Here is a 40435-nt window from a genome sequence, read left to right on the forward strand (position 1 = left end):
GTGGCTCGGTGAGGAGCGAAGCGACGAGTAGAGCGCGGGCCGAAGGCATCGCCCGTATGCCATCAGCACGTTATTATCGCACTCCTCTTGCCTCGTGAGCGAGGGTCCTTCCGTAGCAAACCCGAAAGTCTTAGCGACCGTGTTGCAGCGTTTCGAATGCAAACCGAATGTCCGTCATGGGGCGCCCGCGAACCTGGAAGCTGACGACTCACACGGTTAGTTCTCTCCATTCGTCCAGATCGGCAGCGCGCGGGCAATGATTGCAGAGGCCGGGAAAGGCCCGAAGTAGCGGCTGTCCAGCGAATCCGAAAAGTGCCAATTCATGAGGAAGACGTCATCTCGCGCGACCACACGGCAGCCCTGCCAGATCGGGAGCGGACGGCCACGACTGTCGCGATCGCGCGCCTCGCCGAATTCAATTCCATCGACCGTAATGGTGCGGCCGCTTCTGCAAACCGTTTGTTTGGGGAGTGCCAGGACGCGCTTCAGCATCGGCAGGCCGCGCGGCAGATAGCCGCGTTCAGCAAGGAACGCAGCAAGCGGCTCCGGCGGCAAGACCGCGACAAGTTCGGAGACAAACAAAGTGCCGGGGGGGTGCAGGCGATAGAGCCCAAGCGGGGCACTCTCTGAGACGTTCCAGACGTACAGCGGAGCGGACCTCGAATCGATCACGGATACCAGCAGGGCGACCGATCCGAGCATAGTAAGAAGCGTCGTCATCCGGTGCTTCATGGCGCAATCTTCCGCCGTTGAAGCCAGACCTGATGCCGCGACCGCGTGTAGAGCCTCGGTGCTTCTCCGACGGACAGGCGGTTGTGCACATGCTGCCAGTAGTCAGTTGCTGCGTCGGCAGCATTGATTCCGAGCGCCTCCACGGCGTCGATCAATTGCAGGACCCGCTCGACTTTCGGCCAGCCGGAGAGCCGCAGCAAGATGTCGCCGCCGGGGCGTACATAGGGCACGGTCGCACAACGCTGGCCTGGCGCAGCGGCTCGCAAGATATCAATCTTCGAAACAACGGTTCCGTAGTCACTGGATGTCCAGCGCACGAAAGCGAAGATGCTCCCAGGTGCAAATGAGACGACACGGCGACGTCGATCCAGGATCTGTTCGGCTGCTACTCGGCCGAACCGAATCCAGTTCTCGATCCGCTTCTCAAGCCACAGCAGTTCGACATGTGTGAGGTCGCTCATGCAGCTCCTCCGCCGTTATGGAGGACTTCGATCGCGGACAAGTCGCCATGTCCGACGGCCACACATGTTCCGCGTCCAAAGCACGCGATCTTCCAATGGTCGCGCAGGCCGGACGCGATCGATGATGATCTTGCTCTGCCGAATCGAAGCATAGACAGGGTGCGCCTCGCGCCCTGTTCTGCCGACTGCAGCAATCCCTTTGGAGTGCTAAACCACTGCGAAGCACGATCGGCGCCTAACTCACCAGCCGTCCAATTCGGGGGTCGCGAACCGTCATTGCTGATGCGATGGCCGGTTCGCGCCCTTTGGCGTGAGTTCACGAACACCCGCTTTCCAACAGGCTGAAAAACGCGCGCTCCCGTTAGAAAGAATCCGAAGGATTCCAGGTTAGTAAAGTTACGGCGGCCGCAACTCGTTGAGAGCCAAAACGTTTCACCCGATTTTGGTCCCCGATAACACGAGGATCGGGTCCCTGTTGGCACGTCGGTTGTAGTGCCCAATAGCACGAACTGATTCACAGGTTTTCCCCCGAGCGAACATTCAGAGCGCGCTTGCGCAGACGCGCCGCGATGGGATCGGCAGCAATCGGCGCAAAGGCCAGACGCTCGTCGCCGCGCAAGCCGCGCTCAATGACGAGTTGGTAGCCCGGCAACGTTTGACGACGGACAATCTCGCGCAGGTCGTAAGCAAAATGTTTGAGCGGCGAGAGGCTGCCGGATTTTGCATGGAGATGAATAAAGTCGAAGCTCCAGCCATCCTTCTGTCTGCCGCCGTGCTTGCGAACAATGCGATAAAGCCAGCGTTCCAGCCCGCCCGTCAGGTCGAAATACGCCCGGTCGATGGTGAGAACGAGCGCGTCATCAAGCACGCCGGCATAGAACCAGTCCGGCAGGATCAGCTCCAATCCACGGGGCCGGCCGTGCACGTCGGCTGTCTCTTTCCATTCATTGATCCAGGAGAATCGATGCCGTCGCCGATCTGTCGGTTGACGGATAGACGTCATCACAGTGGTCGATTGCAGCCGGTCGAGTGCGGCCTTGAGACGGTCGTAGTCTCGAACGCTGGTGCCGCGACCGACGAAGGTCAGAATCTCATACGGCGTTGCAGCCATCAGTCGAGAGGTCTTCAATCCACCGTCCCGGGCCTGGACAATCTGCGACGCTGCCCAGATCAAGACGTCAGCGTCCCAGATGGTAGCCATGCCATGCTCGGGCACGGCTTCGACGCGAATGGCAACTTTGCCGGCCCGGAAATCAATGGGGACGACTCGCCTCGATTTGGCGAGCGAGAAGAACGGATAGGCCATCAAATCCTGCGCATCGCGCGGCGCGAGATCGCCAGGAAGCGCGCGAAAAAGACCCAGCTGCTCCCGGTCAGAGATGTGTCTGCGGTACATCGAGATAATACCTAGCGAATTCAGCGACGCGGCCGGCCGGCATACGGTATGGGCGCATGCCGCTTAGCCGGCAGCACGGTGCCTGCGCCGGGATCGGAGGTCGAAGTCTTGGCGCCGCGGTCAGCCCAGGCTTTCAGGTCCTCCAGCGCATAGACGACGCGTCCGCCGAGCTTCCGATAGGCGGGACCCGTGCCGTAGGTTCGGTGCTTTTCCAGGGTCCGGCCGGACAGACTGAGAAATCGAGCAGCTTCTGGCGTCCGCAGATATCGCTGCGGCAAGCCGGCGTTCGGATCGGGCATTGGCGTGGCTCCGTGATCGTTTCGAGCGCAACCGCGTTTGGTCGTGCGTCGACGGTCACGATGGCGGAGTAGAACGGCCTAGGGGGATGCCGAAGATGCGGGGACGATTTTCGGCACCCCTGCCCTATTCCTTGCGGGATGGTGGACGAAGCAAGGCGCGATAGCCGCCACGCACCAAGGCTAAGCCAGCCTGCACCAAGCGGATGGTGCGGCTGCGCAATTCGTGCGTCTTCCAGGCGCGTTCGGGGATGCGTTTTCGGCCGAACAGCACCTCGGCGATCACGCGATAGGAGGCGCCATCTATGTGACCATCGAGCGCTCGTAGCGCCAAGCCCAGTCGTTCGCGCCGCTGCGCCGAAAGCTGATGGAAGGGAGGTCCTGCCGGACGACCATTGATGGCGCGCCACAGCCGATGTGAGGCATGCGCCCGGATCTCAAAATCAGGATCGAGCGCCAGTTCGGCTGCATAAGAGACACCCGGCTGCGGCGCCTCTTTCAGCCACAGATGATGTTGCGCCCCACGAATGCGCAACACGGCATACCAGCCGTCCGATGCCTGTTTGATGCTGCCCGATGCGAGCTCGGCAATGGGTAGCATCGCGCCAACACTTGGCGAGGCAGACACGTTCCGGACGATCGGCAGTACCGTGGGCAAGGCCTCGGGTGCCCAGAAGATCGTTTGTTCGTAGAAGGACCCCTGCGGGTCATGAGCGAAAGCAGACGCCCCATCTCCTTCGGAATTCGGAGGTCACCTGCCCCCCTTTCGGTCGAGCATTCCGGTAAGCCATTCGATAATTCGTACTCCGTCGGAGTGACTCCCAAGCGAAATCTGCCATCTCCCCAGATTTGATGGCATTCTGATATGTCTCCGGTGAGCGCCAGTCGATGTCAGACACTGCTCTGCCCCTGCCGTAAAACGATTACGGCCTATCTCTATGAATCCTGGAGTTGTTGGGGAAGTCAGCAATTGTGCATTGCGCGATGCACGCGGGCGATCACGCGTTAGCGGGAGAAATCTGTTCTCGATTGCAGATTACTGGTGGCAGATTCTTGCTATTTGATCGCTCCGCCGCGAAGCAAATCGCGATAGCCGTGGTCTGCCATCCACTTTGCACGCGCCAAGTGACTATCAAATGCATTGCGAGCGCGCGACGGTTCGCGATCCGGGTCGATATGCAACACGATCCGAGCAACTTCCTTCCACCCGGCGCCGTCGGCCTCGGCATCGAGAAGACGCCAATACGTCACCAGATGCTGTTCATCGTAGCTCGTCAGCACCGGATCATTCGGAGCTGCGTCGGCGACATCAGGATCGAGGGGCGGTTTCTGCATCGTACCCACATTAGAACGCCAAGAGTGGCTATGCCACGGTTCTGTCGCAATCCAGAGCCCCGTCCGTAATCCTGGATTTTCTTTCAAGGCTCGTTCGCTATATCGGCGACCAATCGACTAAACCTCATTGCGTTGCCGCAGATGATAGCATCCCCGGAGACGAATAGGAACGATCGTTCCTAGAACGATCATTCCGGTTCGGGTTCCCATACCGCCATGGATCTCAAAGAGATCATGGCTGTGAACCTGCGTCGAAAGCGCCACGATCTAGAAATGACGCAAGAGGAGTTGGCCGAGCGCGCAGGCCTAAGCGCCCGTTATGTCGGCGCCATCGAGCGCGGCGATGTATCAGCAAGCGTCACCGTGCTCGGACAAATTGCTGAAGCATTGGGGATCGAACCGGGAGACCTGCTCAAGAGGGCGGCGCGGCTTAGCAGATCCTAAGCCGCCCCAAGCTAGCCGCGAAGCGCCCCGCTGGATGAGCGGGGCGCGGGTACTCGGCTCGACTCACTCCCCGTTCTTCCGCGGCCGCGACCAGAGGAGCGTGTACCCTTCACCGCCTTCGTCGTCGAACAGGTTCGCGTAGATCGGTGCGTTGAATGAAGGATCGTCGAGCTTGAGCGAGAGGTAATCGCGGCCCTCTTGGGAGCGCTTCGACCAGGCGGCGCCAATCTCGGCCCGGCCGACGTAGATGCGGTGGCTGGGAGCGTTGTCGTTGGAGCGGTTGGTCTCTGCGACGATACGAACGCCCTTGGCCTGCAAGCTCAGGGTGACGATCTCGCCCTGGAAATCGTTGCCAACCTTCTTGAAGGAACCGATGTTAGCCATGTCACTTCTCCTGTTTGTGTTTCGAGCCCGCGACCACCGCGGCCTCGATGGCGATGGACGGGCCGAGGACGATCGGCGACGCACCCGCTCGCGGGCCGAAGCGCAGCGGAGGACGCTGTCGTAGAGACTTTCTTGCCTCGCGAGGAATGGGCGCAAGCCCAGGGGAAGAAAGTCGCGTCAACGGCGTTGCGGCTCAGACGATCGAGGCGAAGCCGGTCTTTGGCCAGATCAAGCCATCAAAGAGGCCACGTGCGTCCGCGTGCTGAACCGCAATCTCGGGAGAAGACTTGGCAAATCTCGGTTGAGTTGCACAAGAGGTGCAAACGGTTTGGCGCAGTAAGAGAAACAATTTGCCGCAAAGGGCGGTATCGTCCCTGAAAAGTCCGACCAAGAGGGGCTCGTCGTACCCCGCAGCTAAGTGGGCCGGACTGAAATGGACGCCGCTTGGTCGAAGCACGCCGACGAAGGCCGCGATTACCTCTCGCTCAAGCTCGGCGCCTCCTCAACGCGCCGCTTCGGGCGAACCTGTTTGACGAGGAAGGCGGCGAAGGATCATCCCTCGCGCGTGGCCGTCATGAGAACTGATCGAGGCATATTGTCCGCCGATTCCAACGGACGGGTCTCCGCGAAAACGGTCAAGCGCGTCCAGGCCGTACCGCCGATGCAAACCGCGCCCAGGCAAGCGAAGGCCTCACGCCAAGCCAGCGATGGCACCCCGACCTGCGACAGGACGAACGCCACATGATAGCCAGCAGTTGCCGCGGGAACAGCGAATGCCGTCGCGATCGCGATGCGCAAGGTCCAGCATCGACTAACAGCGACGGAAACCTGACCGATCGCGAGCGTCAGCGCGCCAGAGGCCATCCCGACGAGCAGCCCGCCAACGATACCGGTGCCACTCTGAAACGCTATCATCCCGATACTCACTGCGACGAAGAACGGCAGGGCATAGACCGCCAGCGCAAAGATCAGCCAGCAGAACAAGCCGATACCGACGGTGTTGAGGAGAAGCCCAAGGGCAAGCATGGTGGTGGCTCCAAGTGCATAGATGTAACGGTCGCGCCTTCCACCACCACCGCGGCGCGACTTTGGAGATACTATCAAAACGAGGCGGAGTTGCGACGTGCAACTCCATCTTGACGGTCTTAGTTGAGCAAGACGGCGCTCACGCGCCGCCGAATTTCCAAACGGGGATCCCGAGGCGCTTCGCCTTGTCGGCGAGGTTGTCCTGGATTCCAGTGCCAGGGAAGTGCATGACGCCGATTGGCAGGAGTTCGAGCATGGCATCGTTACGCTTGAACGGTGCCGCCTTGGCGTGCTTGGTCCAATCCGGCTTGAAGGCGATCTGTGGCACCTTGCGGCTGGCCGCCCATTTGGAGGCGATCAGTTCGGCGCCTTTAGGCGAGCCGCCATGGAGCAGGACCATATCGGAATGCTTGGCATGGACCTTATCGAGTCGATCCCAAATGAGATGGTGGTCATTGAAGTCGAGCCCACCGGTGAGTGCGACCTTCGGTCCTGGCGGCAACATGATCTCGGTCTCGGAGCGACGTTTGGCGGCGATGAAGTCGCGGGAGTCGATCATCGCTGCGGTCAGCGTACGATGATTCACCAGTGATCCCGATCGGGGGCGCCAGAACGAGCCGGTGTGTGTCTCAAAGCGTTCGATGGCCTGGTCGCGGAAGAGTTCCAAGCAGTTGCGGCGCTCGATGAGTGTGATGCCCTCGGCCGTCAGGCGCTCGAGTTCGACCGATCGCACCTCAGAGCCGTTCTGCTCGCGCTGGCTCTTCTGCTGCGCCTGTTCATTGTCGTCGAGCTGGCGTTCGATGCGGTCGACGGCACGGTGAAACAGATTGACGGTCGACCAAAGGAGCTCGTTGAGATCCGGCACAAGCCGCGTGTCGCTCAAGGTCGCAACCAAGGCGTCGAAGATATCGGCAACCGCGCCGGCGATTATCTTGCCCTCGGGAAGCGGTCTTGGGTCTGGCTCGTCGTCGAAGGGACGGTAGCCGAAGAGCTTCAATTCGGTGAGGACGTGGTCGGTTGGAGATGAGGCGTGCGGCGGTTCGATGTCGTCATGATCGGTCATGGGAGGATGGCCTTTTTCGGGTCGGCCGCGCCCATCGCGGCCTTCGTGGCGATCACTCAGACGGCGGGCGGAGCGGGCCAGAACCCGGAGCGGAGCGGAGGGCCGAAGCGACAGCGGAGGATGGCGAAGGCCGGCTATTTTGTTTCGCGATGCAAAGCGCGCTGGTCAGATCGCTATCGTGTCTTCTCATCGCCTGCGCGCGGCGGAAAATAGCCGGCCGCAGCCATTGCCGGCCCGGCCCGCTTGCCGTCCGATCGCCCTCTAGAAGGCCGTGGTCGCGTCCTCTTCCGGAAGAGGCCTCACCTATGACCGACCTTTCACGATCGATCGAACGACAGCGGCTTATTCCGCGGCCACCGTTGACGCATGCAGGAAGCGGGCGACATCCTCCGGTACGAGCTGAATGCGTAAGGCTGCTCGGAGGACCTCGAGACCGAAAACGTGAAGATCTTCGTTGAAGTCGCCCAGCCGGGGCGACAGCGCGATCGCTTCGATGCCGGCGTCTGCTGCGCGCTGGGCCAGAACGGCGTACACCGTGTCCCCGGCGGTATCGGCATCGCGGGCGATGTAGAGACGACGCAGGCCAGATGGGAGCAGCATCGCTGAGAGGTGATTGGCTGAAAGCGCAGCCGCCGTTGGCATAGTCGGCAGCACGTAGCGTAGCGACAGCATGGTCTCGATACCCTCGCCGGCAGCGAGCACATCGTCCACCACGCCGAAGCGAACGGCGTTGCCGAGAAGATCGCCCATCGCCCGTCGTGGCGTATCGATCGGAGCCTTGCCGAGCCGAATCCGATCAAAGCCGCCGGGATCGAGCCAGGTCCGATGCACGCCGGTGATCCTGCCATCGAGATCCGTGACGCAAGCGATCATCGCTGGCCAGGTCTCGGTCGGCAGGTGCTCGTCCGGCCGATAGTAGCAGCGTGGATGAAAGCGCAGGCTGCCACCATGGTGCACGTAGGCTATCCCGCGACGCTGCAGATATCTCTCAACAAGGGTCCCCTGGATCGGGCTGGATATCGCAAAGAGCCTGCGGGCTGCCGCTTGCGAACCGGCTGGCACCGCCGGGCGATCGGGCTTCGAGACCAATTCCGGCTCGGTACGAGGCAGTCCCAGAAAGCGCGTCGCCTCCTTTGCCACCTCGCGGAAGTCGCGCAAACCAAGGCTTTCGCGAATGACGTCGAGGAGATCGCCATGCTCGCCCGTTGCAGCATCGGTCCACTTGCCGGCGGGACCCTTCCGTGATTCCTGGAGCCGCACGAACATCGAGCGGCCCGGGGTATTGTGGACGTCGCCGACCAGCCAGTATCGGCCCTCCCGCTTGCCATTGGAGAGATAGTGTCGGCACACCGCCTCGGCCTCGCGCGCGAGGCGGCGTGCCAGTTCGCAAGGCTCGCGGGGCATCAGGCGGCCTCCCGCGCACTGATGCGCGCGACCGGATAAGACTCGAGCACGTTCGACAGGACCTCGACGCCGCTCACATCCGTGGGTACGAACATGCGCAATTTCCAGGAGATGATCTCCCCAAAAAGGCCGTAAGTTCGCAGGCGATCGCGCATCGTGTCGTTGAATCCGGACAGTTCGATCCGGTATGCGCCCATCACCCGGACACGGCGAAGCTGGAGATCCTCGGCAAGATCGAGGACGGTCCGCCCCTCCATCAGCGCGGCAAAGGCAGCCTCCGGCGTCAGCGCGGGCGCGTCAGCCGCAAGGATGTTGGCGACCCAGGCAGCGGAGACCTTGCGCCCGATGATGCGTTCGCCCGCGTCAGTCTGGAGACGATAGACCCGGGTCGATTCGTTCGGCAGCCGCTTCCAGATGGGCAAGAGCAAGCCCGCTACAACATGGATCGTACTCTCCGTGAACTCGGGTACATCGGCGAGCTCCGCCAGCCAGGCGACGGTAAAGCGTTCGCGATCCGCATCGACCCAATGGCTTTCCGCCATCATGTTGAGGAAGACGCTTTGTTGCTCCATCGGCCGGATCAGGCGAACGCGCCGCTCGATCTCGCCGTCGTCGAGCATGAAACTCGGGGCTGGCTCCTGCACGGCGGAACGTCCCGAGCGCTCATTGATCAGCAGGACGGCTTGACGATCGGAAAGGCGAGCGAGAGCGTCATCCAGGCCCACAGGATGATTGCGCAGGCGCTGGGTAATCGTAAGCAGCCGGGTTTCGGCGCCTGTGCCGGGATGTGAATAAATCGTCCGCCGGTCGGTGACGACAAAGCTTTCCGCACGTAGCGTTTCCAGTCCGACGTCATAGGTGCCGGATGCGACCGCGCCCTCGATCCGAGCAGTCAATAGCTGCTCGAACGCGGTGAACAGAATGTTCTGTAGGTCGATGGTGAGCGCCAGCAGCCTGTTCAGGAAAGTCGTGATCGGCGGCAGTTCGTCCCTGAGCCCGTTGGTATCGGTCAGCTTCAGACCGGTCGAATCCTCGAACTTCTCGAGCGAGCAGCCGTCGACCTTGCCTCGCGCGAGCAGCATGTAGAGCTGACGCAATGCGTCCCGGCCATACCGGCTTTCGAGGTTGTCCTCGGGGCGGAACAGGCCCTGCCCTCCGGTCTGGCGCTGGCCACGCGTAATGGCTCCCAACGTGTCGAGCCGGCGGGCAATCGTGCTGAGAAAGCGCTTTTCAGCCTTCACATCGGTCGCGATGGGACGAAACAGCGGCGGCTGGGCCTGGTTGGTCCGGTTGGTCCGGCCGAGCCCTTGGATCGCGGCGTCGGCCTTCCAGCCGGGCTCGAGCAGGTAATGGACGCGCAAGCGGCGATTTCGCGCGGACAGTTCAGCATGGTAGCTCCTACCGGTGCCGCCGGCGTCGGAGAACACCAGGATACGCTTGGCGTCATCCATAAAGGCCGAGCTTTCCGCGAGGTTGGCCGAGCCGGCCCGGTTTTCGACCACCAGCCGGCCGCCCTTGCGAACGATGCGGCGCGAGCGGCCGGTCACTTCGGCGACCAAGTCGGTGCCGAAGCGCTGGACGACTTGATCCAGAGCCCCAGGGACCGGAGGGAGCGAGGCAAGCTTCTCGATCAGACGGTCGCGGCGGGCGACCGCCTCCCGGCTCTCGACCGGTTGGCCGTCACGATAGACAGGCCGGGAGCAGAGGTTGCCGTCCGAGTCGGTGAAGGGCTCGTAGAGCTGGACCGGGAAGGAATGGGCGAGATAGTCGAGCACGTACTCACGCGGAGTGATGTCGACGCGGACGTCGCCCCACTCCTCGGTCGGGATATCGGCCAGCCGGCGCTCCATCAGGGCCTCGCCTGTCGAGACGATCTGGATGACGGCGGCGTGGCCGGCGTCGAGATCGCGCTCGATCGAGCGGATCAGCGACGGTGTCTTCATCGAAGTCAGGAGATGGCCGAAGAAGCGCTGCTTGGCGCTTTCAAAGGCCGATCGTGCCGCCGATTTGGCCTGCCCGTTCAACGTTCCGGTCTCGCCGGTGATGTTGGCGGCCCGCATCGCCGCGTCGAGGTTGTTGTGAATGATGGCGAACGCATCGGCGTAGGCGTCGTAGATGCGAACCTGCTCCGGCGAAAGTTGATGCTCGATGAGCTCATACTCGACGCCCTCGTAAGAGAGCGATCGAGCCGCGTAGAGACCGAGGGCCTTGAGATCGCGCGCCAACACCTCCATCGCCGCGACCCCGCCCTCCTCGATCGCCTCGACGAATTCTGCCCTGGTGGCGAACGGGAAATCATCCCCGCCCCACAATCCCAGTCGCTGTACATAAGCCAGATTGTGCACCGTGGTGGCGCCGGTTGCCGACACATACACCACACGCGCGTTCGGCAAAGCGTGCTGCAGCCTCAGCCCCGCACGCCCCTGCTGAGAGGCCGCCTGGTCGCCACGTTCGCCCTTGCCCCCCACCGCATTCTGCATGGCGTGGCTCTCGTCAAAGACGATCACTCCGTCGAAGTCGGAGCCTAACCATTCGACGATCTGCCGAACCCGCGAAAGCTTTTCACCGCGCTCATCGGTGCGCAGCGTAGCGTAGGTGGTAAATAGGACGCCTTCCGAAAGCCGGATCGGCGTGCCCTGCCCGAAACGCGAAAGCGGCGTCACAAGCAGTCGCTCCATGCCGAGCGACGACCAGTCGCGCTGCGCGTCCTCGATCAGCTTGTCGGATTTGCTGATCCAGACCGCACGGCGGCGGCCATTCAACCAATTGTCGAGCAGGATGCCGGCGACCTGCCGCCCCTTGCCCGCGCCGGTGCCATCTCCCAAGAACCAGCCGCGGCGAAACCGGACGGCGTTCTCTGCGTCCTCGCGCGCGGCCGCCACGACGTCAAACGTCGCATCAACCGTCCAGGAGCCCGCAAGAAGTTCGGAATGCGCTTCGCCAGCGTAGATGACGCTCTCAAGCTGGGCGTCCGACAGGCTGCCATTCGCCACGAGACCGGCTGGCAGATGCGGCCGATAGGAAGGTCTTGGCGGCGCGACGGATGCCATTGCAGCCGACTGCACGAGCTTGGTCGGATGCGCCTGCGCGTCCGCAATGCGGACCGATTGCAATCCGTATTCCTCATAAAGCGCATCGGTAAGCCGGGCACCTTCCGGCGGCGACCATTCGACTATTTCGTATGCGAGCTCTACGCTTTCTGGCGCGGCGATGCCCGAAGTAGAGAATAGGCGTGGCGCGGAAGTGCCGAGGGATCGAGACTTCTCGGGGTGTCTGCCGACGTCGATCACGACAGGGGCGGCAACAGGCAACCTCGGAGGCGCATGCTGGGCCACCCAGCCGAGCAAGGTAGCGACATCGCCCGCCATGCCGAGCGAGGCCGGCAAGACGTTCGGGTCCGCCGCGGGCTGCTTGTCGATCACAAGCAGCCTTGTGTCGGTTTGAGTTCCGTGTTTCGCGTAAGCGGCACCGTCGACCGCGGCAGAGAAAACAACACGCCCGCGTTCCTGAAAGCGTACGAAGGCATCTCGCCATGCCGGACTGTCCGGCGCGAAGCTTGCACCGGTGATGGCGACCAGACGCCCACCGTCGCAAAGGCGCGCCAAGGCCGAAGCAATGTGCCGAAGCGCCGCGTCCGCCATTCGTCGATCGACATTCGCCAGCGCCGAGAACGGCGGGTTCATCAAGACGACGCTAGGTACGAAACCAGCTTTGAGGTGATCATCGATCTGGGTGGCGTCGAACCGGGTGACCTCAACGCCGGCGAACAGATGATGGAGCAATGCCGCACGGGGTTCGGCCAGCTCGTTCAATATCAGGCCGCCGCCGGCGAGCTCGGCGAAGATGGCGAGCAAGCCTGTCCCCGCGGACGGCTCCAGGATGCGGTCGGCGGGTGTAATGGCGGCTGCGGTACATGCGACCAGTCCCAGCGGGATCGGCGTCGAGAATTGTTGAAGCGCCTGGCTGTCCTCGGAACGCCGCGTATGGGTCGGCAGACAGCTCGCGATTTTCGCAAGCATCGGCAGCATCGCGGCCGTTGAGCCGGCCTTGGTCCGGATGGCCGGACCGAACTTGCGAAGGAATAGAACGGTGGCCGCCTCGCAGGTGTCATAGGCGGTCTTCCAATTCCAGGCACCGGCCCCGTCCGAGGCGCCGAAGGCAGCCTCCATGGCGCCACGCAGGACCACGGCATCGATGCGCCGGCCGCGTTCGAGATCGGTCAAGAGCTGTCGCGCAGCCCTGACCGCAGCGGAGGTGATAGTTGCAGCGGCACGCATCGAGAGCGGCGCCGCGGCAACGCCGCCGGCGAGAGATTCGGTCATGGGATTTCTTTCGGAGAGCAGGAACGGGTCGAACCGCCCGGCGCTCTCCTCAAGACCGCGGCGATTCAAACCCTTCCCGGCCACACTCTCGCTCTCAGCCTCGGCCATCAGAATGGGCACCGGCGCTGTGCACCGGTCCCCGAGCAAGCGTAGGACAGCCGGAGCCACCCCTTATGCTGTCACTCAGCCGCGTCGAGCTGTTGCGGATCCTCGTCGCTGGCGTTCTCCGGATCCTCCTCATCAGCGAGGAATTCTGGCAGTGGGCCCGCTTCACCCTCCTGTTCCGATGGCGACAAAACGGGGTCAACGAGACGCAGCGGCTCGGGCAACCAGCCCGATCCATCCAGGAGACGCTCGGCTTCCTTGGCCATGTCCGCCTTCTTCAGATGGTCGATCAGTTGCGCCGACGACTCGCCTTTGGCTTCCCTCACCGCCTCGAGAATGCGAGGCTTCGTGACTCGGCCGAGATAGTTATCGACGGTTGGTCTCCAGCCAGCCTGCACCATGTCGAGTCCGGCGGCGCGCGCTAGCACGTTGGCCTGGTCGAGACGCGTGCGGACGCCGTGGGCTGAGACGCGACCCTGATTGTAACGATTGGCCGGCTCATAGACGGCGTTGACCGCAAAGGACGCACAGTGGGCGAACAGCGATGCCTGTGCACCACCATCGAGAGCCGTCAGCGCACCCCAGAGATCGTTCTCGCTCTTCGGCAACCGTGCCTTCCAGGCCTCATGCCGCACCTCGACAGCCCTAGTCGAGACACTTTCCCTCAGCCCCGGAGCTTGAGCGGGAAAGGTTGGCGTGCGCAGCCCGATCTCAAGGCAGCTCCCGGACGAAGCAAACCGGTAAAAGGCCGTCAGCACGAAGTTGTGCAGCACCGCCTGGAACGCGATCGCAGGATTTTCGGCCAGCGCATCCCGCAATGCCAGCGTACGGTGCGCCGTCAGTTCGATGATGAGGCGATCCGGCAATGGCCTTGCCGGGTCTTCATCATCCTCCTCCGGTTCGGTCGGTGCGCCGGCGACCGAGATCGCTGTGCGCGTCGCGGAACCAGCAGCTTCCTGCCCTTCAGTCGGCGGCGCATCGGTGCCCCGCTCGACTTTGAATTCGCGCGCAGGCACCTCATCCTCGGGCCGGACATAGCCTCGATCGATGCACAGCCGTCCTTCGGAATCGATGCTGACGAAGACGCCGGCTCGGGCAATCTCGGCCGGATCGTAAGTTTCCGGCCGGTCTTCAAGCGCCAGCAGCGCAGCCTCGATCGCGCCAAGACGCTGGTCGACCTCTTCGGGCAGCTCATCCGCATCCTGACATTCGGCTTCGAGCTTGGCCTGCTCGGCGTTGAGAGCGTCGATGGTAGCCTGCTCCTCGGGCGTGAGATCGACAGGTTGGCCTTCCAGCTCGCGCAGGCGTGTCGTGTGGCCGTAGGAGAAGTCAACTGCGACTGAGATCCATTTCCATCCTTCCGCACCAATGGCTTCCGCCTCGGCTTTGAGCTTCTCCGTGACAAGACGGTCGAGCAGAGCAACGTCCTGAAGCCAGCCGCCATCATCGTGTTCGAACAGGTCGCGGAGAACGCCGCCACCTGCCTGCTGGTAAACATCGAGCCCAATGAACTGCACGCGGCGATCGGAAGCCCTCACGGTATTTTCGGTCAGCATCCGTCGGATCTGATAGGGTTCATCGTAGCCCGAGCGGCTGACATTCTCCCAGACCTGTTCCTGCCGCATCTGATCCGCGGTGACTGAAAACGCCATGAGCTGCTCGAGGGTCATGCCGTCTTCGGCATAGACGTCGTGCAGCTTTGGCGACACGGACGCCAGCCGGAGGCGTTGCTTCACAACGGCCGGCGTCACGAAGTGCCGAGCCGCGATATCCTCCTCGGACATGCCAGAGCCACTAAGAGTTTGGAAGGCTCGGAACTGATCGAGCGGATGAAGACCTACCCGCTCATCATTTTCGGCAAGCGAATCGTCTTCGGCAATGCCCCCCTCGCGCACCACGCACGGAACGGCTTGCGTCTTTGCCATGCGCTTCTGCTTGACGAGAAGTTCCAGCGCGCGATAGCGCCGGCCGCCCGCCGGCACCTCAAACATGCCGGTTTCATTACCTTCCGCGTCCACGACCGCCCGGACGTTGAGACTTTGCAGGAGCGTACGCTGCGCGATACTTTCGGCGAGGTGCTCGATCGAAACGCCCGCTTTCACGCGCCGCACATTCGACTGGCTGAGCACCAGCTTGTTGAACGGAATGTCGCGTGAGGGCGAAAGCGTGATCTTTTGGACGGCCTTCGTCATGTCGATTCTCCACGACGGGCGGCCGGGAGCCTCTCTCTCGGCCTCCAACCCGTCGCGAAAACCGCATCTCCCCTCTCACTCTCGTTTCCGAAGCGACTGGTGAGATCTTCACGCTGCTTCCTGCTCCGCTCTCTCGAACGTTACGTCAACAACGGACTCCGGCAGAAAGCCAAGCAGATAATCCGCAACCTTGCTGGCTTGTGAGGCAGCTCGCACGATCGCGCGATTGTCCTCGCGCAGCACCTCGAGCCAGGAGCCGATATAGTCGGCATGTCGCACCGTCGGTAGGATACCGAGCGACGCGCAACTAAACGCAGCCGATATCTCCGCGATCAACTCTTCAAAAGCATACTTCTTGGTACCGTAACCACCTGACAAGTCGCGATTGAGACGTGATGGATGACCGCTGGCATGCGCCAGCTCATGCAAGGCGGTTCGGTGCCAATTGATAGGCTCGAAATAGGCTTGTGGCGGAGGCACCTTCACATAGTCTTCTGCCGGCGCATAGAATGCGCGGTTGCCGCCGATGCGGAAGTTGATGCCGGTCGCCTTAATGAGCTTTTCGACCCGGGGCTCGATCAGACCTGGCGGCGGAGGCGGCGCCGTCGTCGTGATCTCCGAAGGCAGGTCCTCGCATTGATCCGTATTAAAGACCGTGAAACGCTTCAAGAATGGGATGGCCTGCGCTTCGTCGCCCGTTTCGCTCGCGCGCCGCTTTTCGTCGACCGATACAAAACGATCGGCATAGACCACGGTCGTTCCGCGCTCGCCCTTGCGAACGTGACCACCGAGCGACAGAGCCTGCCGGAAGGTAAGCCAACTCTGACCTGTGAATGCGTGTTCGGTGGCGGCGCCCCAGAGGATCAGAATATTGATGCCGCTGTATTGACGACCGGTCGCGGCGCTTTTCGGCATGGCCAAGCACGCCTTCGCCGCGGTGCCCCAAGGCTGCACCCATGGCACTCGGCCCGCCTCAAGTTCGCCGATGATCTTGTTTATGATATCGTCATAAAGGCTCGCTCGGTCCTCACCGGCACGCGCCCGAGGATAGTGTCTGGACATCGCGGATCTCCGCGACGGGCGCCGCGAGCCTCTCTCGCAGCCTGTAACCCGTCACGGCAAAACCCGGCCGGCACTCTTACTCTCGGGCTCTGTCCGCGCGGAAACGTCGCCGTGTGACTAACGAGGCCGTTGGCCCTCGCCGCACGCACGACGGTGAGGACGAGGAATCTGCGAGGCGAGCCGCCTTCCGTCTCATTTCTTCATGCGATATGGCCTTACCTGCTTGGGGCCGCAGGCCCTGATCAGGCGTGCGCGAACGCGCATCGCCCGACTGAAATGGCACCCGGAGAGCGTGAGCATAGCGACCCGAAGGGGCACGCGGGTCCGAGTGCAGCAACGAGACCGGTTAACAGCGGCACCCGGGAACGGGGCAGTGATAGCGATCGCCGAAGGCGAGCCCCTTTCCCGAGTGCCCCCGGCGAGGAGCTCCGCAGTCTCTGCGCGAGGGATCGAAGCCGGATGGCCGAGACGCAAAGCGGCTCGGTTCACGAGAGCCCGGTGCGGCGAAGCCGCACGCGCCCCTAACGAGAAGCGGGCAGTCGCGGTCGCATTGCACGCCAGACATTGCTCTCTCGTTATTGCGAATTCCAGCCCTGTGCTAACGGGGGAACGAATAACGGACACAAGGATTCGTCGTATCAGGAGCTATCTCAATGCTGATGACGCGTGAACCGAGACCAACGATACGGACGCTTCGCGGATGGGCGATCCAGGTGCTCCAGGAAGCGGGGGCCATCCGCGAGTGCGAAGAACACGGTTGGATGCAGGATCGCGCCGATCCGCATGCACGGGAGCGGGCCTTTGATATCGCCCGTGGAGACCCGCCAGCAAACGTCTCCCCGGATGCAGCGGCAGCCGAGGTTCGCGACGTGCTGAACTCGATCGGAGATACCTGCCCGGAATGCCCTGCAGACTAGAAGGGCTGGTGCCGAGCCTCAACCCCAGCCCGGCCCTCCTAGTTCAGCGGCCCAGCTTTTTCTCCACGCGCTTGCGCACATTGCCAACCTTTTTGACGGCCTTTTTCACCGCCGGTGCCGACTTTCTGGTCTTCTTTGCCTCGTACTGCACTTCATAGTTTTGCCCGCCGGCCACCTGCGCCCGGTCCTGTTTTCGGCCACGCGCCGTCTTCGTCTTCTTCGCTACCGCCATCGGTGCCTCCTGTTGTGACATCGAAGCAACGCGACAGGGATTCGCAGGTTCCGGAACGATTTGAACTGTGCCAATTTGAATCGGCTGTAGCGTGGAGTTCTTCAGTGGCGTTTCAGCGTAAAAAGCCCGAGGCGATCGGCCTCAAGGCGCCCCTGCCCGGCTTCGTCGAGCCCGCCCTGGCATCCTCGATCGACAAGGTGCCGTCAGGGGACCGTTGGATTCATGAAATCAAATTCGACGGCTACCGTGTTCAGGTCCATCTGGCCAACGAGGCGGCGACGATTTTCACCCGCCGCGGCCACGATTGGACGCATCGTTTCAAGAAGGTCGCCCATGACGCCTGGCGGATCAGGGCGAACTCGGCCGTGGTGGACGGCGAGATCGTGGTACCGGCCGCCGACGGCACGACCGATTTCTCGGTCCTGCAGAACGAACTCAAGGGCAAGTCGAAGAGCATCGTGCTTGTTGCGTTCGACCTGCTCTATCTGAACGGCCGCGACATCCGGAAGCTACCGCTCTTTCAGCGCAAGGCCGAACTCAAGAAGATCCTAAGCGGCACCGATATCCAGTTCAGCGAAAGTTTCGAGATAGAGGGCCGTGAGATGTTCGCGCACGCCTGCAAGCTCGGCCTCGAAGGCGTCGTCTCGAAGGTGCGGGACAGTACTTATCCCAAGGGACGCACGAACGACTGGGTCAAGAAGACCTGCGTGCGGCGGGAGACACTGACCATTGCCGGTTTCGCACTCGATGGCACGAAGTGGGACGGGCTCTATGTCGGCCGGCGCAAGGGCGACGATCTGGTCTACGCCGGCAAAGTCGATCACGGCTTCGACAAAGTCTCGGCAGCCGATCTGCAGAAGCGGCTTAAACCCCTGATCCGAAGAACCCAGCCCTATGCCAAGCGCATCGGCCACAAGGGCATCTGGGTTGAACCCAAACTTCTGGCCGAAATCGAGTATCGCGCGAAGTCAGCCGAGGGAAAGGTGAGGCACCCGTTCTTCCGAGGCCTGCGGGAGGATTTGTGATGGATGCATTCGATCGCTTTTGGCAATGGGTCGACAAAGCCACCGGAAAGTCCGCTGACGATTCCGGCAGAGTTGCATCGGGCCGTTATGGAACTCGCTCCTGAGGAGCGGTGGGACCGCGCCGCGGTGAACCAAGCGGCAGCGCGTACTAGCCTAGGAGCGGCGTGATGCGACGAACGCAATGTCCGCTTTGCCCCTCTCGCGACCAAGTTTGAGCGGCAGCGAAATATATCGCAATGGGCCATTGGCGGTCGTTGCAGTCCAACCGGAAATGACGTCCTCTCTCCCTTCAAAAGCGGGCCTTTGTGGGCCGCATCGATGATGGTCGCTCGCAGGAGGTGCGCCGAAGGAAGGTCCGCCTAGGCTCAACCTGTCTTAAAACCAGCTTGGTGGTCGCCTCGAAGCTGATACGAAGGCCCGGAAGTACCGGACCGCCAGGAACGGCCACGGCGGTAAGGGCAGTGCCATCCCCGACAACGTGGGCCTTTGGATCAGAAGAGTTTTGTCCCCACCGGCTACCACAGCCAACTACAGCCGCGAAACCAGTTCGATGCTTGAAATCGACTGCGGTGCTGTGACCGCGGGCTCGATGCGCAAATCTGCGTTGCCATGATCAGGCCTGTCACCCATCAACAGGAGCCAAGCCACCAGCATCAGAGCTGCACAGAGAATTGCAAACCCGGCGGCAACTATGTCTCGATAATCGTCCATACTATTCTTGCGACTTCAATTCGCACTCAGGATTCTCGCGTCCCGAATTCCGTCGAAGATAAACTGCGAAGCGAGTGCAGCAAGTATGACGCCCGCTAGACGGTCGATCACATTCGATCCAGTAGTTTTTAGAAGCCGATGCAGCAGGTCCGTAAAGATCATCCCCGCATAGGTCGGAACGAGGCAGATGAGCATTGACGCGAGGACGACGACCGACCTAACGAGATCGCCTGTCGCCTGCCCCATGAGCAAGACAACGGCAGTGAGGCCGGCGGGACCTGCGATCAGCGGGAAGGCGAGCGGAAAAATCGCAATGTCACCGGGTTCCAGCGCTTCCCTACGCTCTCCGGCAGTGAGAGTAGAAAGTCCGGCAGGGTGCCCAAAGATGAGCTGGATGGCTTGAAGCAGCAGCAGCACCCCGCCTGCAAAGCGAAAGGCTTCCAACGACACGTGCAGCGCGCCTAGTAATTGAACGCCGAACAGCGCAAAGCCGAACAAGACGCCGCCGGCAATAACGACAGCCCGAAGCGCCAACCGGACCCGTTCCGGGCGGTGTAGGCCACCCGTCAAGCCGCCGAACACCAGCGCGGTGTCGATGGGCCCGATGGCCACAAAGAGTGTCGTGAACGTTGTTACGGCGAAATCGGCGATCGGCATTGGCCTGAACTTGTGCGGCGCCTTCGATCCCTTAACTGTCCAGAGAAACGATTGTTCAAGACGAATTGACGCGCCGCCTGGATGTCGCAAAAATTTTGCGGGCCCCCTTGAAGGCCATTTTTTCGACTCCCAAGTCGTTTGCCGCCGGGGACCGGTTACGGACCCTGTTCGCCGAGAGGCCGAAAGTCTGAGCCCGTGACGGCGGCGCTGCCGATGGACCCTGATCAGGCCGGGCCCGTCCAAGACGACGGCCGGGCTCACTCTCGATAAGGAGAAAGGAAAGACAAACCAGGAGATCAAAGATGAGCAGACGCATGCAATCTCGATCGCACGAGAGCGGGGCGACCGTACTGCATTGGCTCATGTTCGCCCTCAGCTTTCTGACGATCGGGTGGATCAGCTTCGTACCGACAGGAGGATGAGATGACTAGGAAACACAAATTCGTCTCCGCTGATATGGAGGCCATGCGCCGACACCGGCGGATTGTTGCTGGCTCTTTCGCATTGGCCATGCTGTTGCCGACCGGGGCCTTCGCGATCGACAGCACCTCCAAAGAAACACTCGATCGAACCGGCTATGTGATGCCGTTGCCGCCTATCCGCTATCTGGATTCGATGCGCTGGATGGATTGGAAGCCGAGCGCACCGGTGTTCAAGGTGGATACCTTGCTGCTTCCGGACAGCACCCAACCGGGCGTATTCCGCCTTCCCTCGGCTTACGAGCCGGACCTGCGCCGCGTCAGCTGAAGCCGGTTGAGGCCGAAAATGCGGAAGCCCGCAACCTGGCCGCCCGCCAGCCAAGGCGAGCGGACGCTCCCGGAGACGGTGCGCGCCTTTCTCATCGAAAGCGAACGCCGCGTTCTCTTGCACTGTCAGAAACTGCTTGCGAAGGACAACCTGCCCGATGACGAGCGGCAGAGGTTACAGCGTCTAACCGCGACCGCTCAGGAAGAGATGCAACGCCTTGCGGGCGGGCGCGAGGTCAAAGCAGCTTAGAAAATCAGAGGAGGCTCTTGAAAGGATCGCAGATTTCTTATTTCGGTTTTACCGCAAAGCCGCGGCGCCGGATGCCAACTCGGGTCCGGCGGACTGGACCGGGCGCCGGACAGGTGTCCAGCGCTCCTTCGTACCCATCTTGCTCTCAGGAGGACTTGGTTATGAGGACCACCCTTGACTTCGCGCCGCTCTGGCGCTCCACGATCGGCTTCGATCATGTGGCCGATGTCATTGACAGCGCACTGCGTCAGTCCAACGACGACAATTATCCACCCTACAACATCGAACGATCCAGTGAGGATCACTACCGGATTTGCCTGGCAGTGGCCGGCTTCGGCGTCAACGATATTGCCGTGACTGCCGAGCAAAACGCGCTGACCGTTGAGGGCAGGAAGCCAGACGGCAATCCGCGCGAATACCTGTACCAGGGGATTGCCGCGCTGCCATTCCGGCGCGTGTTCAAGCTCGCCGACTATGTTCAGGTGGAGCGGGCTTCCTTCGAGGACGGCTTGCTGGTGATCGACCTCGTGCGCGAGGTGCCGGAGTCCATGAAGCCGCAGCGAATTCCAATCGTCGCGCCGGCTACGAGAAAATACGCAGGCGGCTTGAGAGCAACTGTCTACGAGCAGAGACCGCTGCGAGGCCGCACGCGGAGAGAGCTGCAACAACTCTACCTTAAAAGGAGTACAAAATGGCACTACGCGATCTCGTCCCATGGAACAACAGCTCACGCAAAGTGGGCGTACCAGCCAATGAAACAAGCAATCCGTTTCTTGCGCTCCATCGTGAAATGAACCGCATGTTCGACGAAGCATTCCGCAGCTTCGACATTGGTTCTTTCGGCTCGTCCTCCATGATGGGCTGGCCAAGCGTCGAGCTCAACGAGACGGAAAAGGAGGTCGAGGTACTCGCCGAACTTCCCGGCCTCGACCAGAACGACGTTGCGATCGAACTCTCCGACGGCGTGCTGACCATCAGCGGCGAAAAGAAGAGCGAAACGGAAGACAAGGAGCGTCGCTTCAGCGAGCGCTACTACGGACGTTTCGAGCGACGCATTCCCGTCGATGACGTCGACCAGGACAAAGTTGCCGCGTCGTTCAAGGACGGGGTCCTCACCGTGACGCTGCCCAAGCTGCCTACGGCGCAGCGGAAGATAAGAAGGATAGCGATCAACGGAAGTAAGCAATAGCTGAAAATAGGATGAAGCCGGGCGGGTTTCTTCCCGCCCGGCTTCTTCGAGTGGACGCTTGCCATGAACACTTTGCCCTTATCGGCCAATTCGGCCTTTACCGCTCGTCAACCCGTCCCCGGTCCGATGACCCAGTCGGCATTTTCGGCGGATGTGCAAGCCACAAGCGACGAAGAATTGGAGTCGCTGATCCGCCAGGATTACGAGCGGTGCCATCCCGGCGACACACTAGATGATCTCAAGCGGCGGGCCGCGTTCTCAAAGGAGGATAGAGGACTACTGCGAGATTGGATGGCGATAGCGGCGGCCTACAAGAAACGTCGCGCGACTGAATTTAACCGCGGTCGACGAAGCTAAGGGCTCGGTACCTTCAGCCCCGCGGCGCGGTAGCTCTCTTGTGGGACGATCAGATTTTCTAAGGCAGGCGCCAACCAGAAGCGACTTTTGGAAGGGGGCTAAAGCCGAGAGATCCGCGCGACGACCCGCGTTTTCCGCTGCCACTGTCGGGCCGCGGTTACCGCGACCAGTAGCAAGGTGTGGCCTGCCGACGGCAACAGTCCCGCTCACCGCAGATCGGCTCGTCCAAGCGGGTAAACTGCTAGGAAATTCGTCATTGGAACCTGCGGAGGGCAGTAATCATTTATCCGGTTTGCGATGGGAGACCAAAGTGCCCCCTTCGGAAGCGCACAAGCTTCGCAGACAAGTCTCTACATTGTCGGAGTTCGGCAAGCGAGCTTTGCGGAGCGATGCGATTCGAGCAAAGGTTTGGCTCCGATGGAATAGAATGCACCGTCTCATTTTTGTTGGACAAGAATGATAAATGAGCGGAGCCGCACTCATCCAGACGACGTTCCTGATCCTGGCGTCCCACGCGCAACTGGATAGGCGTGGTCTTTCAAACGCCTGCAACAAGCCGAGCGCCTCTCGCGATCAATACCCCGCTAAGCCAAATCACCAAATCGCATAGGCGACGCTGAAAGCGCCGCCTGCCCTATTAGCCGTTGACCGCCTCCCTGGAAAAACCGGCAGCCCAACGGGCCATAAGGCCGCCGCCATGATCCTCCCCCGCACCGGCTTCAGTGGGGAAGTTCCTTTGGTGATTTGTTAATGAAATCCGGGCTCCAGCGGCCTCATCGGACTTGAAGAAAATTTTCGCCCCCCTCTTGAAACCAAAAGCGACTTTGCTAATTTTTTTCTCGCCATCGAACGGTGGCGTCCGGGCGCCCCATGGGCCCGGGCAAGAGACGGGCACCGGTCGTGTCCGGTGCCGCTCGTATCCATCTTGCTCTTTGGAGGATTTGGCTATGCGCACTTACGACTTCTCTCCCCTGTGGCGCTCGACCGTTGGCTTCGACCGCCTGTTTGACCTCGCGGAAATGGCCCAGCGGGCCGGCGAGGACAACTATCCCCCCTACAATATCGAACGGCTGGCCGAGGACCGCTATCAGATTTCGCTGGCGGTTGCCGGTTTTGCGCCCAGCGATATCACGATCACGGCCGAGCAGAACGTGGTCACGATCGAAGGCAGCAAGTCCGACAAGCCTGAGCGGGACTTCCTCTATCGCGGCATCTCGACCCGCAACTTCAAGCGTCAGTTCAACCTGGCGGACTATGTTCAGGTCAAGAGCGCCGCGTTCGACAATGGTCTGCTCAAGATAGAGCTGGTCCGGGAAATCCCGGAAGCCATGAAGCCGCGCCGGATCGCGATCAACGGCGCGTCAACCGACAACGTCCAGAAACTGGAAGCCAAGGCAGCCTAGGTGCGGCTCTGGCCGGCGCCGCGCGATGCATCGCGCGGCTGCCGCTCATCGTCAATGAAGAGGAGGATACCATGCGGCCGACGACCGCCGACGACAAAGTCTTCGACTTCAACGCGCTCCTTCATCCAGGCACAGTCTTCGACCACCCGAAGGATGTGGTGCGCCGTCCCACCCTGACAACGGCCGAGAAGAGGGCAATTTTGGCCTCCTGGGCCTCCGATGCATCCGCGATCGCGTCCTGCCCGTCGATGCGATCACCTGCCGGGCTGAAGAAGCCGGTATCAATCGACGAGATCCTCGAAGCGCTGTGCGAACTCGATGGCGGTCCCAGGAATCCTCCCGGAGGCAAGCCCTGTCGATTGCGCTCTACCGAACGTGCCATTGCCGCCTGAGGCCGGAGGTGGATCATGCTTGAGGTAAACCTGGAACGGCTGCGTGCGCATCAAAGGAATATCGACCGCTATCGCAGGCTGCTCGCAACGCATCTGTCGGACCTTGAACGCTCGTTTATTCAGCGCCGATTGAGCGAAGAGGACGCCTCGGTGAAAGGACTTCTGCGAGAGACGTTCCCCGACCGCCTCTCCGCGGGACTGCCGAGGATCGACGGTCGAAGGGCGCCGCTTGAAGTGGCTGAGCTGCTGCACCCGGCCGACGCATTCGATCATCCCTTGGACGTCGTCGACGACGGCGATCTGACGCCTTACGAGAAGCGGGCAATCCTGTCATCCTGGGCCGCAGATGCTTGCGCCGTTCCCGGACCAAAATGGCCCGTTCCGGATCCTGCCGTAAGCTTCGACGATATCCTTGATGCCTTGCACCTTTTGGAATCGGAACCAGAGCCAGCCGCCGATCACGGCAAGGATCCTGGCCGTCATCAGGGGCACGATGGTCCGGACACGCTTTCCATTTTCTAAAAAGCTCTCGCGAGGTGGAAATGTATCAAACCGTCTCTCAACCACTGCCATCCGTCGGTAGCGGGCTGACGCACTATCTCGCCCAAATTCGGAAGTTTCCGATCTTGACGCATGAGGAAGAAACGAACTTCGCCAGGCGCTGGCGTCAGCACGGCGATCGTGATGCAGCCTATCGCCTCGTCACGAGCCATCTGCGTCTCGTTGCGAAAATCGCCATGCGCTACCGGGGCTACGGCCTGCCGATTGCTGACATCGTTTCCGAGGGGAATATCGGCTTGATGCACGCGGTGCGGCGCTTTGATCCAGAGCGCGGGATTCGTCTTTCTACCTATGCGATGTGGTGGATAAAGGCGACAATCCAGGAATACGTCCTTCGATCGTGGTCGCTGGTGAAGATTTCGGCGAATTCTGCCCAAAAGAAATTGTTTTTCAAACTAAGGAGAACCAAGAGCGCTATTTCAGCGCTCGATGACGGCGATTTGCGACCGGATCAGGTCAAGACAATCTCTGAGCGCCTCAAAGTATCTGAGCATGAAGTGGTGAATATGGACCGCCGCTTGCGTGGCGACGTTTCCCTGAATTCACGGACCAATGGCGCCCAAGATGCGGGAGATGCGCTTGAACGACTTGTTGATCCCTCACCTCGCCATGACATCGCGTTTGCTGAGGACGAAGAATTGTCGAAACGGCGCGCCGCGCTGAAGGCTGCCATTCAGACTCTTAATCCCCGCGAAAAGCACATCTTTACGGAGCGCTACTTGAACGAGGACCCTCCCAAGCTCGAAACGCTCGCGATGGAGTATGGCATCTCACGAGAGCGCATCCGTCAAATAGAGCTGCGCGCATTCCAGAAAGTGAAATCCGCGATGCAGCAAGGGGAACCTGCCAAAAGAAGCGCTCAGCCAAATGGACCAGCACATAGCATTAGTTCACCAAGTTTGAAACGCGGATGTTAACGACTGTAGTTCTCTCGCTGATCATCGCAAATACGATGGCCGCAACCGGAGCCACCTTTTTGGCATGGCTAATCTTCCCCCCTTCGGGGGCCCATGCAGGCCAGATTCGACTGAACCCATGAACCTAGCTTTGGATAGGAACGGGCGGGATATCAACGTGCGAGTCGCGGGGCAAGCTTGTATTCAATCGCGCTGAAGGCTCAAAGGGCTTGGCCTGGCATATCTTACGGAAGGACACGTGCAGCCATACCTCGCAAGCGGACGGCTTGTCCGAGTCCTTTCCGACTGGTGTCCGCCTTTTTCAGGGTATCACCTGTACTATCCAAGCCGCCGGCAACCGTCGCCCGCATTGTTGGTACTAGTTGATGCGCTTCGGTACCGGAAGAACTAAAGTTGAAGCGGTGCCTTTTTGCGTAAGCATGAAGATAAACCGCTTTGGGTCATCTGCTAGCATCGACCGCCCCTCGAGCGAAGTCTGCCAAGCGCCCATCGCTACACGAGCGACGGAGTGGTAAGTCTGGCTGCGTCAGTATACCGCCGAAAGCGGAAGTAAGAGCATAAGCCGGCCATAAGCCAACGCGGGTTGATGGCTGATCGCTGGCGTCGCAAACCAAGAACCGCTAACTAGTCCCGCGCTCGCCGCAGCGCAGTTTCCAATCGCAACTTCTCTTTATCCCAGCGGATTTCTTCAGCCTCCGACCTCTTTTCGAGAGCCTCGAGCTCGGCCTGGATCGCCGCGGCCCGCTTTGCGTGATCCTGCTGGGCCTTGTCCAACGTAGCCTGCGCCTTGTCGACCGCCCGCTGGCGGCGATCGCGCTCCTTCTGCCTGGCAGTTTCCTCTCTCGCTCGTTCAACCTCGCGACGCGTTTGTTCCCGGTCGTACTCGAGAGCGGCCTTGCGCTCGGCAGCCTTGTCGCCGGGGCGGGAAGAAGGCTTCTTCGTCTTTGAGGCTTTCGACTTGCGGCCACGTGTCGTTGGACTGCTGCCGCCAAGATCGGTGGGCAGTTCGGCATGCTCGGTGAAGGATCCGTCGGATCCGACCGGCCGCCTGAGAACGACGCCAGGCTTTGCCATGGTTGCGGCCATGACGTCCGGATCATGGCTTTCCTTCGCCGCGCCCTGATGAAAGAGATTGCTGTCTGCGCCCCACGCTTCCAGCGCCGCTTTCATGGAAGGAGCGGCTATCGCCAGATCGAAGAAGCCCAGCGAAGTCTGGTAGGTTTTCAGTTTTCTGGCCATCGGTCTGATCAGACCTTCCCGTTCGATAGTTGACGTCGCGCACCCTGGGATTGGCCGCGGCGTCTGACGGAACATGCCATGGCTTTAAGCGTTCCCTCATTCTTGAAGGACGTCTGCGCATTACGCAACACGCTCTGAAGGATTGGCCCTTGAATGAGCCGGAGTCGACCCTGCCCAAGCGCTTACAGCCGATGCTCGCTACGCTCACCGACGCGCCATTCGACGACCCCGGCTGGGTTTTCGAGGATAAATACGATGGCTTCCGGATGATCGCGGAAATCCGGCGTGGCAAGGTTTCGCTCTACAGCCGCAACGGCAAGATCATCAGCCGCAGCTATATCGAGGTAGCCAAAGCGCTGGAGGGCGTGAAGGGCGACGCCGTGATCGACGGCGAGCTCGTCGCGATCGGAAAGGACGGCGTCTCGCATTTCCAGCTGCTGCAAAACGCGCTGCGTCATGAAGCGAAGCTCCTGTATTGCGCCTTCGATCTCATGTTTCAGAATGCAGCGGACTTGCGCAAACAGCCTCTTCTCGAGCGCAAGGAGCTGCTGAAAGCGATCCTGCCGCGCCACCGGCTGATCGCCTTCAGCCGTCACCGCAAAGCGAACGGCACGAAATTTTTCGCCGAGGCCGAGCGGAAGGGTCTGGAAGGCATTATGGCGAAGCGCGCCGACAGTGCGTACGCGTCCGGAAGCCGTACCCCGGATTGGCTGAAGATCAAGACAGCAAAGCGGCAGGAAGTGGTGATCGCAGGCTTCACGGCGCCCAGGCGCACCAGGCCGTTCTTCGGCGCCCTGGTCCTCGCCGTGCGGGAAAACGACGCATGGCGCTACATCGGACATGTCGGCACCGGCTTCAGCCACAAGGTCCTGGGAGACCTCCACGCCAAGCTCGTGAAGCTGACGACCCCGAAATCACCCTTCCCTGCCAAAGTGAAGGACGAGGCCGTCACGACCTGGGTCAGGCCCTCGTTGGTTGCCGAGGTCAAGTTCGCGGAGTGGACGAGTAAGGGCGAATTGCGCCAGCCCGTCTACCTCGGGCTCAGGTCCGACAAGCGGGCCAAGGACGTCGTGCGTGAGCGAGAACGTCCGCGCTAGTAGCGCTTCCCTTCGGACGTAACCCCGGCAAACGGAACGATTAACGCACTCGCCTCCTCCGCTATGAATTTCCTCCGCGGTGGCACTCAGTCGCCTCCAAGGTCGTGGATTTCCGGTCGCATACCCTCACGCGTGACTTCGAGCGTCGCAAGCGTGATCGGCAGCTTGAAGCGCCGTGGTCCCGCGCTGCCGGGATTCAGGTAGAGAACGCCACCGACTGTGTGGATCTTCGGCACGTGGGAATGCCCGAAGACGATGACGTCGATTCCGGCGCCGAGCTCGGCCTTCAGCGTCTTCAAGTCGTGCAGAACGTAGATCGACTTTCCGGCCAGGCGCACAAGCTTCGTGTCGGGGTAGTCGCGGACCCACCCGTCACTGTCCACGTTTCCACGAATAGCCGTGACGGGCGCGATGCGACGAAGCGCGTCAACGATCTCGGCGCGCCCGATGTCGCCGGCATGGATGATGTGATCGACGCCCGTCAGGCCCCGTTCCGCCTCGGGCCTCAACAGACCGTGCGTGTCCGAAATGATTCCAATCCTGAACATCATTTCCCGGCGCTCTCAACCGCGATCGCCAAAAGGCGATCAAGAAACTCAACTTGAGCGAACAGCATCTTGGTCCGCGCGAGCTCGATATCAAACCATTCGGCGCGGTCGACTTCGGGAAAGCTCTGCCGTCGACCGCTTCGGGGCGGCCATTCGATATCGAAGGTATTGCTGATCAACGCCGCCGGGTCAAAGTGGCCCTCGCCGGCGAATGCGATGACGCGCTTCCCTCCTCGCTGTCGGACTTCCCCCAGCGCCTGGAGTGGACCAATCAAAGCGCTCGGGCCGAGTTCTTCGGCATCGCGTCGAGCGACGTTCTCCGGAGCATCCGAGGCATCGATTTCGCCCTTCGGAATGGACCAGGCGCCATTATCCTTCTTGCGCCAGAACGGACCGCCGGGATGAACAAGCAGAACCTGGAGCCCACGAGCGCCCTTTCGGAATGCGAGAATGCCCGCGCTCAAGGTCGATCTCCTGGAAGTCTTTTTCACCGCAGCCATATCGCTCCTATTTTGCCGAGCAATCCAAAGCTGAGCAGGCGAGGCGCACTGAGGCGGACGACTGGCTAATTGCACAGCAAAGATCGTTCGAAACAGGCCAGTAAGCGCGGCGGGCCCCCGGTGTACCGCCTTTCGCAAAAACCGTCGAGATTGAGACTTGCCATCCGCCAAAGCCCACCACGGACGAGGAAGCAGAAGCCGTCCCGGCGTCACCGCCACAAAATCTAAGCCGACTTCCGCTGCGGTTTGGACGCCGGCTTCTTCGCCGCGGCCTCTTTCGCCGGCTTCTTGCCCGCGATCGGCATCAGCATTTCCTTCTGCGCCGCCGCTGCCTTGCGCGGCTTTTTGCCTGGCTTCCTAGGTGCCTCTGTGGCCGCGGCACCTTCTCTTCCAATGCTCTTGCGCAGCGCGTCCATCAAGTCGACGACGTTCTCGCCGCGGGGACGCGCTTTCGCGGTGATGGGTTTGCCGGCACGCTTCTGGTTGATGAGATCGATGAGGGCAGTTTCGTACTGGTCTTCGAACTTGTCCGGCTCGAAATGGCCCGCCTTCTGATTGACGATGTGCTTGGCGAGATCAAGCATGTCCTTGGTGACTTTGACGTCCTGGATATCATCGAAATATTCCTCCGCGGAACGAACTTCGTAGGGATAGCGCAGCAGCGTACCCATCAGTCCCTTGTCCAACGGCTCCAGCGCGATGATGTGCTCGCGATTGGTCAGCACCACGCGACCGATCGCGACCTTATTCATTTCGCGGATGGTTTCGCGGATGACCGCGAAAGCGTCATGCCCGACTTTGCCATCTGGAGTCAGGTAGTACGGGCGGATCAGGTAGCGTGGGTCGATCTCGCTGCGGTCGACGAACTCGTCGATCTCGATCGTTCGCGTCGATTCCAGCGCAACGTTCTCGAGCTCCTCCTTCGTCACCTCGATAAATGTGTCGGTGTCGACCTTGTAGCCCTTGACGATGTCCTCGTTGTCGACCTCCTCGCCGGTATCAGCGTCCACCTTGGCGTACTTGATGCGGTGACCGGTCTTTCGGTTGAGCTGGTTAAACGAGACCTTTTCGGATTCCGACGTGGCCGGATAGAGCGCTACCGGACAGGTGACGAGGGAAAGACGCAGAAAGCCTTTCCAATTAGCGCGGGGGGCCATCGCGGGGAACTCCATTACTGACGCCGGATTCAAGACGAACGGCCCGGCTTGGTTCCGACACCTCGCCCCCTTCCAAAACGATGATTCTTTCAAAATGGCGGCCGAGCGGACTCGACATTTGTTCTTGTTATGTTCTAATTCAGAATGACCGATCGACCCGCGAGCTGGCGCATGCCGACACCGAAGCAGATGGAAAAGCTGGCCGCTGTAGCTGCCCGCAGACCGGGCCCCTCCACGGCGGCTCCGGATGCGCCACTCCTGACGGAATATTGGGAATCGGTCCTGAAAGACCCTCGCGCCGACGAGACCGGAGCCCAAAAGCGGCAGCGACGTCTTTCCGAGATTCAACGCAATGTTCTGCGCATCTCATGCCGTCGCTGTGAGCGGACCGTGGAAATCCAGAAGGCCGATGCAGTCCGATTGTATGGCGAGAACGCGGTCTGGAAGGACGTGGCGCAGCGGTTGCTCGACAACACCTGCCAGCAGCGCACCGGCAGGCATGAAGAAGACGGGTGCTGGCCGGCGTTCGAGACGCCGTAACCGCTCCGGATTGCCGTTCCGATCTCTTAGCGCCTGGATATCCGGATGGCCCCGAAGTATCACCCCGCGCCCTTGTCGGGCGGCGATCGCAAGGCTCTGACAAAAGAGCTCGGCAAGGCACGTGCGATGGCCAACATGCTTGCTGCCCAATCGGCGGAGATGCGGGCCAAGGGCGAGGCCATGATCCAGCAAGCTGACAAGCTGCTTTGCGAAAGCTGGAACGAGCGGATGTGGAGCGACGGCGAGCCGATCGATCCGTCGCCCACCATCGACCAGGCCGTGAACGGTGGCTTCCCTTGGCTCGACATCAGGTGCGCGCGCTGCAAGACACCGAGCGACGTCGACCTTGCGGCGATGAAACATCCGCCGACCACCTTCGTGCATGATCTCGCAAGCCGGCTGCGCTGTCGCAAATGCGCCAAGGCGGGCCGGCGTCCATCCGCGACTCTGCTACAACTGGCGTGGCAGCCACGCCACCCTCGCACTGAACCCTGACCGATGTGCAATCTTTATTCGATCACGACCAACCAGGCCGCCATCAGCGCGCTGTTCCGCGTCGTGAACCGATACGTCGGCAATCTGGCGCCAATGCCCGGCGTGTTTCCCGATTACAAGGCACCGATCGTGCGCAACGGAGCCGAGGGCCGCGAGCTCGCCACGGCGCGATGGGGAATGCCATCGTCATCGAAGGCACTGATGGAAGCCACGAAGAAACGAGCCGAAAAGCTAGACGCCAAGGGCAAGCCGGTCGATTTCAAGGAACTGCTCCGGATGGAGCCGGACGGCGGCACGACCAACATCCGCAACGTGAAGAGCAAGCATTGGACCCGCTGGCTCGGCGTCGAAAATCGCTGTGTGGTGCCGTTCAACTCCTTCAGCGAGTTCAACAAGGCCGAAGGCGGCGACATCTGGTTCGCCCTCGACGAATCCCGCCCCCTCGCCTGTTTCGCCGGCATTTGGACCAACTGGACCTCTGTTCGGAAGGTCAAGGAAGGCGAGACCACAAACGACCTCTATGCATTTCTCACGACGGAGCCGAACGCAGAGGTCGGCGCCATCCACCCCAAGGCAATGCCTGTGATCTTGACGACGCCGGATGAGGTCGAGACTTGGATGACGGCGCCTCCAGATGATGCCCTAAAGCTACAGCGGCCGCTTGCCGACGGAACGCTCCGGATCGTTGCCCGCGGCATCAAGGAAGATCTTCACGCATCGGTGGATTGACCGGGGGCTGGCCACGGTCCCGCCGGCACAAGCCCTAAGCACGACGGCGGCACACTCGGGAGGGGTGATCTCGCAAGCTTTTAAGTGCGCCGCCCGATAGGTGGGCTATAGGGGGCCTACCCATGATCACTACGCCTCCTTCCCGACGCAAAAGGCTTAGTGCCTATAAGCCGTTGATAAAAGATAGCTTTTTCGATCTTCTTAACTGCGCTATATTACCTCCTAGACGCAGTGCGTGGTCGTCCCTGAAGGGGGATTGCGATGAACGCTGCTGTGGCTGGTGGATGCTCAAGGCGTTTCCTGCCTTTCAGGGATACGGTTGTTAGCGCAAAGCGGGGTGCAATCAAGCTGCAAAGACCGAAACGCGCCAACCTATCGCATCGGCGGACGGGTCTTGGCTTTCCTGCTCGGAAACTCGCTGCACTCGGCGGACAGCCAACTTAAAGCGGCGAATGTCTTTCGACCGGAACAGCCTCTCAGCGACGCGGTCGATACCGGCGTGGATGGCATTCTGCGCATCCTAGGCAAGGCAGATAATTTTGGAGGTGCCCTCGTTAGACCATCGTCTGCGGAAGCGGCCCTCATGGGTGCTAGCGCTCTACCGCTCCGATCAGCGGAAGGCCGCACTCGAATTTGTCGGCATGCTCAAATCGAGCTCAGTCTTTGAGAGCGCTCTCGTCAACATTATCGAGCGGCACTTCGGTGTAGACGGCTGGTCTCTCCCGCCCGAAAATTGACAACTATTCTTCCGGCCAGTTCGCGGGCATGCTCAACAATGTCCCCACGGTTGATCCCTCGGACCGCTGATATGTCCCATTTTCCAGCGTCAGCTCGGCGATCCCCAGATTCAGCGCGGGAAGAGGCTTCGCAGCCCAAGGATTAGGGATGATCAATCCCGTCTTGGTAACGAAGTTCCAGGCATCAATCCGGAAGAAGGCGAGCACGGCGCTCATCCGCGTGTTTTGAGGCTGTCCGTTCGGGGGACCATACCAAATGCCATCCGGCCTCCGTAGGTGCTCCTCCTTCAACGAGCCGTCGGGAAGTTTTGTGATTGCGACGTATGGCTCGCCCAATAACGCATCGGTCACACCTTCTTCGTGGTGATACATCGACAAGCAATCGATCGCGACAACGTAAGGAAGATCAAGCTCGCCATAACGAGACGCCTTCTTTTTGAGGCCTGGGCGAATTTCCTGATGCGGCGTTATCTGGGCAATGGGGAAGTTTCTCATACCCATGGCTCGGGCGCCTTCTTCGGGCTTGCTTCGCGGAAGCGCCCGCAGCTCTACACGGCACCCATGTTCTTCGTAGCTGAATGGCGGGGCATCTTTGGCGGCTATGCCTGCGGGTAATCCAGCAATCCACGACTGCACACCGCGCTTCAGCTTCTTCAGTGAAAGGGGAGCGGTTGGGAGCCCCTCTGTCGTGAGCGAGAGAAAGTTGTTGGGCGACGGTACATTGTCGATGGCGGCAAGGGCCGTATTCAGCCGCGCGTATGCTGCTGTCTCTTGGTTCGAGCGGCCGGAGGCCAAGACGCCTTCGAGATAGAAGCGTTCACCTGTCGGAGCCTCAACAAGGATGTCAGGGGATTTATTCGTGTGTTGTAGCTTGGGCTCGATTTCGATGATCTTGCAGCCCCGAGCACGAAGGAATTTATGAAGGAACAGCTCGAAAAACGCGCTCTGATGGTGGTCATCAATATCGGAGCGCAACCGGGCGACGAGGCCATCGCGGTGGGATTCTGGGTATTCGGAGATCCATTCATCGACCAAATCGCGCACCCGTTGGGCTTCCGGACGGCTGCTCTTGTTGAGGTACGAGAAAAGGGGTTCGCCTTCCTGTCTAGGCTGATCGTTCTCCCGCGCGATGTCGTCAAATATGCTCACTAGCATGCAATCCGCTTGCTGCCACCATTTGACAGGTGTACACGCGAAGGTTGGTTCAACTCAAGAAATCTCGCTCTAATTCGCTCTTTCTCATGGCTGAAAACGTCTACCAACGATGGATGAGGGAAGACAACGACCGCTGCCTGCCGGTGGTCGATGGAAAGCACCTCGAAGGCCTGATGTATGGCGCAATCGCGTACGTCATCGATAAGCTCGGGGAAGGACCCAAACCAACCCTTGCGTTCGATATGGAGCACCTTCAAGTCGTGGACTATGGTGCCTTCGAGCGCGTTTCAGAGGCACAGAGGCAATGTATTCAGGGACTGCACGCAGCCGAGCCGATACGTCCCGAGGAGATGCTGTTTCTGGGCCTTCAGTCTCTATTTATGGTAAGTTGGCCGAGACCTGAAAGCGTCGCCGATATCGAATATGCCGCGGCGTATGGGTTCGTTCTGAACAAGCATCTCGCCGATGTCGCGCTCAATCTTGCCGGCACCTTCAGTGCACCGGGTGCGTTGCTGCCCTATTGGGGACGCCTCAGCTTCCTGCGCGTGATGTCCGAGCTGCCTGAAGAACACGTCGCACGGCACGGACTGGATAAAGTTGCGTGCGCGCTCGTCAAGCGCGCCAAATTCAACGCGACGACTTTCGCCCTCGAAGACGGCCCGTTGATCGGCGTAAACTATGCGCTCGAACCCATCCTGAAGCAGTTGAACAAGATATTGCTCCACTATTTCAGCACGAAGGAAATGGCAGGACCTAAGCGCCTTTCGAGAGCGTGGGAAAGCATTCTTCCTATTGTCCTTCACTTCTGGTCCGATGTGGAGGCGACACGTATCACCCGGTCGACAACCACGCTGTACGACGACCATACAACTGCCCTGGTACACCGGCTCACCGTGGATCAGCTCGACTTTATCATGATGCACGAACTAGGGCACGTTACGCTGGATCATCCGCGCCGTCTGAGGGCTGAGAAGAGCAACGGAACCAACACGAACACCGTCCGGCACGAGTTCGAATATGCCGCCGACGGATTTGCGCTCGGTTTGATGCGCTCCAAGCTCGTTGCCAACACGCGAATCGCAACCGAAGCGCCCGACCGCGCAGCCGACGAGCGGGTGACACGCGTGACCGCGGGGCTGCGCGATTATCAAAGCTCGCTTGGCGGAGTGTACTTGCTATTCGTCTACATGGATTTCATTCAGCGGGCGGGCGAGGTTCTGCAAACACGGCTCGGGTCGCATCTTCGCTTACGTGAGCGCATGGATACCCATCCGCGTGCGGCCGATCGGCTGGCGCGGCTCGAACTGACAAATCTCGGTGAGTATCTCTACACCAGCCCTCTTGAGCGATGGGCGCGTGAATTTCTGGACTCGGTCCTCGATTACGGAACATCGCTGACCGATGATGCGCTGCTTCAAAGTGCGAAAGGCGTACTGTCATAGGCTAGGGTGTGAAGCCGGGTTTCTGCTGCTTTGGACGTCGACGCGCAGGGCGGGGTCGGTGCGGCCATGCTGCGGTTATGCCATCCATCACCGCTTGATGGCGATCCGACTTAAATAAATGCCCACATCGATCCATCGTCACTTGCAGACTGCTATGGCCGGCGAAGGTCTGCACCGCCTTGGGTGGAAGCCCGGCCTCGATCCAGCAAGAGATCGCGAAGTGCCGGAGTGCATGCCAATCGAACATCTCCAACGGTCGATTGCGCCGCTCTTCTTGCCAGCGTAGGGCGAGACGGCAAAAAGCGGCTGGAAGTACCGGTTAACCAGATCTCTGTGGTTCGGGCAGTGATAGCGGTGCCGCGAAGCGGCAGCCCTTCGTGCGAGTGCCTCCGGCGAGCGACACCATTTGGTGGTGCAGCCCGAATGTTATCAGTGGCATAATCGCCTGCCCGAATCAGCTTCGCACTGCAGACCGATCGTGACCAAGCAACAAAAGAAAAAGCGCAATCATTGGGTGCCGCAGTCGTACCTTCGCTATTTTGCGGCTGATGATGATCGACGCAAGATCTGGATGTTGAAACGGGACAGTAACGACGAGCCGGAACTGAAGCCCATCAAGAAGGTAGCGACGGAATTTTATCTTTATGCGCCGCATGGCCCGAACGGACGTGACTATTCATTCGAAGACAAGCTGGCATCGCTTGAGCAAATGTTCGGCGAACCCTTCTGGGATTCTCTAGCCACGAGTTATGTAGACCTTTGCGACAAGTCGGTGCGCAAAGGGCTATCTTTGCTTGTTGCGGTGATGCACTTGCGGAATCCGCAGCAACTTCAGCAAACGCGCGCACTTTATAAGCAAATGGTCGAATTCTATTCGCGACTTCCGGAATTGCCGGACGCTGTTGAGATCGGCGGCAAAACTTACGAAGTGAACAAGGATAGCTGGCCCTCTTATCGCGATGCCAGCGATGATGATATCAAGCGTATGTGGCTGGACAATGTGGGATCGGCAGCGTGGTTAGCCAAGATGCTCATGGACATGCGCTGGGCTATCCTCCTTTCGGAAGAACCGGTTTTCATCACGACCGACAATCCGGTCATCACCGTGCACCCGTCGCTTCAGTTTAAGGGCATCAAGAATCCGGAGACGAGTGTGATGTTCCCGCTGAGCCCTACTCGTTTGTTACACATCGACAACCGGATGGACGAACCGGATGGGCAATATTATCCGCTCAAGACTAATCCCGGTGCCATGAATGGACTGCTTTGGCGATATGCCATCAATGCAATGTATTCGTCGCGTCATCCCGATCATGTCTGCGCCGAGATATGCGCCGATGCTGAAGCACAGGGGTTTACGTCCTCCGGTGCGGAAAGTCCAACGTCTCGATGAGTTATAATCCAGGGATAGCCGTGATCCCAAGTCCACAATCATCAGGCCAAACCGGATGCACGGGCCCTACCTTCATATCGATGCACAGAAGGTGTCGATGCTCGAAATTCCACTAAGGATGCAAGCCTAAAGGTATCGGAGATATCGCTCGCCGTTTACGGCAGAAGCAGCAACGTCCAGCTCGTATTGGAAATCCGGCAGCGCAAAATCGTCCTGCCCGCCATTGGCGCTCCAAGCCACCGTATATCCGGCAGGATCAATCCAGACGGTGAACTCCCCTTGCCGAATTGGAAAAACAACCATCCGCGATTGCAAATAATCGCGTACAGGACGCACGAGCTGCGCCCCGACTCTTATCGAGTTCGGTTCCGCGCGACGTTCGACCGGCCGACGCATCGTTTCCACCCAATCACGTATGCGGCGGGGATCTAGCCGATCATTGGCAGGCAAACCGACCGGCAGCGACGCATAGTAGACTTGCGCCAAGGCTTCGGCCTCCGGCCTGGTATTGATCTGTCCACGCGCAAGCAGAAACGCCGCAACCGGCTCCAACGTGCCCCACGTAATCAGCTCTTTCAGCCAGAATGCGATCCAAGGGAGTCCGCTTCTTGGCCAATCATTAATCTCCAGAGCCCTTATCGGCTGTCCATCCGGGGTTAAGTCAAGGAGAAGCCCGAGAGCGCTGCCAACGCCCCACACACCCCGATAGATGAAGTTGGACGCAACAAACTCATACCAGTTGGTGATCTGTGCAGGCGTGGGCTGTCTGCTTAATGTTCCTTTGGCTAGCCACCACCGCAAAACTCCTCGCCAGTCACGAAATGATTTTGCGCGTCCCATCTTTGTGGAGATTTGGAAGGGTCGAATGTCAGAAAGAAGGGCCAGCACCTCGGCAACAAAAGTGAACTTTTGCTCCGTCGTAGAACCGGCATACGACGTTCCTTCGAGTAACTTTTGTCGAATGCGCTCGATCGCCCCGATAAGCGATGTTGCCGAAGAGGGGGAAAGGCTGGTCTTATAGATCTGCCGTCGCTGCGCGGCATTGGGATAACGTTGCTTGATTACACGCCCCCGCCACAACCACACGGCTCTGAGGGTCTCCTCGTTGCTGGCCGACGCGAAAGCATAGGTGTGCCGCCATATCCGAAGCAATTCCGCTTCGAGCTCGACGGGGGAGAGTTCTCGTCCGCTGATTTCCTCAACCTCTTGAATAGCGGCGATCAGGAATGAGTCTAAGGAATCGACGTATCTCTCTGGCGCTCGATCATCGTCAGAAGCAATGCTAACTTGCTCAAGCCAGGTATAAAACTGGTCCGGGGTACCGCTGGGCGCTACCGTCCGCCAAGCACCGTATAACAGCTCCATAAGCTTGACGAGTGCACTCGACGCGCGGTCCGACGGTTGGCCTTGCGGAGGCGCTGCAAGACTCTCCTCAAGGTCGGCCACGAGCTGGCCGTAGCCTTCACGCTGTCGATTGTGCAGTGGAGCGCCCCATCTGCCAAATCGCTGTCCTTCCAAAACGACAAGAGCATGTCCTTCTGCAGCAACCCCGGGCCGGCCCGCTCGACCGATTAGGTTTGTGAACTCTTGCAGCGTAAATCGAGTTGGTCCGCGGTATACGCTCGGGATGAGTAGATAATTAACCGGGATGTTTACTCCCTCTGACAACGTTGAGGTCGCAACTACTACCCGCACGAGACTAGCGTCGATCAGCCGTTTGAGTCTTCGCGCCATCATGCCCGGCATCTTACCGTGATGAAGCGCTATACCTTTAAGAAGCAGCCGATATTCGATTGAACTCCGCGTAAAATAGTCCTCGGCGCTCGCCAAACAACGCGTCCACAAATCATTCGTGAGATCCGGCCCGCCATAGTCCGGAAGCTGGATACCCTGCCAGCTATCCAGTGCAGAAAGACAGGCTGCTCCGAAGGCATCAGGGCTTTGGGTGAGCGAGATAAGAACAGTGGGGCGCGATCCGTCGGGGCGCGCGGCAGCCAGGTGTAGCGCAGCCCAAAGAGTTGGCGCCCGCATTCGTTTTTCGGGACCATCGTCTTGATCAAGACCGCCCGGTAGCGGCGGAAATGGTGAAGTAACGAAGGGTGTATCACGCGGCCGCTCATCATCGAACCGAAGAGACCTTCCATCCATAAGGTCATATCGAATTTCGAAGTTGCCTGCGTGGCTAACTTCAACATACCCGAGCATCTGTCTTGTACTGCGGTAATCCGACCGCGTGGGCGTCGCTGTTGGACTAGCACTTAACCATCTTGCCAGCGCTGGGGCAGCGCGTGCCGCCACTGCCGACAGGGCAATAATACGGAACCTATGCGTTTCTTGTGCCGTCAACAGACGCGTGCCAAGCTGCTCCAGCCGATACGGTCTTGATGATGCATCGTCGAGACCGCGAGCATCTGACTGCTCCACCATATGAACTTCGTCGATGACAACGAGACGCACACGATGCAGAAAAAGCACGCCGAGATATCGGATCAGCGCGTCCGCTTTCTCGAACGTGCAAATAACGATTGTGCGTCGGTCGCTTTGTATCCACGCGTCGGTCGGCCCCCAGTCAGTTCCTCCATATAACCCGGTAACCACGACTGGGTCGGCGGAGATGCCGCGTAAATCCTGCTCCATGCGGCTTTCAACCTCCGCAGCGAGAGCACGGGATGGAACGAGGTAAAGGATCAAGCTACCGGGGTCCCACGCTTCCAGCCCGAGAACCGGATTTGGGTCAGGTGTGAAAAGAGCTTGGACGATCCCTAACGTGGCGATAGTGGTTTTGCCGGAACCTGTCGGCGTGCAAAGCACAAACGATGAGCCCTCCGCGAGCCGATCAATTCCATTGCTTTGTGCCGGCCAGACCAATGCGCGCTTGTTGGAAAACGCCGATCTTGCGAACTGGATAAGCGCCTCCGAAGCTCGCGGAGTGGAGCGGGCAAGCAACTCGATCTTGGGCCACAGCGTCGTATCAACGTACCGCTTGCAAGTCTCCGCAACGAGCCGCGCGAGAATGTACGAATAATCGTCGCGGCTGTGGACGAACCCCTTAGCGAGGTTCTCCATCTTAGCCACCGATCGAGCGACCAACTGGCTCTGGCCTGTGCGGAAGTAGCTGCAGACGCTTCCTATGGCCATGATGGAATGCCGGACGGCTTCGAGAGAGAACTCGGCGATCGCAGATCGCGGTTCGATGCCCCCTTGCATCTGCGCCCGCCAAAATACCTGTATGGCTTCGAGCGTGCTTGGGAAATCGGCGCGAAGAAAATGAAGGAGAACCTTCGACGCTTCCTCATCGACCGGAACACGCTGCAACTCGCCGAGAGCCATCGCTGGGTAGCCTGCGACCTGGTAGGCGGCTGCCGACAGGAGATGTAGGGGACTTCCGGAAGGTCTAAGCGATGGTTGCGAGAGCCATTCAAGAATTTCGGCAGCGCGTTTTACGCCTTCGCGCCATGAGCTGAGTGCATCACTGTCGCGCTCCAGAAATGCGCAATCCAGCAGAAACGCCGCATCTTCCAAATAGACATAGACATCCCCTGGAGCGAAGCTACGAAGCCCTTCACGCTCCATCTCCCTTCGAATCCGCTGGCTGTACAGCTTTGCTTGCGCAGGGGTAAGCCCGACGGGCGCTTGAGCCTGCCGCACTTCACGTGCCAATCTCAAAGCTTCTGCACTTGGCAACTCAGGCTCCTCTGTAAAGGAGATCGATTAGACCATTGAGGTCAGCAATCTGAAACTCGAAGCCTTCGAGAACGCGCTGTATAGTATAGGCCGCATCGGGCCGATCTGGCGACATCCAACTGAGCCGCGGTGGGGATGGC

Annotated in this window: 40 protein-coding genes and 3 pseudogenes; 20 read left to right on the plus strand and 23 right to left on the minus strand. The window is 60.2% G+C overall.

All coding sequences use genetic code 11. The features are described 5' to 3' along the window. Positions 1 to 216: 216 nt before the first annotated feature. From CQ12_RS22630 to CQ12_RS22655, 7 genes are all read right to left on the minus strand, one after another. Positions 217 to 732 carry a S26 family signal peptidase gene (locus CQ12_RS22630; protein WP_057837515.1) on the minus strand — a complete coding sequence of 172 codons (516 nt, stop codon included), beginning with the start codon at positions 730 to 732 and terminating at the stop codon, positions 217 to 219. Beyond that, entirely contained in the window at positions 729 to 1193 is a 465-nt protein-coding gene (locus CQ12_RS22635; protein WP_057837516.1) for a DUF2840 domain-containing protein, read from the minus strand. The genes CQ12_RS22630 and CQ12_RS22635 overlap by 4 nt, the downstream gene beginning before the upstream one ends. A gap of 514 nt (positions 1194 to 1707) precedes the next feature. Continuing rightward, positions 1708 to 2589 (minus strand): replication initiator protein A, encoded by an 882-nt coding sequence (locus CQ12_RS22640; RefSeq protein ID WP_057837517.1) that lies wholly within the window; start codon positions 2587 to 2589, stop codon positions 1708 to 1710. A 20-nt stretch (positions 2590 to 2609) separates the two neighbouring features. Beyond that, on the minus strand, positions 2610 to 2888 hold the full coding sequence (locus tag CQ12_RS22645; protein ID WP_057837518.1) for a helix-turn-helix transcriptional regulator: 279 nt from the start codon (positions 2886 to 2888) through the stop codon (positions 2610 to 2612). Positions 2889 to 3012: 124 nt separating this feature from the next. Further along, positions 3013 to 3486 (minus strand): DUF2285 domain-containing protein, encoded by a 474-nt coding sequence (locus CQ12_RS22650; protein WP_245310085.1) that lies wholly within the window; start codon positions 3484 to 3486, stop codon positions 3013 to 3015. Positions 3487 to 3592: 106 nt separating this feature from the next. After that, positions 3593 to 3724 carry a transcriptional regulator domain-containing protein gene (locus tag CQ12_RS46555; protein WP_245310088.1) on the minus strand — a complete coding sequence of 44 codons (132 nt, stop codon included), beginning with the start codon at positions 3722 to 3724 and terminating at the stop codon, positions 3593 to 3595. 217 nt (positions 3725 to 3941) lie between these two features. Further along, the gene (locus tag CQ12_RS22655; RefSeq protein ID WP_057837520.1) at positions 3942 to 4220 is read right to left on the minus strand and encodes a DNA -binding domain-containing protein; all 279 of its coding nucleotides are present in this window, start codon (positions 4218 to 4220) and stop codon (positions 3942 to 3944) included. A gap of 216 nt (positions 4221 to 4436) precedes the next feature. Between CQ12_RS22655 and CQ12_RS22660 the strand changes: the two genes are divergently transcribed. Beyond that, complete coding sequence (locus CQ12_RS22660; protein WP_057837521.1) at positions 4437 to 4664, plus strand: helix-turn-helix domain-containing protein; 228 nt, start codon at positions 4437 to 4439, stop codon at positions 4662 to 4664. 63 nt (positions 4665 to 4727) lie between these two features. Here CQ12_RS22660 and CQ12_RS22665 read toward each other — a convergent pair whose 3' ends face one another. After that, entirely contained in the window at positions 4728 to 5048 is a 321-nt protein-coding gene (locus CQ12_RS22665) for a DUF736 domain-containing protein (protein WP_057837522.1), read from the minus strand. 418 nt (positions 5049 to 5466) lie between these two features. Between CQ12_RS22665 and CQ12_RS46560 the strand changes: the two are divergent. Further along, positions 5467 to 5633 (plus strand): annotated as a pseudogene (locus CQ12_RS46560) (DUF736 family protein); the annotation flags it as partial. Here the strand turns inward: CQ12_RS46560 and CQ12_RS22670 are convergent. The 6 genes from CQ12_RS22670 to CQ12_RS22700 all read right to left on the minus strand — a co-directional run bounded on the left by CQ12_RS22670 (position 5601) and on the right by CQ12_RS22700 (position 16222). Then, positions 5601 to 6074 carry a hypothetical protein gene (locus tag CQ12_RS22670; RefSeq protein ID WP_057837523.1) on the minus strand — a complete coding sequence of 158 codons (474 nt, stop codon included), beginning with the start codon at positions 6072 to 6074 and terminating at the stop codon, positions 5601 to 5603. The pseudogene CQ12_RS46560 and the gene CQ12_RS22670 sit on opposite strands and share 33 nt — an antisense overlap. Before the next feature lie 139 nt (positions 6075 to 6213). Further along, positions 6214 to 7137 (minus strand): DUF2493 domain-containing protein, encoded by a 924-nt coding sequence (locus CQ12_RS22675; protein ID WP_057837524.1) that lies wholly within the window; start codon positions 7135 to 7137, stop codon positions 6214 to 6216. A gap of 342 nt (positions 7138 to 7479) precedes the next feature. Then, on the minus strand, positions 7480 to 8541 hold the full coding sequence (locus CQ12_RS22685) for a DUF7146 domain-containing protein (RefSeq protein WP_057837526.1): 1062 nt from the start codon (positions 8539 to 8541) through the stop codon (positions 7480 to 7482). Then, positions 8541 to 12863 carry a bifunctional class I SAM-dependent methyltransferase/DEAD/DEAH box helicase gene (locus CQ12_RS22690; protein ID WP_057837549.1) on the minus strand — a complete coding sequence of 1441 codons (4323 nt, stop codon included), beginning with the start codon at positions 12861 to 12863 and terminating at the stop codon, positions 8541 to 8543. The genes CQ12_RS22685 and CQ12_RS22690 overlap by 1 nt, the downstream gene beginning before the upstream one ends. A 179-nt stretch (positions 12864 to 13042) precedes the next feature. Further along, the gene (locus tag CQ12_RS22695) at positions 13043 to 15160 is read right to left on the minus strand and encodes a ParB/RepB/Spo0J family partition protein (RefSeq protein ID WP_057837527.1); all 2118 of its coding nucleotides are present in this window, start codon (positions 15158 to 15160) and stop codon (positions 13043 to 13045) included. A 108-nt stretch (positions 15161 to 15268) separates the two neighbouring features. Then, positions 15269 to 16222 carry an ArdC family protein gene (locus CQ12_RS22700; RefSeq protein WP_057837528.1) on the minus strand — a complete coding sequence of 318 codons (954 nt, stop codon included), beginning with the start codon at positions 16220 to 16222 and terminating at the stop codon, positions 15269 to 15271. A 653-nt stretch (positions 16223 to 16875) separates the two neighbouring features. On the opposite strand from CQ12_RS22700, the gene CQ12_RS42585 reads away from it, so the two are divergent. Then, the gene (locus CQ12_RS42585; protein ID WP_083519431.1) at positions 16876 to 17139 is read left to right on the plus strand and encodes a hypothetical protein; all 264 of its coding nucleotides are present in this window, start codon (positions 16876 to 16878) and stop codon (positions 17137 to 17139) included. Positions 17140 to 17182: 43 nt separating this feature from the next. On the opposite strand, the gene CQ12_RS22705 is transcribed toward CQ12_RS42585, so the two are convergent. Then, the gene (locus CQ12_RS22705; RefSeq protein ID WP_057837529.1) at positions 17183 to 17371 is read right to left on the minus strand and encodes a DUF3606 domain-containing protein; all 189 of its coding nucleotides are present in this window, start codon (positions 17369 to 17371) and stop codon (positions 17183 to 17185) included. Positions 17372 to 17475: 104 nt separating this feature from the next. Here CQ12_RS22705 and ligD (CQ12_RS22710) point away from each other — a divergent pair, with 104 nt between their 5' ends. Further along, positions 17476 to 18396: a non-homologous end-joining DNA ligase gene (ligD, locus tag CQ12_RS22710; protein WP_057837530.1), complete on the plus strand. Its 921-nt coding sequence runs from the start codon at positions 17476 to 17478 to the stop codon at positions 18394 to 18396. A gap of 528 nt (positions 18397 to 18924) precedes the next feature. Here ligD (CQ12_RS22710) and CQ12_RS44065 read toward each other — a convergent pair. After that, positions 18925 to 19107 (minus strand): hypothetical protein, encoded by a 183-nt coding sequence (locus CQ12_RS44065; RefSeq protein WP_157088406.1) that lies wholly within the window; start codon positions 19105 to 19107, stop codon positions 18925 to 18927. A gap of 15 nt (positions 19108 to 19122) precedes the next feature. Further along, positions 19123 to 19764: a MarC family protein gene (locus CQ12_RS22715; RefSeq protein ID WP_057837531.1), complete on the minus strand. Its 642-nt coding sequence runs from the start codon at positions 19762 to 19764 to the stop codon at positions 19123 to 19125. 423 nt (positions 19765 to 20187) lie between these two features. Here CQ12_RS22715 and CQ12_RS22720 point away from each other — a divergent pair, with 423 nt between their 5' ends. The 10 genes and pseudogenes from CQ12_RS22720 to CQ12_RS42600 all read left to right on the plus strand — a co-directional run. Next, on the plus strand, positions 20188 to 20511 hold the full coding sequence (locus CQ12_RS22720; RefSeq protein ID WP_057837532.1) for a hypothetical protein: 324 nt from the start codon (positions 20188 to 20190) through the stop codon (positions 20509 to 20511). 18 nt (positions 20512 to 20529) lie between these two features. After that, a complete protein-coding gene (locus CQ12_RS22725) occupies positions 20530 to 20760 on the plus strand; it encodes a hypothetical protein (protein ID WP_057837533.1) in 231 nt (76 codons plus the stop codon). 161 nt (positions 20761 to 20921) lie between these two features. Next, positions 20922 to 21347: pseudogene (locus CQ12_RS22730) on the plus strand (Hsp20 family protein); the annotation flags it as partial. Positions 21348 to 21451: 104 nt separating this feature from the next. After that, positions 21452 to 21949, plus strand: a complete 498-nt coding sequence (locus CQ12_RS22735) for an Hsp20/alpha crystallin family protein (protein ID WP_057837534.1) — start codon at positions 21452 to 21454, stop codon at positions 21947 to 21949. A 63-nt stretch (positions 21950 to 22012) separates the two neighbouring features. Beyond that, entirely contained in the window at positions 22013 to 22306 is a 294-nt protein-coding gene (locus tag CQ12_RS22740; protein ID WP_245310087.1) for a hypothetical protein, read from the plus strand. A 947-nt stretch (positions 22307 to 23253) separates the two neighbouring features. Continuing rightward, positions 23254 to 23709, plus strand: coding sequence for a small heat shock protein HspD (gene hspD / locus CQ12_RS22745; protein ID WP_057837536.1), 456 nt, complete (start codon positions 23254 to 23256; stop codon positions 23707 to 23709). Positions 23710 to 23780: 71 nt separating this feature from the next. Beyond that, positions 23781 to 24101, plus strand: coding sequence for a hypothetical protein (locus CQ12_RS22750; RefSeq protein WP_057837537.1), 321 nt, complete (start codon positions 23781 to 23783; stop codon positions 24099 to 24101). A 15-nt stretch (positions 24102 to 24116) separates the two neighbouring features. After that, entirely contained in the window at positions 24117 to 24623 is a 507-nt protein-coding gene (locus CQ12_RS46565) for a hypothetical protein (protein WP_063799792.1), read from the plus strand. A gap of 20 nt (positions 24624 to 24643) precedes the next feature. After that, a complete protein-coding gene (gene rpoH / locus CQ12_RS22760) occupies positions 24644 to 25579 on the plus strand; it encodes an RNA polymerase sigma factor RpoH (RefSeq protein ID WP_057837538.1) in 936 nt (311 codons plus the stop codon). A gap of 133 nt (positions 25580 to 25712) precedes the next feature. Then, a pseudogene (locus tag CQ12_RS42600) lies at positions 25713 to 25970 on the plus strand (LysR substrate-binding domain-containing protein); the annotation flags it as partial. A 233-nt stretch (positions 25971 to 26203) separates the two neighbouring features. Here CQ12_RS42600 and CQ12_RS22765 read toward each other — a convergent pair. Then, a complete protein-coding gene (locus CQ12_RS22765) occupies positions 26204 to 26818 on the minus strand; it encodes a hypothetical protein (RefSeq protein ID WP_057837539.1) in 615 nt (204 codons plus the stop codon). Positions 26819 to 27009: 191 nt separating this feature from the next. Between CQ12_RS22765 and ligD (CQ12_RS22770) the strand changes: the two genes are divergently transcribed. Further along, the gene (gene ligD / locus CQ12_RS22770; RefSeq protein ID WP_057837540.1) at positions 27010 to 27915 is read left to right on the plus strand and encodes a non-homologous end-joining DNA ligase; all 906 of its coding nucleotides are present in this window, start codon (positions 27010 to 27012) and stop codon (positions 27913 to 27915) included. An 86-nt stretch (positions 27916 to 28001) separates the two neighbouring features. Here the strand turns inward: ligD (CQ12_RS22770) and CQ12_RS22775 are convergent, their stop codons facing one another. The 3 genes from CQ12_RS22775 to ku form a co-directional block, all read right to left on the minus strand. Further along, positions 28002 to 28466, minus strand: a complete 465-nt coding sequence (locus CQ12_RS22775) for a metallophosphoesterase family protein (RefSeq protein WP_057837541.1) — start codon at positions 28464 to 28466, stop codon at positions 28002 to 28004. Next, on the minus strand, positions 28463 to 28963 hold the full coding sequence (locus CQ12_RS22780; RefSeq protein ID WP_057837542.1) for an NUDIX hydrolase: 501 nt from the start codon (positions 28961 to 28963) through the stop codon (positions 28463 to 28465). Before CQ12_RS22780 ends, CQ12_RS22775 begins: the two co-directional genes overlap by 4 nt. 224 nt (positions 28964 to 29187) lie before the next feature. After that, positions 29188 to 30120, minus strand: a complete 933-nt coding sequence (ku, locus tag CQ12_RS22785; protein ID WP_057837550.1) for a non-homologous end joining protein Ku — start codon at positions 30118 to 30120, stop codon at positions 29188 to 29190. Positions 30121 to 30264: 144 nt separating this feature from the next. Here ku and CQ12_RS22790 point away from each other — a divergent pair, with 144 nt between their 5' ends. The 3 genes from CQ12_RS22790 to CQ12_RS22800 are packed head-to-tail and all read left to right on the plus strand — an operon-like array spanning position 30265 to position 31884. Beyond that, a complete protein-coding gene (locus CQ12_RS22790; protein WP_198164229.1) occupies positions 30265 to 30660 on the plus strand; it encodes a hypothetical protein in 396 nt (131 codons plus the stop codon). 45 nt (positions 30661 to 30705) lie between these two features. Further along, complete coding sequence (locus CQ12_RS22795; RefSeq protein WP_057837543.1) at positions 30706 to 31155, plus strand: hypothetical protein; 450 nt, start codon at positions 30706 to 30708, stop codon at positions 31153 to 31155. Between the two features lie 3 nt (positions 31156 to 31158). Further along, on the plus strand, positions 31159 to 31884 hold the full coding sequence (locus CQ12_RS22800; protein ID WP_057837544.1) for an SOS response-associated peptidase: 726 nt from the start codon (positions 31159 to 31161) through the stop codon (positions 31882 to 31884). A 740-nt stretch (positions 31885 to 32624) separates the two neighbouring features. Here CQ12_RS22800 and CQ12_RS22805 read toward each other — a convergent pair. Beyond that, the gene (locus CQ12_RS22805; protein ID WP_157088407.1) at positions 32625 to 33770 is read right to left on the minus strand and encodes a hypothetical protein; all 1146 of its coding nucleotides are present in this window, start codon (positions 33768 to 33770) and stop codon (positions 32625 to 32627) included. 92 nt (positions 33771 to 33862) lie between these two features. Here CQ12_RS22805 and CQ12_RS22810 point away from each other — a divergent pair, with 92 nt between their 5' ends. Together CQ12_RS22810 and CQ12_RS22815 are read left to right on the plus strand one after the other, a co-directional pair. Continuing rightward, complete coding sequence (locus CQ12_RS22810; protein WP_057837546.1) at positions 33863 to 35218, plus strand: phage exclusion protein Lit family protein; 1356 nt, start codon at positions 33863 to 33865, stop codon at positions 35216 to 35218. Positions 35219 to 35696: 478 nt separating this feature from the next. Beyond that, entirely contained in the window at positions 35697 to 36611 is a 915-nt protein-coding gene (locus CQ12_RS22815) for a DUF4238 domain-containing protein (RefSeq protein WP_198164230.1), read from the plus strand. A 126-nt stretch (positions 36612 to 36737) separates the two neighbouring features. Here CQ12_RS22815 and CQ12_RS22820 read toward each other — a convergent pair whose 3' ends face one another. Beyond that, positions 36738 to 40295: a DEAD/DEAH box helicase gene (locus tag CQ12_RS22820; RefSeq protein WP_057837548.1), complete on the minus strand. Its 3558-nt coding sequence runs from the start codon at positions 40293 to 40295 to the stop codon at positions 36738 to 36740. Positions 40296 to 40435: the final 140 nt, after the last annotated feature.

This window comes from Bradyrhizobium jicamae, from assembly GCF_001440395.1.
GTDB classification, from domain to species: domain Bacteria; phylum Pseudomonadota; class Alphaproteobacteria; order Rhizobiales; family Xanthobacteraceae; genus Bradyrhizobium; species Bradyrhizobium jicamae.

What these genes read in the sequence shown, in the direction of transcription:
- CQ12_RS22630 (WP_057837515.1), bottom strand. Translation starts at nt 732, where the DNA reads ATGAAGCACCGGATGACGACGCTTCTTACTATGCTCGGATCGGTCGCC.
- CQ12_RS22635 (WP_057837516.1), bottom strand. Translation starts at nt 1,193, where the DNA reads ATGAGCGACCTCACACATGTCGAACTGCTGTGGCTTGAGAAGCGGATC.
- CQ12_RS22640 (WP_057837517.1), bottom strand. Translation starts at nt 2,589, where the DNA reads ATGTACCGCAGACACATCTCTGACCGGGAGCAGCTGGGTCTTTTTCGC.
- CQ12_RS22645 (WP_057837518.1), bottom strand. Translation starts at nt 2,888, where the DNA reads ATGCCCGATCCGAACGCCGGCTTGCCGCAGCGATATCTGCGGACGCCA.
- CQ12_RS22650 (WP_245310085.1), bottom strand. Translation starts at nt 3,486, where the DNA reads ATGCTACCCATTGCCGAGCTCGCATCGGGCAGCATCAAACAGGCATCG.
- CQ12_RS46555 (WP_245310088.1), bottom strand. Translation starts at nt 3,724, where the DNA reads ATGGCAGATTTCGCTTGGGAGTCACTCCGACGGAGTACGAATTATCGA.
- CQ12_RS22655 (WP_057837520.1), bottom strand. Translation starts at nt 4,220, where the DNA reads ATGCAGAAACCGCCCCTCGATCCTGATGTCGCCGACGCAGCTCCGAAT.
- CQ12_RS22660 (WP_057837521.1), top strand. Translation starts at nt 4,437, where the DNA reads ATGGATCTCAAAGAGATCATGGCTGTGAACCTGCGTCGAAAGCGCCAC.
- CQ12_RS22665 (WP_057837522.1), bottom strand. Translation starts at nt 5,048, where the DNA reads ATGGCTAACATCGGTTCCTTCAAGAAGGTTGGCAACGATTTCCAGGGC.
- CQ12_RS22670 (WP_057837523.1), bottom strand. Translation starts at nt 6,074, where the DNA reads ATGCTTGCCCTTGGGCTTCTCCTCAACACCGTCGGTATCGGCTTGTTC.
- CQ12_RS22675 (WP_057837524.1), bottom strand. Translation starts at nt 7,137, where the DNA reads ATGACCGATCATGACGACATCGAACCGCCGCACGCCTCATCTCCAACC.
- CQ12_RS22685 (WP_057837526.1), bottom strand. Translation starts at nt 8,541, where the DNA reads ATGCCCCGCGAGCCTTGCGAACTGGCACGCCGCCTCGCGCGCGAGGCC.
- CQ12_RS22690 (WP_057837549.1), bottom strand. Translation starts at nt 12,863, where the DNA reads ATGACCGAATCTCTCGCCGGCGGCGTTGCCGCGGCGCCGCTCTCGATG.
- CQ12_RS22695 (WP_057837527.1), bottom strand. Translation starts at nt 15,160, where the DNA reads ATGACGAAGGCCGTCCAAAAGATCACGCTTTCGCCCTCACGCGACATT.
- CQ12_RS22700 (WP_057837528.1), bottom strand. Translation starts at nt 16,222, where the DNA reads ATGTCCAGACACTATCCTCGGGCGCGTGCCGGTGAGGACCGAGCGAGC.
- CQ12_RS42585 (WP_083519431.1), top strand. Translation starts at nt 16,876, where the DNA reads ATGCTGATGACGCGTGAACCGAGACCAACGATACGGACGCTTCGCGGA.
- CQ12_RS22705 (WP_057837529.1), bottom strand. Translation starts at nt 17,371, where the DNA reads ATGGCGGTAGCGAAGAAGACGAAGACGGCGCGTGGCCGAAAACAGGAC.
- CQ12_RS44065 (WP_157088406.1), bottom strand. Translation starts at nt 19,107, where the DNA reads ATGGACGATTATCGAGACATAGTTGCCGCCGGGTTTGCAATTCTCTGT.
- CQ12_RS22715 (WP_057837531.1), bottom strand. Translation starts at nt 19,764, where the DNA reads ATGCCGATCGCCGATTTCGCCGTAACAACGTTCACGACACTCTTTGTG.
- CQ12_RS22720 (WP_057837532.1), top strand. Translation starts at nt 20,188, where the DNA reads ATGACTAGGAAACACAAATTCGTCTCCGCTGATATGGAGGCCATGCGC.
- CQ12_RS22725 (WP_057837533.1), top strand. Translation starts at nt 20,530, where the DNA reads ATGCGGAAGCCCGCAACCTGGCCGCCCGCCAGCCAAGGCGAGCGGACG.
- CQ12_RS22735 (WP_057837534.1), top strand. Translation starts at nt 21,452, where the DNA reads ATGGCACTACGCGATCTCGTCCCATGGAACAACAGCTCACGCAAAGTG.
- CQ12_RS22740 (WP_245310087.1), top strand. Translation starts at nt 22,013, where the DNA reads ATGAACACTTTGCCCTTATCGGCCAATTCGGCCTTTACCGCTCGTCAA.
- hspD (WP_057837536.1), top strand. Translation starts at nt 23,254, where the DNA reads ATGCGCACTTACGACTTCTCTCCCCTGTGGCGCTCGACCGTTGGCTTC.
- CQ12_RS22750 (WP_057837537.1), top strand. Translation starts at nt 23,781, where the DNA reads ATGCGGCCGACGACCGCCGACGACAAAGTCTTCGACTTCAACGCGCTC.
- CQ12_RS46565 (WP_063799792.1), top strand. Translation starts at nt 24,117, where the DNA reads ATGCTTGAGGTAAACCTGGAACGGCTGCGTGCGCATCAAAGGAATATC.
- rpoH (WP_057837538.1), top strand. Translation starts at nt 24,644, where the DNA reads ATGTATCAAACCGTCTCTCAACCACTGCCATCCGTCGGTAGCGGGCTG.
- CQ12_RS22765 (WP_057837539.1), bottom strand. Translation starts at nt 26,818, where the DNA reads ATGGCCAGAAAACTGAAAACCTACCAGACTTCGCTGGGCTTCTTCGAT.
- ligD (WP_057837540.1), top strand. Translation starts at nt 27,010, where the DNA reads ATGCTCGCTACGCTCACCGACGCGCCATTCGACGACCCCGGCTGGGTT.
- CQ12_RS22775 (WP_057837541.1), bottom strand. Translation starts at nt 28,466, where the DNA reads ATGATGTTCAGGATTGGAATCATTTCGGACACGCACGGTCTGTTGAGG.
- CQ12_RS22780 (WP_057837542.1), bottom strand. Translation starts at nt 28,963, where the DNA reads ATGGCTGCGGTGAAAAAGACTTCCAGGAGATCGACCTTGAGCGCGGGC.
- ku (WP_057837550.1), bottom strand. Translation starts at nt 30,120, where the DNA reads ATGGCCCCCCGCGCTAATTGGAAAGGCTTTCTGCGTCTTTCCCTCGTC.
- CQ12_RS22790 (WP_198164229.1), top strand. Translation starts at nt 30,265, where the DNA reads ATGACCGATCGACCCGCGAGCTGGCGCATGCCGACACCGAAGCAGATG.
- CQ12_RS22795 (WP_057837543.1), top strand. Translation starts at nt 30,706, where the DNA reads ATGGCCCCGAAGTATCACCCCGCGCCCTTGTCGGGCGGCGATCGCAAG.
- CQ12_RS22800 (WP_057837544.1), top strand. Translation starts at nt 31,159, where the DNA reads ATGTGCAATCTTTATTCGATCACGACCAACCAGGCCGCCATCAGCGCG.
- CQ12_RS22810 (WP_057837546.1), top strand. Translation starts at nt 33,863, where the DNA reads ATGGCTGAAAACGTCTACCAACGATGGATGAGGGAAGACAACGACCGC.